General features: G+C 59.8%; 39 protein-coding genes and 1 pseudogene. 11 read left to right on the top strand and 29 right to left on the bottom strand.

Features of this window, described 5'->3' with window-relative positions; all coding sequences use genetic code 11:
- Together AC0L2Z_RS08705 and AC0L2Z_RS08710 are read right to left on the bottom strand one after the other, a co-directional pair.
- Nucleotides 1-1,363 (bottom strand): annotated as a pseudogene (locus tag AC0L2Z_RS08705) (OmpA family protein); the annotation flags it as partial.
- 7 nt (nucleotides 1,364-1,370) lie between these two features.
- Nucleotides 1,371-2,033 (bottom strand): hypothetical protein, encoded by a 663-nt coding sequence (locus tag AC0L2Z_RS08710; protein WP_473491005.1) that lies wholly within the window; start codon nucleotides 2,031-2,033, stop codon nucleotides 1,371-1,373.
- Nucleotides 2,034-2,948: 915 nt separating this feature from the next.
- Between AC0L2Z_RS08710 and AC0L2Z_RS08715 the strand changes: the two genes are divergently transcribed.
- Nucleotides 2,949-5,915 (top strand): trifunctional glycosyltransferase/class I SAM-dependent methyltransferase/polysaccharide deacetylase, encoded by a 2,967-nt coding sequence (locus tag AC0L2Z_RS08715; RefSeq protein ID WP_473627550.1) that lies wholly within the window; start codon nucleotides 2,949-2,951, stop codon nucleotides 5,913-5,915.
- A 38-nt stretch (nucleotides 5,916-5,953) separates the two neighbouring features.
- On the opposite strand, the gene AC0L2Z_RS08720 is transcribed toward AC0L2Z_RS08715, so the two are convergent.
- The 5 genes from AC0L2Z_RS08720 to AC0L2Z_RS08740 all read right to left on the bottom strand — a co-directional run bounded on the left by AC0L2Z_RS08720 (nucleotide 5,954) and on the right by AC0L2Z_RS08740 (nucleotide 13,181).
- Complete coding sequence (locus AC0L2Z_RS08720) at nucleotides 5,954-6,634, bottom strand: peroxiredoxin-like family protein (protein ID WP_473627552.1); 681 nt, start codon at nucleotides 6,632-6,634, stop codon at nucleotides 5,954-5,956.
- Between the two features lie 19 nt (nucleotides 6,635-6,653).
- Complete coding sequence (locus AC0L2Z_RS08725) at nucleotides 6,654-9,953, bottom strand: ATP-binding protein (protein ID WP_473627581.1); 3,300 nt, start codon at nucleotides 9,951-9,953, stop codon at nucleotides 6,654-6,656.
- 287 nt (nucleotides 9,954-10,240) lie between these two features.
- Entirely contained in the window at nucleotides 10,241-11,626 is a 1,386-nt protein-coding gene (locus tag AC0L2Z_RS08730; RefSeq protein ID WP_473627554.1) for a hypothetical protein, read from the bottom strand.
- Nucleotides 11,627-11,758: 132 nt separating this feature from the next.
- Nucleotides 11,759-12,283: a GNAT family N-acetyltransferase gene (locus AC0L2Z_RS08735; RefSeq protein WP_027154823.1), complete on the bottom strand. Its 525-nt coding sequence runs from the start codon at nucleotides 12,281-12,283 to the stop codon at nucleotides 11,759-11,761.
- 73 nt (nucleotides 12,284-12,356) lie between these two features.
- Nucleotides 12,357-13,181: a hypothetical protein gene (locus AC0L2Z_RS08740; protein ID WP_473627556.1), complete on the bottom strand. Its 825-nt coding sequence runs from the start codon at nucleotides 13,179-13,181 to the stop codon at nucleotides 12,357-12,359.
- 200 nt (nucleotides 13,182-13,381) lie between these two features.
- On the opposite strand from AC0L2Z_RS08740, the gene AC0L2Z_RS08745 reads away from it, so the two are divergent.
- Nucleotides 13,382-14,797, top strand: coding sequence for a DUF5939 domain-containing protein (locus AC0L2Z_RS08745; RefSeq protein WP_473627558.1), 1,416 nt, complete (start codon nucleotides 13,382-13,384; stop codon nucleotides 14,795-14,797).
- A gap of 51 nt (nucleotides 14,798-14,848) precedes the next feature.
- On the opposite strand, the gene AC0L2Z_RS08750 is transcribed toward AC0L2Z_RS08745, so the two are convergent.
- The 8 genes from AC0L2Z_RS08750 to AC0L2Z_RS08785 all read right to left on the bottom strand — a co-directional run bounded on the left by AC0L2Z_RS08750 (nucleotide 14,849) and on the right by AC0L2Z_RS08785 (nucleotide 25,850).
- Entirely contained in the window at nucleotides 14,849-15,328 is a 480-nt protein-coding gene (locus tag AC0L2Z_RS08750) for a class I SAM-dependent methyltransferase (RefSeq protein WP_128173712.1), read from the bottom strand.
- 208 nt (nucleotides 15,329-15,536) lie between these two features.
- Complete coding sequence (locus tag AC0L2Z_RS08755; protein WP_091594734.1) at nucleotides 15,537-16,718, bottom strand: ABC transporter permease; 1,182 nt, start codon at nucleotides 16,716-16,718, stop codon at nucleotides 15,537-15,539.
- Entirely contained in the window at nucleotides 16,715-17,713 is a 999-nt protein-coding gene (locus AC0L2Z_RS08760; RefSeq protein WP_023797971.1) for an ABC transporter permease, read from the bottom strand. The genes AC0L2Z_RS08755 and AC0L2Z_RS08760 overlap by 4 nt, the downstream gene beginning before the upstream one ends.
- 2 nt (nucleotides 17,714-17,715) lie before the next feature.
- The gene (locus AC0L2Z_RS08765; RefSeq protein ID WP_473627559.1) at nucleotides 17,716-19,614 is read right to left on the bottom strand and encodes an ABC transporter substrate-binding protein; all 1,899 of its coding nucleotides are present in this window, start codon (nucleotides 19,612-19,614) and stop codon (nucleotides 17,716-17,718) included.
- Complete coding sequence (locus tag AC0L2Z_RS08770; protein ID WP_473627560.1) at nucleotides 19,611-21,506, bottom strand: ABC transporter ATP-binding protein; 1,896 nt, start codon at nucleotides 21,504-21,506, stop codon at nucleotides 19,611-19,613. Before AC0L2Z_RS08770 ends, AC0L2Z_RS08765 begins: the two co-directional genes overlap by 4 nt.
- Nucleotides 21,507-21,671: 165 nt before the next feature.
- On the bottom strand, nucleotides 21,672-23,012 hold the full coding sequence (locus AC0L2Z_RS08775) for an adenylate/guanylate cyclase domain-containing protein (RefSeq protein ID WP_128168942.1): 1,341 nt from the start codon (nucleotides 23,010-23,012) through the stop codon (nucleotides 21,672-21,674).
- Nucleotides 23,013-23,217: 205 nt separating this feature from the next.
- Entirely contained in the window at nucleotides 23,218-24,561 is a 1,344-nt protein-coding gene (locus AC0L2Z_RS08780) for a nucleotide sugar dehydrogenase (RefSeq protein WP_353829482.1), read from the bottom strand.
- A 110-nt stretch (nucleotides 24,562-24,671) separates the two neighbouring features.
- On the bottom strand, nucleotides 24,672-25,850 hold the full coding sequence (locus AC0L2Z_RS08785; RefSeq protein WP_473627583.1) for a DUF3095 domain-containing protein: 1,179 nt from the start codon (nucleotides 25,848-25,850) through the stop codon (nucleotides 24,672-24,674).
- 73 nt (nucleotides 25,851-25,923) lie between these two features.
- On the opposite strand from AC0L2Z_RS08785, the gene AC0L2Z_RS08790 reads away from it, so the two are divergent.
- Together AC0L2Z_RS08790 and AC0L2Z_RS08795 are read left to right on the top strand one after the other, a co-directional pair.
- A complete protein-coding gene (locus tag AC0L2Z_RS08790) occupies nucleotides 25,924-27,012 on the top strand; it encodes a glycosyltransferase family 4 protein (protein WP_128173708.1) in 1,089 nt (362 codons plus the stop codon).
- A complete protein-coding gene (locus AC0L2Z_RS08795) occupies nucleotides 27,009-27,773 on the top strand; it encodes a polysaccharide deacetylase family protein (RefSeq protein ID WP_473627561.1) in 765 nt (254 codons plus the stop codon). Before AC0L2Z_RS08790 ends, AC0L2Z_RS08795 begins: the two co-directional genes overlap by 4 nt.
- Before the next feature lies 1 nt (nucleotide 27,774).
- Here the strand turns inward: AC0L2Z_RS08795 and AC0L2Z_RS08800 are convergent, their stop codons facing one another.
- The 4 genes from AC0L2Z_RS08800 to AC0L2Z_RS08815 form a co-directional block, all read right to left on the bottom strand.
- Nucleotides 27,775-28,629, bottom strand: coding sequence for an MBL fold metallo-hydrolase (locus AC0L2Z_RS08800; RefSeq protein WP_287064592.1), 855 nt, complete (start codon nucleotides 28,627-28,629; stop codon nucleotides 27,775-27,777).
- A 135-nt stretch (nucleotides 28,630-28,764) separates the two neighbouring features.
- Nucleotides 28,765-29,214: a cyclic nucleotide-binding domain-containing protein gene (locus AC0L2Z_RS08805; RefSeq protein ID WP_091594718.1), complete on the bottom strand. Its 450-nt coding sequence runs from the start codon at nucleotides 29,212-29,214 to the stop codon at nucleotides 28,765-28,767.
- Between the two features lie 302 nt (nucleotides 29,215-29,516).
- On the bottom strand, nucleotides 29,517-32,231 hold the full coding sequence (locus tag AC0L2Z_RS08810; protein WP_473627563.1) for an ABC transporter transmembrane domain-containing protein: 2,715 nt from the start codon (nucleotides 32,229-32,231) through the stop codon (nucleotides 29,517-29,519).
- 17 nt (nucleotides 32,232-32,248) lie between these two features.
- Nucleotides 32,249-32,614 (bottom strand): hypothetical protein, encoded by a 366-nt coding sequence (locus AC0L2Z_RS08815; protein WP_287227698.1) that lies wholly within the window; start codon nucleotides 32,612-32,614, stop codon nucleotides 32,249-32,251.
- Between the two features lie 82 nt (nucleotides 32,615-32,696).
- On the opposite strand from AC0L2Z_RS08815, the gene AC0L2Z_RS08820 reads away from it, so the two are divergent.
- Nucleotides 32,697-33,368 (top strand): methyltransferase domain-containing protein, encoded by a 672-nt coding sequence (locus AC0L2Z_RS08820; protein ID WP_473627585.1) that lies wholly within the window; start codon nucleotides 32,697-32,699, stop codon nucleotides 33,366-33,368.
- Nucleotides 33,369-33,459: 91 nt separating this feature from the next.
- Here the strand turns inward: AC0L2Z_RS08820 and AC0L2Z_RS08825 are convergent, their stop codons facing one another.
- From AC0L2Z_RS08825 to AC0L2Z_RS08840, 4 genes are all read right to left on the bottom strand, one after another.
- Nucleotides 33,460-34,650: a glycosyltransferase family protein gene (locus AC0L2Z_RS08825; protein ID WP_473627564.1), complete on the bottom strand. Its 1,191-nt coding sequence runs from the start codon at nucleotides 34,648-34,650 to the stop codon at nucleotides 33,460-33,462.
- On the bottom strand, nucleotides 34,647-35,891 hold the full coding sequence (locus AC0L2Z_RS08830; protein WP_473627566.1) for a glycosyltransferase: 1,245 nt from the start codon (nucleotides 35,889-35,891) through the stop codon (nucleotides 34,647-34,649). Before AC0L2Z_RS08830 ends, AC0L2Z_RS08825 begins: the two co-directional genes overlap by 4 nt.
- Before the next feature lies 1 nt (nucleotide 35,892).
- Nucleotides 35,893-37,107 carry a glycosyltransferase family protein gene (locus AC0L2Z_RS08835; protein ID WP_023797956.1) on the bottom strand — a complete coding sequence of 405 codons (1,215 nt, stop codon included), beginning with the start codon at nucleotides 37,105-37,107 and terminating at the stop codon, nucleotides 35,893-35,895.
- 465 nt (nucleotides 37,108-37,572) lie between these two features.
- Nucleotides 37,573-38,439 (bottom strand): AraC family ligand binding domain-containing protein, encoded by an 867-nt coding sequence (locus AC0L2Z_RS08840; RefSeq protein ID WP_473627568.1) that lies wholly within the window; start codon nucleotides 38,437-38,439, stop codon nucleotides 37,573-37,575.
- Nucleotides 38,440-38,670: 231 nt separating this feature from the next.
- Between AC0L2Z_RS08840 and melA (AC0L2Z_RS08845) the strand changes: the two genes are divergently transcribed.
- The 6 genes from melA (AC0L2Z_RS08845) to melA (AC0L2Z_RS08870) all read left to right on the top strand — a co-directional run bounded on the left by melA (AC0L2Z_RS08845) (nucleotide 38,671) and on the right by melA (AC0L2Z_RS08870) (nucleotide 47,812).
- Complete coding sequence (gene melA, locus AC0L2Z_RS08845) at nucleotides 38,671-40,137, top strand: alpha-galactosidase (RefSeq protein ID WP_473627569.1); 1,467 nt, start codon at nucleotides 38,671-38,673, stop codon at nucleotides 40,135-40,137.
- 249 nt (nucleotides 40,138-40,386) lie between these two features.
- Nucleotides 40,387-42,471: an ABC transporter substrate-binding protein gene (locus AC0L2Z_RS08850; protein WP_473627570.1), complete on the top strand. Its 2,085-nt coding sequence runs from the start codon at nucleotides 40,387-40,389 to the stop codon at nucleotides 42,469-42,471.
- A gap of 122 nt (nucleotides 42,472-42,593) precedes the next feature.
- Nucleotides 42,594-43,607, top strand: a complete 1,014-nt coding sequence (locus tag AC0L2Z_RS08855) for an ABC transporter permease (protein WP_473627571.1) — start codon at nucleotides 42,594-42,596, stop codon at nucleotides 43,605-43,607.
- On the top strand, nucleotides 43,604-44,731 hold the full coding sequence (locus AC0L2Z_RS08860; protein ID WP_128173700.1) for an ABC transporter permease: 1,128 nt from the start codon (nucleotides 43,604-43,606) through the stop codon (nucleotides 44,729-44,731). Before AC0L2Z_RS08855 ends, AC0L2Z_RS08860 begins: the two co-directional genes overlap by 4 nt.
- 13 nt (nucleotides 44,732-44,744) lie before the next feature.
- A complete protein-coding gene (locus AC0L2Z_RS08865) occupies nucleotides 44,745-46,415 on the top strand; it encodes an ABC transporter ATP-binding protein (RefSeq protein ID WP_473627572.1) in 1,671 nt (556 codons plus the stop codon).
- Between the two features lie 23 nt (nucleotides 46,416-46,438).
- Nucleotides 46,439-47,812 (top strand): alpha-glucosidase/alpha-galactosidase, encoded by a 1,374-nt coding sequence (gene melA, locus AC0L2Z_RS08870; RefSeq protein ID WP_287259345.1) that lies wholly within the window; start codon nucleotides 46,439-46,441, stop codon nucleotides 47,810-47,812.
- Between the two features lie 230 nt (nucleotides 47,813-48,042).
- Here the strand turns inward: melA (AC0L2Z_RS08870) and AC0L2Z_RS08875 are convergent, their stop codons facing one another.
- From AC0L2Z_RS08875 to AC0L2Z_RS08900, 6 genes are all read right to left on the bottom strand, one after another.
- Nucleotides 48,043-48,381, bottom strand: coding sequence for a slr1659 superfamily regulator (locus AC0L2Z_RS08875; protein WP_023797948.1), 339 nt, complete (start codon nucleotides 48,379-48,381; stop codon nucleotides 48,043-48,045).
- Nucleotides 48,382-48,401: 20 nt separating this feature from the next.
- Nucleotides 48,402-48,965, bottom strand: a complete 564-nt coding sequence (locus AC0L2Z_RS08880; RefSeq protein WP_023797947.1) for a slr1658 superfamily regulator — start codon at nucleotides 48,963-48,965, stop codon at nucleotides 48,402-48,404.
- 2 nt (nucleotides 48,966-48,967) lie between these two features.
- Nucleotides 48,968-51,337 (bottom strand): SpoIIE family protein phosphatase, encoded by a 2,370-nt coding sequence (locus AC0L2Z_RS08885; protein WP_473627587.1) that lies wholly within the window; start codon nucleotides 51,335-51,337, stop codon nucleotides 48,968-48,970.
- 14 nt (nucleotides 51,338-51,351) lie between these two features.
- A complete protein-coding gene (locus AC0L2Z_RS08890) occupies nucleotides 51,352-52,530 on the bottom strand; it encodes a methyltransferase domain-containing protein (RefSeq protein WP_473627573.1) in 1,179 nt (392 codons plus the stop codon).
- Complete coding sequence (locus AC0L2Z_RS08895) at nucleotides 52,527-53,048, bottom strand: ubiquinone biosynthesis methyltransferase UbiE (protein ID WP_287240397.1); 522 nt, start codon at nucleotides 53,046-53,048, stop codon at nucleotides 52,527-52,529. Before AC0L2Z_RS08895 ends, AC0L2Z_RS08890 begins: the two co-directional genes overlap by 4 nt.
- Nucleotides 53,049-53,117: 69 nt before the next feature.
- Nucleotides 53,118-54,483, bottom strand: a 1,366-nt coding sequence (locus tag AC0L2Z_RS08900) for a putative bifunctional diguanylate cyclase/phosphodiesterase (protein WP_473627575.1), incomplete at its 5' end; no start/stop codon positions are given.

The raw sequence follows: 54,483 nt of genomic DNA on the forward strand, positions 1-54,483 counted from the left end.
CGGGAGCCTCACCCTCGGCAACGATGCGATCCTCGACGATCGAAAGCCGAACCGATTTCGGCGGGGTCAGCGACGCCGTTAGCCGCTTCAGCACGAACTCCGGATCAAGGCTCTGATAGAATTGCCACTGCGAATGAACGCGGGCGGGATCGACCTGCGTTCCGGACAGCAAAGCCTGCGGGTCGGCGGCAAGCGGGTCTCTCAGGCCGGCAATATAGAATTGGCCATCGCGCATCTTTTGTTCGGCAACGATGATGCCCGGCTGGGCACTCAGCCGCGACACATAGGCCTGCCAGCGTTGCCCGGATTGCCAGGAAAGAAAGAACCAACCGCCTGCCGGAATCAAAACCAGCAGGACTGCAGCCACCACCAGCCACGGAAATCCCTGGTTTGAGTCCTCCTGCTTCAGTTCAACGCAGGTCCGCAACTGCGTCTCTATGCCGGCCAACTGCGAACTGTCGCCGTCAAACTGCTCTAAAGCCTGTGAGTATTCATCATGGATGCGAAACAACACATCGCGAACGATTTCATGTAATTCCTCTGGCGGATTTCCCCGGATCACCGCGACCAAGGTCGCAAACGGTCCAACTTCCGACCAAAGACGAAGCTCCCCGAAACGGATAGTGTCCAGGCCGCTCTGTTCTTTCTCGTTAAATGAGTCTTTCACAAAATCTTGGATAGCACTAAGCATCGAAGAAATGAGTTGAGGATCTTCGCTTGTTGCATTATCGGCAGTTACATGCGCTATCAAAATACCGGAATTGCGATTGATGAGAAAGACATGCTCTACGCGATAGACAAGAGAATGCTTAAGAACAACTTCTGAGAAGCTTGCACCCGTTCTCCAAGCTTCAAATCTCCACTTGAGACCATGCCAGGTAAATATATGTCTTAAAGTTTCATTCAGCGACTGAAAGGTCTGATCGATCTTTTCCCCGATCGACTTGCGAATTGCCGGCAGAAACACCGGGTATAATATATCCGTAAGCGTACGCGGGCTCTTCTGGATGGACCGTTGCACGGCCCTCTCGACAGCTGGCGCAAGGGCCTCGCCGAGTTGCACATGAGGCGCACGTGCGGCTGCACTGGGGAGAACACCCCCCACTGCAGACGCAAGCTGCTCAGGTTCGTCGAGCAGGTGCGCAACTCGTGAAAGCTCCGAAATTTCGCGGCCGACCAGCAACTGGCGCAGCGTTTCCATGCGAGGATCGGCGGTTGGAACTCCGTAGAGACGCGCACGATAGTCCGGATCGACGTTCCGGGCAATTTCGACCAAAAGATTAGCCAGAGCCTCGCGATCAATCTCTGGATCGTTCGAAGCTGCTCTTTGAGGAAGGCTGATTGGGTCGACGGTCGACGTCAAGTTCCGATCAACTCACTTTCCAGTTGCGTTCCGAGTTGTGCTTGCTGCCGACGGGATCCTGATTTAGACATTTTGCAACCTCGACAAACAGGCCGGCCAAAAGATTTCGGTCGGTCTTGACGTTGCTGAGATCGGAAAACATTTTCTCAATCAGCATCTGAATGCTTTCATTCTTTTGCTTGATTTCCTCACGCAGCAATTGATCGCTTCGATTTATCCGGTCCGCGACTTCGCGCTCAAGCTCGCTCAATTGATCCGACAACGCGCGCACCTGCTTTTCAAGCGCCTGATTTTGCTCGCGAAGATTCCGGTCAATCTCCTTGTCGGCCTCGGCTCGTGCATCTTTTTCGTTCCGCAATTGCGCCGCGAGCGATTCGACCTGCTTCTTTGCATTCGACTCGTACATTTCAAGATTGCGCTTGGCCTCGGATTCGACATCCTTGAAGCGCTGCAAGAACCGTTCTTCAAGCTTGGAAAAACGGCGGTCGTAGTCCTGCATCTGGTTGCCGAACAGCAGATCACGTATCTTGTCGACACCTACAGCGTCGCCGGAGACGCCGGCCTCGCGGGCCTGGACCCCCATGAAGGCCAGCCCGTTTCCATCTGCATTACCTATCAGATTTTCGTCCGCTTTACTTGCTGAAGCGGTACTCGAAGATTCCTTAGCCATCCTTATGCCCCTTCATTTGAACACCTGCCACAGTGCAAAACTCAAAAACGCCCAAACATGTCAGCAAAATAGCCGACTCGCAAGCCGGAATCTTCTTGCCTTAAGCCAATTCGTGGGTCCCTTTTACATCTCTTGACTAGCGGCAAATGAACGGGTTCCGAGTTACGTCGCTCGCACATCTCTTCGTGATAGCAGGCATAACCGGCTAATCTAATCGACCATTTGACGCAATCTACTATAGAAATGAGTAATACAATGTCAATTTATAGCTACTGGGAACTCAATTAAGTAGCGCATATTCATTAGAAGTATCTAAAATAGCGGGTCTGGCGGTGCACATACTGTCTCGCACCCGGCTGTATACTGCGACGATCAGCTTCCGATGCGGGCCCAACGGTAGAAGGAAGGTCTTGTTTCGCACGGAGAATGGCTGTTCGAGAATGCACCTCGGAATCGAGGCGTTTCGGTCGATAGGAGGGGAGCAATAGTCCCAATCACTGCAGTCATTCACACCAACGCTTCAGTGGGCTTGCATCTATTGCGTCCCGATTGCAAAAGACGTCAGGTTGCCATAGCTATCGCACGATGCCAGGGACCGCAGCTCGTGGTCATGGCGCCGACTCCGGGGATCGACGACATGAGTATGCGGCATGCTTGGCCTTGACGTCCCTCTGCGACAGCTGGCGCCCAAGCTCGGCGGCACGGATGCGAATGCTGCGCCCGGCTTCCAACATCGGTAGCACGACAGGAGCAAGCTCGCTCTGCAGCCAAATGGCGGCGTCGCGGCGGCTCGGAAGCGTTCGCAGGAGAATGTTTGGACGCAGTGTCGCTGAGGACCGTTTCCTTTGGCAGGAAATCGCCGGCTATGTTTCGAGACTCTTGTTCTACCTTCGAACCAGGCGCGGGTAAGACGGCGTGGCGCATAATCCCTTGGTTTCAATCGTGGTTCCTGCGCACAACGCGGAGGTAACGCTGCCGCGCGCACTCGATTGCCTTGTCGATCAGGAAATAGTGGATTGGGAGGCGATCGTCGTCGACGACGTCTCCACGGACGCTACCGCCGCGATCATCGCCGGCTATGTGGAGCACGATGCCCGGTTTCGGACGTTGAGCGCTTCTGCGTATAGCACCGCTGGCGCGCGCAATAGCGGGATTTCGACAGCGCGCGGACGCTGGCTCATGTTCCTGGATGCGGACGATTGGGTGGACGCCGGCTTCCTTGCGAAAATGCTGGCCGCACTTGAAGCCGCGCCCGATGCGGTCACCGCCTATTGCGGTTCCCGGCGCGTGATGCCCGATGGCGAACTCACCCCGTCGAGCATCCCGACGGAGGTTGCGATCCAGCCCTTCGAAACATTCGCGCGCCGTTGCCCCATCCGCACTCACGCGCTGCTCGTCGACCGGAAGACAATTGTCGAGTTGGGCGGCTTCGATGTTTCGTTGCGCACCTGCGAGGACTGGGATCTGTGGCAGCGCCTGGCACGTCTAGGCAAACGTTGGGTGATGGTCGACGAACCGCTCGCTTTCTATCGGACCAGTCCCAACTCGCTCACCCGCAATTCGACACAGATGCTGGCCGATGCGGAAATCGTGATCGCCCGCGGCTTTTCTCCTGATGCCAGGGTCAAAAAGCCAGCATCGGCTCACGCCAATGGTGCGATCGAAACGAACGGCCGCACCGCTTCCGAAGCACTCGCGTGGTTCGCGTTGTGGAACGCCGCGTCGGATTGCGGCAGCGGCCGCCGCTCGATCAGCCCGCAGACCCTGCGCGCGCTCCCGGCAGGACGTAAGTGGGCGCGTGAGATCGCCAAGGTGGCCTTCGATGGCCTTATGGTAGGAAGCCTATCGGTGCCAGCGCAATTGGCTGCCAGATGGGACAGGTTCGGCGGCTCCCTCACCGAGTTGATCACCGAACTCGGCAAGGTCTGGGACGATCCCGTCGCGGGTCGCCGCGTCCAGTATCACCTTGAGGAAATGCTTCTCGACTTCGACGATCTTGCCGCGCCGCGCCGGCTGGCGCGGACGCTTGGAATTCGCGTCGATATTCGAAATCCGACCTCGATCGAAGTTCCGGAAGGAATCGATCAAATTTATGCCTATCTGATGATGGATAGCCAGATCGAGGCTGTCGTGCAGTTCGGCGTACTCGGGAAAGTGACAAGGCGCCATTGGATTGAATTGATCCAGAATGTCGTGGCCGCTGAGCGGCTTGTAGACAGTGCGGCAAGGTTTGCGAGACGATCACCTGTACCGCAACAGGCCGCCGGCGCCGACACGTCAAACACGCTCGCAGCCGAGGCATTGTCAGCCACAGCTGAACGCGGACCCGATCCGGACAGCCACTTTGGCAAACTCGCGCGGTTGGCCGCGGAAGCGCGGAGGCTGGTTCGGTCGAGCGCCGAAGCTGCGGCGCCTCCTGCGGCGCCGCGCCGCGCACGGCCCAGGCACGACATGGATCGCACGTCGTTCTGGAATGGCTATTTCGCGACCGAGGATCCTTGGAACTACGGTTCGTCCTATGAGCAGGAAAAATATGAGCGGCAGCTCGAAATTCTGCCTGCCGGCCCGATCGGACGAGCGCTTGAGCTGGCCTCCGCGGAGGGGCACTTCACGCGGCAGCTGGCGCCGCGAGTGAGCCATTTGACCGCAACCGACATCTCCGCCGTAGCTATCGGGCGAGCGCGCGCGCGATGCAGCGATCAGCCGAATGTCGAGTTCGGCATATTGGACTTTTGCGCGGACACGCTGCCTGGTGAGATGGACCTGATCGTCTGTTCGGAAGTGCTCTACTATCTGGATGATCTCGCCGAGCTGCGGCGCTTCGCCAAAAAAATCGTTGAGGCATTGGCGCCTGGCGGCAGTTTCATCAACGCACACGCATTCGTCTTACGTGACAATGTTGAAAGGACCGGCTTCGACTGGAACACATTCGGTGCACAAGCGATCTCAGAGACGCTGGCACGGACCGAAGGTCTCGTCCTCGATCAATCGATCCAGACCGAGCTCTATCGCGTAGACCGCTTCCGCCGCCAGTCACCGGACGAGGCGGCGACGGAACCGATGATTGATCATGCGCCAATCCGCGCGCGCCTCGAAATCGGGGTCGCGCGAAATATCGTCTGGGGCGGGGCGCGGGCCCTGCGCCGCGACGTTGCGCGTAGCGAGCGGCGGCAGCGTATCCCTGTCCTCATGTATCACAGCGTCGCCGACGAAGGTCCGGCCGCGCTCGCCCGTTTTCGGCTCGCGCCCGCCGCATTCCATGGCCAGATGGCATGGCTGCGCGCCAATGGCTTTCACGCCATCATGTCCGAGCAGCTGGAACGGTTCATCGCCAACCGTCAACCTGTCGCCGGCCGCCCAGTGCTCATCACCTTCGACGACGGCTTCCAGAACTTTGCCGACCATGCCTGGCCGATCTTGCGGGCCAACGACCTGACCGCGGAAGTGTTCCTGGTGACGGACCTGGTGGGGGAAAGTGCACTGTGGGACGCCGACAGCGGCCCGCCGACGCCGCTTATGGACGCCGGCACGGTGCGACGTCTCGCCGCCGAAGGTGCGTTCTTCGGAAGCCATCTGGCGACGCATCGCGCGATCGATGGTCTGTCGAGTTCTGACTTGGCCGCCGAGCTCCTGCGCTCTCGCATGTTCATCGAACGGTGGACCGGTCGGCCAACCACGGCGTTCGCGGCACCCTTCTCTGTCACCGACCGACGGCTTGGCCGGCTGGCCAAGGAGTGCGGCTATCGGATCGGCTTCGGCGGCAGACACGGGCCGGCGGACCTCGATTGCGATCCCATCGACCTTCCGCGCATCGAAATTCGCGGGGATCGCTCACTCGATGACTTTGTTGCCAGGGTCGAGGCGGTGCTCGAAGAGCGGTGAACTTGTCAGTGTCCCGCCCGTTTACCTCGTTCGCTAGTCTATTGGGCGACTTGGGAAACGGCTGACATCAGCTCCTGCGGGTTTGGCGCCCCAAACATGTATCGCCCACCCTCTGGAATCTCGGTGAAGCTCCAGCGGACAATCCCCTGCCGGTCCAGCAGGAACTGACCGACCAGTTGTCCGTGTCCGGTTGCGATCATCTGCTCGTCGGCTTCGGTCAGTTCGTAATGGTCCCTCTTGTTGAGGAGTTCGCTGGCCGCAATAGGATCCATAGGACCAGGCAACTCGCCTGGTATGTCGACCCGCATATCCTTTGCCGCTGCCATCGAGACCGTGTACGGCCAGTTCGTCTCGTTTTCGGTGAATTCGAGATTGGGCAGTCCAAAAGCACGATGTGATGCGCGTTCAGGGTCGGAGGCCGCAAGCAGATTCGGCATCGGGTGGTAGCGGAAATAGAGACGCGCCCGTTCGATCGGCGTGTTGACCACCGTCAGGCTCTCCACGCCCTTTTCGCGCAGCTCCGGATCAAGCCGCGCCTGGGCGGCGATATGGCGCCGGCAAAACGCACAATGCAGACCTCGAAACAGGCCGACCAGCACCGGCTTTTGTCCGCGAAAGTCGTCAAGCGCGATCTTGCCTTCCTGGGTAATGGCGTCGAGTACCACGTTCGGCGCACGGTCGCCCGGTTGAAGCGGTACCAAGTCGCTACGCGCGGACATTTCCAACCTCCGACCCCGGTTAATCGAGAAAAGGCAGCACCACAAGCGCTTCCGGGTCGAGCCCGTGCTGGGCGCATATACCCTGCGCCAGGGAAAAGTAGCGTTCGGCCTCGGCCAGATTGTCGAGGTCGAGATTGAGCGTTGCGAGACCATCATAGCACGGAAACAGCAGTTGGGGTTCGCCCGTTTCGCGGGCTACGTCCAGTGCTTCGTGGAACAAGCCAACCGCTAGTTCCGGATGGCCGTTGCACTGGTGGATCTGCCCAAGCACGATCAACGGCACCGGCAGGTGCTCGCGCTGGTCGAGCGCCCGGTCGATCTCGATGGCCTTCTCGGCAGCAGGCACGCCTTCCGTTGGACAGCGATCCGTGAAAGTACAACAAGCGACCGCCAGATTGGCGAGGAGGCGCGCCTGGAAACCCAAATCACCAATATGGCGCGCCACTTCAAGACCGCGCCGACAGACCTCCATCGCCTGTGCCGGATCGATGGTCGTGTAAAGCACGCCCAGATTGGTGTAGCCGCGGCAGGCCGCGCCCAGCAGACCGGCGGCTTCGGCCAATTCAATGCTACGCTCAACCTGACGCACGGCTTCACGGTTTCGCCCAAGGCGAGCCAGCGCGACAGCCTTGGTATTAAGTGCCTCGGCGGTCACAAGGGTGGCATCACACCTTACCTCGGAGACATGCTCCGTCGTCAGAGAGCGTACGCAATCCAGCGCCGCGTCTGCCCATTTTGCCGCGAGAGCGTGATCTCCGCTACGGAACGCCTGTCGGCCACGTTCTTGCCAGAGATGCGCCTGCTCGATCGGGGCATCCGCTCCATCGAGGAGCGCTGCCGCTTCAGCATAGCGGGATTCTGCTTTGTCCCGCTTGCCGACGTCCCAGAGCAGCCGACCCATCTTTCGCAAAACGCGCGCCGACGCGACACGATTGGCTGACTCGCGGTATGCCTGCAACACCGTTTCGTAGTGGCGGTGCGCGATCTCGCGGCGGCCCATCGGGCCGCTCAAATCGGCAATGCGCTCTGCAATTTCTAGTTTGAGCGGTGTTTGCCCGATCGCGCTCAACGCAGTCAGTGCTCGCTCGTAGAAACGAAGTGCGTCGTCGTTGGCGTATATCATGCGAGCGCGATCGCCCGCCGCCTGCAGGTAATGCGCGCCTCTCTCCCGCTCGGCGCTCTGTGCGAAATGATGACCGAGCACGGTCAAATCCTCGAGCCGTTCCGGCTTGTCGCCGCACAATTGCTCCAAGGCAGCACCGACCCGCCCGTGGATGTCGGTCCGGCGTTGCAGGAGCATGTTCTGGTAGATCACATCCTGCAGCAATGTTTGCGTAAAGCGGTAGCTTTGCGACGAGACCGAGCCTGATCCGGCAATTTCCTCGATGATTTCCGCATCGCAAAGCAGTTCGCAGCCGGCTTCCAGCCGGCCGGGGTCGGACGTCACGGCTTTCAGAACTGTGGCATCGAAGCGCGGGCCGATGACCGCGGCTTCCTGGGCCAACCGGCGCACCTCTTGGGGCAGCCGGTCGACGCGAGCAAGCAACATCGCCTGGATAGTGGCGGGAATGCCGGTTGCGACTTCGCCTGCCGCAGTCCGCCATCGCTGGCCCTCGCGCATCAGTACGCCGCGATCGATAAGGCCGCGGACGATCTCCTCTACAAAGAGGGGGTTGCCACCCGCGCGCTCGAGGATCTGGTCGAGAAGCCCTCCTGCGGAGTTTACCCAGCTTTCGCCGAAAAGCGCCGCCAGCAGGCTGCGACCTTCATCATTGTTGAGCGGCGAAAGCCGGAGCGCTGTGTGACTGACCCGGCTTGAGCCGAGCTGGTCGTTGTCCGGCGCCGGACGATGCGTGACCAGCAACATCAAGCGCGTCCGTTCCAACCTGTCCATCACGAAACGTAGTGCCTCGAGCGACACGGCGTCGGCCCAGTGCAGGTCTTCGACGACAATCAACAGCGGCGACAACGCAAGCCGCCGTTCGATGATTGTGCGGACTGCGTAGAGAATTTGCCGCCGCAGCTGCTCGGGCTCGACATGCTGCAAGGTGGCATCGGGGTCGCCAAGGCCGAGCACATGGTAGAGCAAAGGCATCAGCCGCTTCGCCTCCTCGCCCTCCAGGCCGAGATTCGCAAGCAAGCCTGCGAGCTTCCCCCGCATTTCGTCCCCATTGTCGTTCTGCATCATCCCGGCAGCGCTGCGCACCACTGCGCCCAAGGCGCCAAATGATTGTTCGCCCAGCGGTGAGCACGTGGCCAGCCGCACGGCGACGTTGCGAAAACGATCCTCGTCGCCGACGCGGGCGACGAACTCCTTCACCAGCCGCGATTTCCCGATACCGGCTTCTCCGACGAGGCGGACAAGTTGGGCCGAGCCGCCGCACGCCTGGTCAAGGCTGGCCAGCATTCTATTGAGCTCGGCACCACGACCTATCATCGGCGCACTGAGGCCGAGCACCTCGAGCCCACGTGCTGCACGCGGCGCCGCAAGCGGTGCATCCAGCCGATGGACGAGCACACTGCCAGCCTTGCCGCGAAGCACGACATCACCCAGCGACTCGTAAGAGAAGGCATGCCGGGTCAGCCTGTGAGTGAGCTCGCCTACCAGCACCTCACCCGGTGCGGCCAGCGATTGCAGGCGTTGCGCCGTATTCACTGTGTCGCCGGTCACCGAATAGGATTTGGCCGTGCCGACGCCAAATCCGCCAGTGACGACCGGACCAGTGTTTATGCCGATATGGAGTGACAGAGGCGGGCCGGAGTGGCGGGTGCTTTCGCCGAGCCGCGCCGTCCGGGCGATCATGTCGAGAGCGGCGCGAAGCGCACGTTCCGGATCGTCCTCATGCGCGACTGGCGCACCGAACAAAGCGAGCAGTGCATCGCCGATGAATTTGTCGACGAAACCACCAAAGTTTCGCACGGCCGCCGTCAATTCCTTGAACAGTTCGTTCTGCAGCGCTTGCATGACCTCGGGGTCGAGCTGCTCGCTGAGTGTCGTGAAGCCGCAAAGGTCGGCGAACAGGACCGTTACCGTCCGGCGATCGGCGTCAGAGACGGGATACAGCCCATCTTCGCTTTCGATGTTCGGAAGCAGCGACGGAGTTCGAGAAGGCTGCACAATGGTCCGGCTTGGCGTCGGAGCAGGCCGTTCGACGGCTTTTGCGGGCGCCCCGACGCTTGCCCCACATTTCGGACAGAACTCGAAATCAGGTGCGCAGCGGTAGCCGCAACTGGCGCATGGCACGGGCTGGCGCCTGCCACACCTCGGACAGAAAGCGTAACCGCCCTCAACCTCGAAACCGCAGCCCGAGCAGTCCATCGAACAAGACCTCACTAGGGGCCGTGACGGCGTGCTCTCGCTACGCACTTCACGGCCAAGGTTCACAAGAATGAACCGATAGCCGTCGACCAGCAAGCGGCAGCGCAAATGGGCATCGAGCGATCCGTGTGGGTCCGGTGGCATAGCGCTGCCGATCGAGGCGGAAACCGTCGTCGAAATCCCGAAATGCATCAGCGTCAAGGAAGCGGCCGGATCAGACGCCAGAGGCTCACCGATAGATCGCCGTCGCTTGCGGTTGCGCACCAGAAAATCAACCTGAAGTAGGCTCAGTTCACCTTGATCTCTGCCTGGCCGATCTTGCGCCATCGGGCGTTTTCGCGAACCAGCTTCAGGTCGTCGGTCGCCTCGGCAAACGTCCGCAAACGGTATTGCCGGAGCAGGTCCGGGAAGAGCGCCCCTTCCGGCAGACCGGCAAGCTGCTCGCGGACCGAGATCTTTTCGTCGATGACCCGCATGCCCCAGGCATTTTCCCGAACCTGCAGCTCCGCAGCCAGATCGCGCTCTTCCGGCGCGTTTTCATCTAGCGCAGCCAGCAGGATCGAGTGGAAAAGCGCTACATAACCAATCTGTCTCAGGCCGCCCACAACCCGCACGCGCGGCAATATGGCCAGGACGAGGAACATCAGGAACAAGTTCGGCAGCAGCACGCCGTCCAGCAGCGCCTGCCTGAGATGCGGCCGCTCGAACGGGATGGAAAGACCATGCGGCCTGCCAGGCTCGATCAGGTGCCCGTTCTCGAGGACGAGCTTGCGCACGCGCTCCTCGCGGATACCCCAGAAATAGGCCGTGGCATTGGGCAGGAACCTGCCAAATGGGCTCGAAGCGGCTGCTTGCAAGGCACGTTCGAGACGCTGGCGCCTTGCGGGCTCAAGGAGCAGCCTGGAAACAAGGCTGCCGTCATTTTCCAGATGCCGCGCCATGGCAGCCGCGGCGAGCCGATCATCGATGAAAACCGGCTGGGCCATGCCGGAACGATCCCAATCGGCGACCAGATCCTCGTTGAGGGCTGTCAGCGCATCGGCGGCGGTTCCAAACACCTCGTCCTGGCTGGCAAGCAGTGTGCCCAGCCAGCGGCTGGCATCCGTTTCGTCGCCCACCGCTTCGAGCGCGCGCTTGTTGAGGGTGACGGGACCGGCCACGCAGGCGCTTTTGCGGCACAGTTTGTGGCGCCCCATGCCAAACAGGTTGACCTTGTCGTCACCGACATCGAGCCATCCCGGCCCCTCCCGGCCAATTGTCTCCATGGTCATCGTCGTTCCCATGAAGCTGAAGAAGGCCGACAGCCCGTTTTCGACCGCGCCGAGCCAGGCAAGCAGGAGGGCATCGAAGGTGATCCGGTCCATCAGAAGCAGGCAGTGCAGGCCGGTCTGAATCACCGGTCTGGACTCGAACTCGTCGAGGACCTTGCCGATCTCTTCGGGCTGCATGATCACACCAAGGCGCTGATGCAGGACTTCGCGCAGGATCGAGCGGGCAGCGATCGCCGGGCCCGATGCAGGCCTTGCCACCGGCCGCCACAGATGGCGGGCGTAGTCGGAAACCGGTGCATTCCAGTTCTGCTCGATGTCGCGCACGACTTCCGGGCAGAGCAGCGACAGCACTGCCAGAATTTCCGCCGGAGGCGTAGGGGATGGGTCAAAGACGGCGGTCATTGGTCCCGTCTAGCCGCTTGCCGGGCAAACGCCAAGGGAGACCAGACTTGCTGGATGCGACCGGCCCACACATGGACTGTCAACTCTGATCAAAATGGTGTGAGACGAAATTGACAGGCCAAATAGCGGATCTCAGAACCGCAGCCGGGCCATGCTCAGGAGGTCATGGTACTGGCCGTCGGTAAAACCGGCCTTCACATGTCGGCCTTCGACCTTGAAGCCGTGTCTTGTGTAGAGACGGATGGCCGGTTCGTTGTCGGCATAGACGGTCAATTCGACCCGCTTCAGGGCGCGCCAGTTGTCGGCCACGTCAAGCAGCGCGCCAAGTATGGCAGAGCCGATACCCTTGCCGACAAAGGCATCGTCAAGCCCGATATTGATCTCGCCGATATGCGAACGGCGCGGCGAACCCTGCACGACCAGGCTGCCATGGCCGACGACCTTGCCGTCCAACTCGGCAACGATCCAGGTGGTTTCCTGGCCGGACTTGGCGATGCGCCGCTCCACCTGCTCCACCATCTCGAAGGGCATCCTGAGCGTGCCCCAGCGGAAGCCCGGCATGTTGAAGATAGCGCAAAGCGCCTCCGCATCGCTTAGCCGGACGGACCGGAGCTGCGGCTGGATTTTCTTTGGGGATGGCGAGGTCGTGCTGGTCATGGCTTCCCGGCGAAGGCAATCGGCCCGCCACGATGCACCGGACGTCACCTGAAAATCCAGCCGTCTCTGCAACCTATGATGCCGGTTGCGAGCTAAAATACCGGGAGGCGGCGTAGAGTTTGAAGACGCCGCTGATGCCGATCCAGCCGAAAAGGCCGAGCCAGCACAATGTCCCGGTCGCCGTCCAGTCGACCCGGTGCACCGCAGCGTCGGTGATGACGAGGCCAAGGATGGCAAGCAGGCCAACCAGAAACTGCGCCAGGCCGAGCACCAGCAGTTCCTCGCGCGGCGCGCTTCTCCAGACGAGATATATACCCCCCGCACCGGCCAGGAAGATGGCGCTGTAGACCTGAGCGTGGAAGGCATCGATCGGCCATGGCCAGATGCTGCCGAATGTCAGGGGAAACAGCAACAGGCCGACGCCATAGAGCCCAAGGATCGCCGATTCCACCGGCATGTAGCCGCGCCATACGGGGGTTAAGGTCACGGCTTTTGCAGAAGGACGGGCCCTGGCCCGCCACAGGAACAGCCCGGATACCGCGACCGAAGCGAGATAGACCAAAAACCAGAGCCAGGGCGCTTTGCGCTCGAAGTTGAAATAGCCGAGATTGATGAACGAAGCCACCGACACGATGGCGGTGAAGATGAAGGCCATGACGAGCACGAGCCGGCCGGGTGACCAGCGATTCCAGACCAGCAGCGCCGCCATCACGACCATTTCGGCGGTGTAGAAGCCGCCGAGGAAGCGGGCATTGAATGGCGTGACGGCCCAAGGCCAGCGCGGCTTGACCAGCACAGGCGCGAAAAACAGGCCGGCGCCGACGATCAGGACGATGATGACCACCACGGAGAAAAGGCGCAGGGCCGCAGGAAATGGCGGGTTGTTGGATGTCGGCATGGGAGAAGACCCCAAAGATGAATGCCCCGCCATCCTAGTGCCGCTTGCGGCCAGTGAAATCCGCCGAATGGAAATTGAACTGTCACCAGGCCTATCCATTCGAATGGCCGTACGATGCGTTTCGAAGTAAGATGGAGCGCTCGGACCAAAGACCGGTCCGGTCAACACGCCTCGATGGCGCATTTTCCGGAGCCTGCACGATGAACGAAGCTCAGGATCTGTTCTCGCTTCTGCGGCAATCGACCGGTGTCGATCCGCAGGCAATCGACGCGATCAAGCGAACCATCGCGGAGGGCAAGGACCGCGAACTTTGCCGCATCAATGCGCCAGCCTTCGCCAGCAAGCATGGCCTCGACGAGGAACGCGCCATAAGCGCCTTTCTCCATGCGGCACGGGTAGGCATCTTCGACATTTCCTGGAATGTTCTATGCCCCGGCTGTGGCGGCGTGCTCGACACAAACGCCACGCTGAAAACCCTGCAGAAGGACGAATACACCTGCGCGCTGTGCTCCGAGGGCTATTCGCCGACCCTCGACGAGATGGTCGAGGTGACATTCACCGTCAGTCCCCGCGTGCGCAGGATTGCCGCCCACAATCCACACGAACTGCCCTTGCTGGAATATTACCGCCAGATCTACTGGGCGTCCGGCGTCGATCTGCCGGAAGAGGATTTCGCGAAAAAGATCGAAGCGTTCTCGCTGGAGGATATCGAGCTTGCCCCCGGCGAAAAGGCGGTTCTGCCCATACAGCTTCCGTCTGAATTCGTCATCGTCTTCGAGCCGGTCACCCATTCAGCACAGTTCATCGACGTGAAGGGCGAACCAACAAAAGAGCGCCGAAGCCTCTCTTTGGTCTTCGACCGCGACCATGTCCAGAACCAGACGCTGGAGATGCAACCCGGCCCGTTGCGCATTTCGCTGGAGAACAGGACCGACACACGCGTGCTGCCGACGGTCTTCATCGCCGGCCAGGAATTGCATGGTCTCCTGGGTAAACGCCGGCCCTTCCTGACCGCCAAGCGCCTGCTCACCAACCAGACGTTCCGCGATCTCTATCGCACGGATACGCTCGACATCGACCAGCGCCTGAAAATCACCAGCCTGACCTTCCTGTTCACCGACCTGCGCGGATCGACCGAGCTTTACGAGCGGGTGGGCGATCTTTCGGCCTTCGATCTCGTGCGCGTGCATTTCCAGGTTCTGCACGAGATCGTTGCGGCGGAGGCAGGCGCGGTGGTCAAGACGATCGGTGATGCGGTGATGGCGACCTTCGCGACGCCTGATCGTGCGATTGCTGCGGCCCTCAGGATGCGCGATGCCATGCGTGAGCTCAACGACAAGAGCGGGCGCGAGGATCTGCTGCTCAAGATCGGAGTCCATGCCGGCCCGTGCATCGCCGTGTCCATGAACGAGCGACAGGACTATTTCGGCCAGACGGTCAACATTGCTTCGCGGGTCCAGAACCTTGCCAACGCACAGGCGATCTTCGCCACTCGTGCCGTGGTCGACGACAATCTCACCGCCGATCTGTTGCACAGGAACGCGCTGACGCCCGTGCCCCACGAGGTCTCGCTGCGCGGCATCGAGCGGGAGATAGCAGTATATATGATCCCCTGAAGATTTGGCCCCGAAGATTTGGCCGCCAAATGTTTGGGTCGTCTCGGCCCCTCACACGCGCCTGCAGACAAAATAACGATCGGCGGGCACCGAAGGCGGCGGCTGGAGGCGTTGCAACAGCGGGTGCTCGAGGGGCGTGCCGCTGACCGCGAAGCCGCCGACGCGAAGCAGGCGCGCGATCAGATCGGGAAGCCAGGTAGAGGTCACTGCGTCGCGATCGTCATAGCCGGTGCCGATGTCAGCATGAACGAGAGCCGCGTCGATGCCAATGAACCTCTTCGCCGTCTCGCGTATTTCGCCGAGCACGAAGTCTTCAGCGTCGGGAATTGAGCTGGCGTGTGCGCTAAGTTCACGGTCGAACACCACGATCCGGCGTCCGGGCAGGCGCTCGCGCAGATGGTGGTACGTACGGCCGTTGCCGAGGCCGAGTTCGAGCACCGGCCCTTCCATCTTCGCCACCTCGGGGCAAACCTGATCGAGAATGTCGCGCTGTGCGGTCATCCTGCTGATGAAATTCTCAAGGCGAGTCATATGCGTGTGTGTCCTGAAACCAGCTCAAGAGATCAGCAATGCCCGCGACCAGAGCGGTTCACGGGTGAAACCCGAGGGCGACATGTTAACCGCCGATCGCGTCCCGGCACGTATAGAGGCGAACGATGAACCCTGCAATAACCGAACAGGCTGCGACAGGATCATACCGGGTGGAGCGGGTGGCCCGGCGCGCGGCGGAATAGCGATCTCACTTGTAGGGATCTGCGGCGTCCCGCAGGCCGTCGCCGAGGAAGTTGAACGCCAGGATGACGAGAATGACGGGGAGCATCGGCAAAAGCAGCCATGGATAGAACGCGATGACGCTGACGCTGCGCGCCTCCGTGAGCAGGATGCCCCAGCTGGTTATCGGCGCCCTCAGGCCGAGCCCGAGGAAGCTCAGCGCCGTCTCGCCCAGGATCATGCCGGGTATGGAGATCGTCGCCGTCGCGATCAGATGCGACATGAAGCCGGGAATGAGATGCCGCCCGATGATGCGGCTGCTTCTGGCGCCCATCAATTGCGCAGCCAGAACGTAATCCTCCTCGCGCAACGCTAGAAGCTTCGAACGCACGGCCCGCGCCAATCCGGTCCAGTCGAGTAGCCCGAGGATGACGGTGATGCCGAAATAGATCAGGATCGGACTCCAGGTTATCGGCATGATCGCCGCCAGAGCCAGCCATAGCGGAATGCTGGGGATTGACTGCAGAACTTCGATTATCCGTTGAACGATCAGGTCGAATATACCGCCGTGATAGCCGGCCAGTCCGCCGATGACGATGCCGAGCAGGAAGCTGAAACTGATGCCGACGAGGCCGATTGTCAGTGAAATGCGTGCGCCATAGATGATGCGCGAGAGCACGTCGCGCCCCAGCCTGTCAGTGCCGGCCAGAAAGAGCTGGCCGTTTTCGGCAGGGCAGACAAAATGCCTGTCACCTTCGATCAGGCCCCAGAACCGATAACTATCGCCCTTGCAGAAGAAACGGATCCGCTGAACATCATCTTGATTCTCGATGTAGTTCCGCTTGAGCGTGTCCATATCCAGCGTCATCTGGCGGCCATAAACGAACGGCCCGACGAACTGGCCGTTGTGGAACAGGTGCACCCGCTGCGGCGGCGAATAGATGTAGTCCATGTTGCGCGTGTGCAGATTGTAGGGGGCCAGGAACTCGCAGATCAGTATTCCGAAATAAAGCGCTGCCAGGAATATGCCTGAAATAACGGCAAGCCGGTGCTCCCGGAATTTCCACCACATCAGCCGCAACTGCGACGCCTGAAAGACCTTCGACTGCTCCGGCGTCATCGCCTCGACCGACTCCAGGTCAAAGGGCGCGGTGGAAACGTAGTGTTGCAGCGGAGCACCCGGAGCGGGCAGCGGCGAATGCGTGCTCATTTGGTGCTACCGCCCTGCAAACGAATTCTTGGATCAAGCAGCGCCAGCGCCAGGTCGGAAATCAGGACACCGATGACCGTCAGGAAGGCGAGGAACATGAGGAACGACCCTGCCAGGTACATGTCCTGGCTTTGCAGCGCCTTGATCAGCATCGGCCCGGTCGTTTCCAAAGACAGCACGATCGCCGTGATTTCGGCGCCGGAGATGATGGCCGGCAGGATAGAGCCGATATCGGAAATGAAGAAATTGAGCGCCATGCGCAGCGGATATTTGACCAGCGCCTTGAACGGATGAAGTCCCTTGGCGCGCGCGGTCACGACATATTGCTTGTGTAGCTCGTCGAGAAGATTGGCGCGCAGCCGCCGGATCATGCTTGCCGTGCCCCCGGTGCCGATGATCAAGACCGGAATCCAGAGATGGGCGAGGATCGACTTCGCCTTGGCCCAGCTCATCGGCTCGCCGAGATATTGCTGGTCCATGAGATGGCCGATGGATGTGCCGAACCAGATGTTGGCGAAATACATCAGGATCAGCGCCAGCATGAAGTTCGGAATGGCAAGGCCGAGAAGGCCGAAGAGAGTCAGGCCGTAGTCGCCCCAGCTGTATTGATGCGTGGCGGAGTACATGCCGATCGGAAAGGCGATGAGCCAGGTGAAGATGATCGTGACGAAGGAAACCAGCACCGTCAGCCACATTCGGTCCCCGACGACGTCGCGGACCGGCAGCTCATATTCGAAGGAATAGCCAAAATCGCCGCGCAACATCCCGCCGACCCAGTAGAAGTAGCGAATGACCGGTGGCTGGTCGAAACCATAGTCCTTGCGCATCATCTCGATGCGATCGGAATCCACCGCTTCGCCCTGAGCCCGAAGCTCGGCAACATAGCTGTCGAAATAGTCGCCGGGTGGAAGTTCGATGATCGTGAACACCAGTGCCGATATGACCAGCAGCGTTGGAACCATCACGGCAATGCGCCAGACAAAATATCGAAGCACGCTCAGGACTCTCCAAGCCAGAATGTATCCGGCATGTAGACACCGAAATAGGCGGTCGGGTCGTAGCCGTAGAGCGCCTTGTCAGGCAGATTGCGCAGCCGCGAGGACACCAGAACCGGCTGATGCGTTCCGTTCACGGTGCCGATCGAAAACACCTGATCGGTGTAGATCGACAGCATTGAATTCCAGATTTCGGCACGCTCCGTGGCTTCGGTCGATGCCTTCCAGCGCTTGAGCAAAGACATCAGCTCGACCACAGGCGGAAGATCGGGCGCCTCACCGACCTTGCCATGAGACAAGTGGTGAGCACCCCAGAGCGGCCATTGCAGCTGGTCGTCCATAGTTGGGGCCAACTGGTACGGGTTCATGTCGGCGGTCGGCACGCCATTGTCGATGCCCGACCACATCGACATCATGATCTGGCCGCCAAGCGCGCGGCTGCGGAAGATATCGCGCTGCGAAGTCCGGATGAACAGGGCGATCCCGATCATGCGCCAGTGATCGGTGATGAGTTCGAGCGCGTCGGTTTCCAGCGTGCTTTCGCCGGCCGTCTCCACTATGATCTGCGCTGGGCGTCCGTCGGGAAGTATCCGCAGGCCGTCATCGTCACGCGTCTGAAGCCCGGCCTCGTCGAGCAGGGCATTGGCCTGGTCGGGATCATGGGCGACCCAGGCTTTCGCGAATTCCGGCCGGTAGAGCGGGCTCTCCGGCAGGACCGTATCGGCACTTTCCTGCCCCAGTCCGTAGAACACGGCCAAATTGATCTCGCGCCTATCCACAGCGAGCGAAAGGGCGCGGCGCACGCGAACGTCACGAAGAAGGCCACGCCACACCTGGTCGGCACAATTCAGATTGGGCAGCAGCGCCAGCCGCGAACCCTGTGTGCGTTTCCAGAGATGCATCTTCACCGGGTAGCGCTTCTCCGCATCCTTCAGGAAGGAGTAGTCGGTGAAGTCAATTCCCATGCTTTGCAGGTCGCTCTCGCCCGCACCGGTCTTGGCGGAAATGATCGCCGGCGAGCTGACATTCATGACAATCCGGTCAACATAGGGCATTTGCCGGCCATTCTCGTCGATTCGATGAAAGAACGGGTTGCGCTCGAAGACGAATTGCTCGGCCGGGGGCTTGGTCCGGTTCCGCCATGGATCGAGCGTCGGCAGTTCCGGGTTCTCCGGGCGATACTGCCGCGACATGCGGATATGCAGGAGCGTCCATTTCTTGGCCCGGTTCTCCTTCATCAGGCCGGCGAGCCGAAATGGATCCTGATATTTCTTGTGGAACTGCTTGAGATAGGTGGCCGGCAGAACCAGCGATAGCGGCGAAGCAGCAGCAAGCTTGGGCAGGAAGTCGGGATTGGGCGCATCCCAACTATAGCGGACCGTCGACGGATCGACGATCTCGAAGCGTGGCGGCTTGGCGTTCGCCAGCAGGGCGGGGGCAAGCCCGCCTTGCGAAAGCTCATCGTTCAGCCAGACATCTTCCCAGCAATAGCGAAAATCCTCCGGCGTCAGCAGGCTACCGTCAGACCATTTATGGCCTTCCCGAATCTTGAATGTGAAGACGCGATCATCCGCTACGTCGAAACTTTCGAGAATGTCGGCTTGCAAGTTGAGCTTTTCGTCATAGCCGACCAGGCGAGCATACCCGTAGATCGTCATCATCCGGATATCTTTCTGGCTGCCGATGATCGTGCGCAGCGTGCCGCCATACTGGCCGGGCTGCCGGCCCATCGCGGCGAGGTTCAACGCGCGCGGGCTCTTGGGCAAGCGTTCGGCGAGTGCCGGCAGCGCCTTGGCCTTCAGCTGCGGCTGAAGAAATTCCGGCTCCAGATCGCCGGCGCGCGACGTGCCCGGCAGAAATGCCGAAGCCATAAGTCCAAGGACGGTGCGCCGGCTGATCAATGGCGTAACTCGCTGACATCGGCCGTACGCCGGGCCAGCACGAGGTGGCCGCCGCCAAGGTCGAGCGGCGACAGCATATCCTTGTCGCTCTCGTCGCGGAATTGCGGTCCCCATGCGCTGGTGTCGGAAGCGCCGTCGAGCTTCAGCGTTTTGAAGTCCATCGGCCTGTCGAGATCGGGGAAAGGTACTGCGGCGACCAGTGAGCGCGTGTAGGGGTGGACCGGTTTCCTAAGCAGAATTTCGCGCGGCGCGAGCTCGACGATACGGCCGCCGCACATCACCGCGATGCGGTCTGCCATGTAGTCCACCACCGCCAGGTTGTGGGATATGAACAGGTAGGTCAGGCCCAGTTCCTTCTGCAGGTCCTTCAGAAGGTTCAGGATCTGCGCCTGGACGGAGACATCGAGTGCCGAAACCGGCTCGTCGCAGATCAGGAGTTCAGGCCCCAGCGCCAACGCGCGCGCGATGCCGATACGCTGACGCTGCCCGCCAGAGAAACTGTGCGGATAACGCTTTATGAAGCGCGGATCGAGCCCGATTGCCTGCATCAGGCTCTTGACCGTGACGAGTCGGGACGCGGCATTGCCACGTTGATGGATTTCCAGCGGCTCGCTCAAGATGTTCTCCACCGTCATGCGAGGTGAAAGCGACGAAACCGGGTCCTGGAAGACCATCTGGATTTTCGCGCGCAGCATGCGCAGGGCGTCTCCCTCGGCTTCCAGGACGTCGATCGGACCATCGCTGCCGTTGAAGATCACAGAGCCGCCGCTTGGTGTGACAGCCCGCATGAGGATCTTGCTGACGGTGGTTTTGCCGGAGCCGCTTTCGCCGACAAGACCCAGACACTCACCCCGCCTGATATCGAAGCTCACGCCGTCGACGGCGCGAACAGAGGTTTGATGATCTCCGCCGAACCATCCGGACTTGCGGATGGTGAAGGTCTTTGTCAGATCCCTGACCGACAGCAGGATGTCGTCCGGCCCCTTCGATGCCGGCGCCGTCTGCTTGCCGAGCAGGTTCCCGACATTCACCGGCACCTCGCGGAGCGCCTTTAGCCTTTCGCCAGGCTTCAGGTCGAAATGCGGAACGGCTGCCATCAGGCCCTTCAGGTAAGGGTGGCCTGGCCGGCGGAATATCGCCTCGACAGGTCCCGCTTCCATGATTTCGCCATGGTACATGACCACCACCTCGTCGGCGACATTGGCGACCACGCCAAGGTCGTGCGTGATCAGCAGCATCGCCATGTTCAGCTTGGCCTGAAGCCCGCGCAGCAATTGCAGGATTTGCGCCTGGATGGTGACGTCCAACGCCGTTGTCGGCTCGTCGGCGATCAACAGGGCGGGCCGGCAGATAAGCGCCATGGCGATCATGGCGCGTTGACGCAATCCTCCCGAAAGTTCAAACGGATACATATCATAGGCGCGCTTGGGGTTGGGAAAGCCGACAAGGTCGAGCATTTCCTCGGCACGCGCCTTGCGCTCCGCCCGCGCCATGGGCGTATGAATCTGCAGGGATTCGCTGACCTGATTGCCGACCGTGTGCAGCGGCGACAGTGATGTCATCGGCTCCTGAAAGATCTTGCCGATGCGGCTGCCTCTCAACGCCCGGATTTCGGGTCCGTCACGCGGCATCTGCAGGATATCCTGCGTCGTGCCGGGCTTTTCAGGATCGGAAAACAGGATACGGCCGCGAACATGGGCTGTGTTCGGCAAAATGCCCATCACTGCCTGGCTGAGAACCGATTTTCCGGAACCGGACTCGCCCACAAGCGCAGTGACCTTGCCGGGCAAGACGCGAAGATTTGCACGTCTGACGGCATGCAACGGTCCGCCGATAATGGCAAAAGAGATGCCAACATCCTCGATCCGCAGCAGATCAACACCCGAATTCATTCTCACACCAGCCCCACTCTGGCAGCCCGCCGGGCGGCGGGCCCAGAAAGCGAGACTAACGCATTGGCAGCGCAGAGCAACTTGGATTCGAAATCGGTCGCCAGTTCCCTGGCGGAACCGGCGACCGGACTGCATCCGAAAGGCGTTCGGATCAGATCGTGGCGGTTACTGGAGCTTCCTCGGGTCGGCCGCCGACAGCCGCGCGGCATCGCGATGAAGCAGCATGACCTGCTCGGCGTCGGATATTCGGTCGTGAATCGGCTCCAGCGCACCGTCCTCATCGAGTGCGAGAGCACCCGACAGATCGGGTGAAAGCACCGTCAGCTTCTGCTTGATGCCCGCCAGTTCCTCGTTGCCGAGCGTCAGCCAGCTGTTGGCGCCGCAATAGCCGGCGAAGTCTTTGCTGGCGAGAACGCTGTGGGGATATTTCTTGGTCAGGGTCTGGAGGCGCTGGACCTCGTTTACAGCCGAGCCGAAGACAGAGAATGTTAGCCGGTCGGTAAGCCCGACATTGCCGAACATCACATTGCCGACATGCAGGCCAATGCCAAATTTTATGTCCCCCAATCCCTGCTCCTTTCTGCGCAGATTGAGCTCCATCATGCGCGCCGTGGCCTTGTGCGCTGCCGCAAGAGCAGCCTGGCAGGCGATCTCGGACTGCGAGCGGTGCCTTTCGCAAGGGTAGACGGCAATGAAGCCATCCCCCAGGAAACTCATGATCTGCCCGCCTCTGCGATTGAAAGGTGCAGCAATGGCATCGAAAAACTGGTTCAGCGTATCGATGTAAATTTCGCGGCCGGAAGTTTCGGCAAGCCTTGTCGACCCGCGCATATCGGCCATGACCAGTGCGGCCCGGATTGTGTCGCCCTCGCCGCGCTTGATCTGGCCGTCCAGCACGCGCCTGCCGGCGTCGCCGCCGAGATAAGTGGTCATCATGTTGTCGGCCAGCTTGGTGAGCACCGCCATCTTCGTTGCGATAGCGAGATGGTTCTGGATGCGCAGCAGCGCTGAAATCATGTTGTCGCTGAAGCCTGCAGCGCTGTCGGTGGACCAGGATCCCATCATGCCCTGACTGGTATTGCCGTTGAAGGGATGGACGAAAGCCATGTAATCGGTCACGCCCATAAGCCGGAGATCATCGAAAACAGGAAATTCCGACGGCATCGACGGGTCGAGCCGGCGCCGCAGATGGTCGAGCTTGTTGCTGAGCAGATGGTAGTATGGGCTGGTCAGGAATCTGTCAGAATGAACGCCGTCCTCTTTGCGGAAGCCTTCCACTTCCATGCCTTGGCCGCGAAGCCAGGTGAAGCCAAGCGCGTCATAAAGCGGATGAAGCATCGAAAAGCTCAAATGCACCCGCTTCAGCGGCAGGCCGGCAGCAGCCAGCCGTTCACAAAAGCCCTTTACCAATGTTTCCAAGGCGTCGCCCGCCAGCGCCGATTGGGTCAGCCAATCGGCAACCTTGTCCATGAGAATGGTGGAAATTTCTGCTTGCGCTGTGCTCATGCTATCTTGAGACCCGTCGAAGACGAGCCATTCTCCATTGATCCGCCATAACACGCTCCGCTAACGACCCCAGAGACAAGACCCCCGAAGTCAATGAAGCCGGCTTGGGGCAAAAGCCGGCGAAGGGGCATTATGTGGCGAGGCTGCCGGCGGAGTTCAATCACGATCCTGACATCAGGCAAAAAACTCGCCAGCCCAGACGCCGTCAGGCCTTCACCACCGTCTCTCGGGCTAGCCCGAGGCGGCCAAAAACATTGCGTGTGTCGACGATCAGAAGAGCGTGATCAGCGATCGCCTGATAGTCAATCGCGTCGTGGTCGGTTGCAATGACGACAGCATCGAAATCCTTCAATGCCGCCTCGGTCAATTCGACCGAGCGCCGCCCCTTGATCGTCATATGCTCCCGTGTGGTCGGGATCTCGGTAACATGCGGATCGTGAAATTCCGCCTTGCCGCCCCATTCCTCGATGAGTTCAATGAGCCGCAATGAGGGGCTCTCGCGGATGTCGGGCACATTCTTCTTGTAGGCGAGCCCGATGATGAGAATGCGCGAGCGGCTGAGCGCCTTGCCGCAGCGCCGGTCCAGCGCCTTCGCCAGTTCATCGACCACATGACGCGGCATGGCCGTGTTGATCTCTGCCGCCAGCTCGATGAAGCGGGTCGGCATTTCGTATTCGCGCGCCTTCCACGTCAGGTAGAAGGGATCGATCGGAACGCAGTGCCCGCCGAGTCCGGGGCCAGGATAAAAAGGCATGTAGCCGAAGGGCTTGCTCTTTGCCGCCTCGATCACCTCCCAGATGTCGATGCCCATCGCACCGAGCACGACCTTCAACTCGTTGACCAGGGCTATGTTGACCGAGCGGAAGATGTTTTCCGTCAGCTTGACCGCCTCGGCGGTCGCCGTGGTGGAAACCGGAACGACGGTCTTGACCACGCCCTGGTAGAAAGCCTGCACGAGTATCGCCGCTTCAATGCCGTCGCCTGCCACGACCTTGGGGATCGTCGCGACTTCAAAGCTGCGGTTGCCGGGATCCTCGCGTTCGGGCGAGAAACCGAGGAAGAAGTCTATCTTCGACTGCAAGCCGGTTTCTTCCAGTATCGGCTTGATCACGTCGTCGGTGGTGCCGGGATAGGTGGTCGATTCCAGCACGATCAGCTGGCCGAGACGCAAATGCTTCGCCACGGTGCCTGCCGTGTTCCTGACAAAGGAGAGGTCCGGCTCACGGTTTTTCGTCAGCGGTGTCGGAACGCAGATGATGATGACATCGCAGACGGCCAGTTCGGCAAAATCCGCAGTGCCGCGGAACCGTCCGCTCGCCACCTGGCCGGCAAGGGCTGTCGACGACACCGCCTCAATGTAGGATTGGCCGTTGTTCAGGCTCTCGACCTTCTGGGCTTCGATGTCGAAGCCGGAAACCGGGAAGCCGGCGCGTGCGATCGCAACTGCCAGCGGCAACCCGACATAGCCCAGCCCAATCACGCCGACTTGCGCGGTGCGCGTCGAAATCAGGTTCAGAAGACGGTCATATGTCGATCGTGAGGCGTCCAAAAATCTGCTTTCCGTCAATTCGGACAGGCCGTCCGTGCCCATGGCGAGGCTCACCTGGTTGCCCAAGAACCCGAGGCATATTGCGGAAAATCGATTTCCGCAAGCTGCCGTCAGACCGGCACCTTCGCCTTCAGGCTTGCGGCGGCCATCGCATAGCCGCCGGCGGCGCCATCGATGAAATGAACGTGATCGCGCTGCAGCGGCGAGGCGACGAGGCATGTCATCAAGGCCGATTTCTGGCGGTGCAGGCCATAGTTGCAGATGCCCGCCTCTTCCGCCTGTTTCAGCCGGTTCTCGATCCGTTGCAACACGTCCGCGTCAACGTCGATAGTCATCTTCAAGCCGTCGTCGAACTTCCGGAAATCCGAATTGCTGGCCACGTCGCGTTTGTAGATCTTCGGATCGAAGCTGCCGATCGTCCAGCCATATCTATCGGTGACAGCCGTAAGCGTCAGCTGGAACAATATCCACAGCTTGGACAGCCACCGCCATCCTGCCGGCGCCATGGCCCGCGCCTCGATATCGAGGCCGGCGGGCGAAAAACTGTAGGCCGGACCGTTCACCGGCAACGGGTGGCCATCGCGTTCCTGCCCCCCGGCAAGGGCGATGATGTCGGAAGCCAAAGACTGAAAACCGCGCAAGTCGCGCGACGGCCTCGGGATGGCTATGATCGAGACGATTTCGCCGTGCCGGGCGTCGATCGGGTTCCAGCGGCAGGAGAGGCCGGTAAGATCCGGCCGTGTGCCGGCTGGCGCAGGACCGATGCGGTAGCGCCCCGCTTTCATCTCGGCTTCCGCCCAACTGCCGCCACCGCCCGCAAACATGGCATAGAAGACCGCTTCGGAGGCCCGGAACCTCGCCACGCGAACGTCGAGGCCTTGCGCTCTTATATCCTCTATCGGCACGATTGCGGCACGCAAGGTCAGGTCCAGTTCGTCCGCCACCCATCTCTGGACAGCGGCCAGCGCGTTGCGGGTGATCTCCAGTGCCGAGCCGGGAAACGCCACGAGCGCGCCGTCGCCGCCGAAGACAAAGGGAAGATCTCGCCGACCCAGCGCATTGAGCAGCGCCGAGATAACGCTGGCGCCGGCCATATTGACGGTTTTATAGCGCCCAGCGTCGATCGCCTTGGTCGAGCCGACGATGTCGGCGGTGGCCAGCGCCCAGCCATCCGGGAGAGGCCGATAGTTATCGATATCGGCAACGCTTTCGAACCTTGCGAAGACCGGCAAAGAAGCGACAAACGGATCGGACGCTGCAGCTGTTTCCATGAGCATCAGATACCACATTCCACTGCTTGAAAGTGAGTCGATCATGCTTCGAAATTGACTTGCGCAGGCTTTCCGATGATAGGGTCCGACGATGCGAATTGCCTTCTACGCGCCGCTGAAGTCGCCCAATCATCCCGTTGCCTCCGGCGACCGCCAGATGGCACGGACGCTGGTCAAGGCGCTGGAGCATGCAGGGCATAGCGTCGAACTGGCATCCGAATTGCGCTTCTATCTACGCGAACCGGTTCCGAAAAGTTTCGATGCGCTCAAGATCGAAGCCCGAGAGGAAGCCGCGCGGCTGACAAAGCTTTGGGATCGTGACGGCAAGCCCGATCTCTGGTTCTGCTATCATCCCTATTACAAGGCGCCCGACCTGATCGGACCCGAACTGGCGTCGGCCTTTGCTATCCCCTGTGTGACAGCGGAAGCCTCCTATTCAAGGCGGCGCAACGCCGGTTTGTGGGCCGACACGCAGGCGTTGGTGGCGCGAGCCGTCGAACAGGCAGCGCTGAACATCTGCTTCACGCAAAGGGATCGTCAGGGACTGGCTGATGCGATTCCCGACGCCGCTCTCGGTCTGCTTTCGCCCTTCATCGACACATCGGCCTTCTGGGAAATGCCGGCACGGGGTTGTCCGACGCGCCTCGTTACCGTCGCCATGATGCGCCCGGGCGACAAAGTCGAAAGCTATCGCATGCTGGCGCAGGCGCTCGGTCCGATCGGCCACCTGCCCTGGACCATGTCCGTCGTCGGGGATGGGCCTGCCCGTGACGAGGTCAAAGCGCAATTCGCCGGCTTGCCCGCCGACCGTATCGTATGGCTTGGCGCGATTGAGCCGGCCGCCGTGCCGGATGTCCTCTACAGTGGGGGAATTTACGTCTGGCCGGGTTACGGCGAGGCCTATGGCGTTGCCTATCTTGAAGCACAGGCCGCCGGCCTTCCGGTGGTGGCTCAGGACATCGCCGGCGTGCCGGAGGTCGTGCGGGATGGCCAGACCGGGTTTCTCACCCCGCCGGGCGATGTGGCGGCGTTCGCTTCTGCCATTGAAAGGCTTCTCACCCGTAACGACGAAAGAACCATCATGGCCGCGGAAGCCAGACGTTTCATCCTCGAAGAACGCTCCCTCGGTGTTGCAGCGGGGCGTCTGGCCGAACTTCTTGCGAAGATCCCGGTTTCATGACATCCGATCGGATCTGGCAGCCCTTGGTGGAAGAACTGGCGTGCCGGCAACGGGCGGACCGTAAGGCAGAGTTCTGGCTCCGCGACGATGACGCCGTGGATCCGACGCCTGCGCTTGATCGGCTGCTCGACCTCACCGGTGAATTCGCAGTTCCGGTCACTCTGGCCGTCATTCCGGCCCTGACTGATGAGAAGCTTGTCGTCCGGCTTGACGAGGCGCCGCATGCCGCGGTCGCGATCCATGGCTGGGCGCACCGAAATCATGCGCCCGAGAACCAGAAAAAGCAGGAGCTCGGCGCGCATCGGCCACGCGAGGCGGTGCTCGATGATCTGGCTCGCGGGCTGTCGCATATAACCGGCCTGCACGGCTCACGTGCCGTTCCGATGCTGGTGCCACCCTGGAACAGGATCGACGCCGGCTTGGTACCCAACCTTGGATCGATAGGATTTGCGGCATTGTCGGTCTATGGGCCGCCGAAGCCGGCTCCACTGGCGGTCATCAACAGCAATGTCGACATCATGGATTGGCATGGCACGCGCGGCTGCCGAGATCATGGCCTATTGGTTCAGGCTATCATCGCGCAATTGCAGCGTGCACTCGGCGGCGGCGAACCGGTCGGCCTGCTCACCCACCATCTCGTACATGATGAATCGGTTTGGCTGTTCCTCGAACGGCTGTTCACAGTCACCGCACAGACTGAAGCGTGCGCATGGCTTCCGATCGGGACATTGATCGGGCGCAGCGCCAGTAGAGGAAAATAGCTCAGCGCTTTTTGTGCAACGAGCCCGGAAATTGGAGCGTCTGGCCATCCCGAGCGGCAAAAGCGCCGGCAAACCTGTCTTTGGCCAGTTGCTCGATCTCGTCCAGTTGCTCGTCGGTGCGTGTCGGATCGTGGTGAAACAGCGCAAGCCGCCGCGCACCGGCCGCCTCACAGAGCTTGACGCCCTGTTGCCACGTCGAATGCCCGTTACCGCGGCGGCGTTTCATTTCCTGGTCGGTGTAGGTGCAATCGTAAATGACGAGGTCGGCATCTTCGATCAGGGCGAGCACCGCCTGATCGAGTTTGTCCGGCTCGTGCTCAGTGTCTGTGATCACCGCCACGACCCGGCCGCCCCATTCGACCCGGTAGCCTATGCAGCCGCCCGGATGGATAAGACTGCCGGTTCGGACCACCACCCCTTCGCGCGGGCGAAGCACGTCTCCGGATACGAAATCGCGGCAGTCGAGGCTTGCCTTGCAGATCTCCAGTTTCACCGGAAACCACGGCGGCCGCATGAACTCATCGACCATCTGCCGGGTCGTCATGCGTCCTGCAAGATGCCCGGACCAAAGCGTAAGCTTGACGCTCCGGTCATAGATCGGCGCAAAAAACGGCAGCCCGATGATGTGATCGTAATGGCAATGGGTGAAAAACAGGTCGAAATCGGTCACGCCTGACGCCCGAAGTGCGGCGCCGGCAGGCCGTAGGCCAGAGCCCGCGTCGAATAGAAGCGTATGCTTGCCGCATCGCATCTCAATGCAGCTCGTGTTGCCGCCATAGCGAGAGAATTCTGGCCCTGATACCGGAGTGCTGCCGCGCACGCCCCAAAACCTGACCAGGAAAACTTCGTAGTCCATGCTACCCCTTCCCAGTCCCCGTCGCCCATCGTAGCCAAACAACTGCTGCTAGGCGAGACAGGTTTTCTCCGGGGTAACCTTCTCAGCAAGAGGCCAGTGCCATCGCGACGGCGAGGATCGAGCGCACGTCATCCGTTATTTGGTGCTTCGTGCGTCGATCAGATCCGCGGTCGTATGGCTTAGGCGATCGGCAAGAACCCGCAATATCTCGATGGTCATTTCCGGGAACTCCCTCATAAGCCTCAGGAAATGATCCTTGCGGATCCTCAAGACTTCCAGCGGACTTGCCGCTCTGACGGTGGCGGTGCGAGAGCTGTTGCACAATATGGCGATCTCGCCAACAATCGAATTTGGCTCCAGTTCGGCAACTTTTATCGGTCCGCTGTCGGAATCGACCAGAATATCCGCCCTGCCTGAAAGGATGACATAGGCGGCGTCTCCCTCGTCGCCCTGCCGGAAAAGGATCTGGCCGGCGCTGTAGCTCACACGATCGGATGTGAACGCAAGCAGCTTGAGCTTTGTCGGGTCGATGGCAGAGAACAAGGGAACGCGTTGCAGCATTGCAACTTCATCCTTGAGCAGCATTGTCGCAAACCTTCCCAAAATTCGCGTTTGCCAGACTAGAGCAATGGACGCCCAGATGGAATGAATTCTGTTTCCGGGATGGCGAGACGAACCGCGCGAAAGGTGGCGAGCCCGATGTCGTGCGATCGGGCGATGCCACCTGGCAATGGCGTCCGCCAACCGGAAACTCGAAGAGCCGGATGAATCTGCGGCAAACCCTTCGGGTTTCGGCGGGATGTGGCCTCGCTGCGCCCGTCGTCGAATCCCTTGACCTTGCAGTAAATTCCCACCGGCAGAATGATCGCATCTGAATGTCCGCTGCTCTATGACAACAGTCCCTTGAATGTACCGTTCCCTGCCAAAAGTGTCTCGGGTGTTCCGTCTTCCACCAATTTACCCGAATCGAAGACGATAACGCGATCGAACATTATCGCCATCGCCGGATTCGTCACGACCCACACAATTGCCGGCGAATGGCCGTCGCGCCTGGCTTCCTCGAGCACGTTCCGCAGCACCTTGTCCTGCATGCGCTGGTCGAGCGCCGACAGCGGCCGGTTGAGAATGAGAAAATCAGGACGCTTGAGCAGGGCCCGGGCAACATCGAGTTTCTGTCGCTGCCCGCTGGTCAGCCGCCTGCCGCTGGAGCCGACGTTGAAGTCCAGGCCGACATCCAGAAGTTCGGCATAAAGCCCAAGTTCGTCAAGAATGTCATAGACGATGGAGCGTATGCGATCCGGCGCGTCGGGATGGTTGTTGCCCACACGCCCGAACAGGACATTATCCATGACGGTGGCCGCGGCAATGTATTTGGCGGGATCATACCGTTCGATGGCATTCTGCAGCTCGGGCGGCAGGTTTTCATAGAACAGGTTGCGTGCAGCGACGATCTTGCTCATCAGTTCGTCGCTCAGCAGGCCGAAGCGGTGCCGGGGCTCGATATAGGCAAAGCTCAAGGTGACGATCATGGCGCGGTCGGTCTCCGAAACCGCCTCGTGGGGACGGTTCTTGAGCCGTTGCAGCAAGGTTTCGTAGGTGGGTATCTCCTCGGCGCTCATGAAGGCAAGTTGCTGGAAGAACGGGTGATCGGGCGGCAGGTCGGCAAACAGCTCGATCGCCTGTTCGGCGATCTCCATGCCCATTTCGTAGAGCGTGCGGTCGAGGCCGGCTTGCCTCAGAACAGAAGCAAAATAGGGATTGGCCGCCAGAGCCCTGTCGGCCAGTTCGGGGCCGGCGGCAGCGCCGAAGAGCAGGTTTTGGCCGATCGTTGCTTCCTTGTTGTAGGCGCCCGGTTCGAAAGGAACCACCAGTCCGCTCAGCCCTTCGTGTTCCAGCCGGGCTCGCAGCGCCGCACGCAGTTCGACGATCCGCCGGGCAAGCTCGCTGTGACGCGTGAGATCGGCTGAAGAGCGCAAGCCAAGATCCAGGATATCGCGCGATAGAACAACCGCGTCGAGTACCCGGCGCACGGCTTCAAAGAGGTCGTGCGGGCCGGTAGCGCCGGCGGAAACATAGTTGATCCAGTCGCTGTGGATATCAAGATCCGGATTGCCCGACAGGCGCGCCTCATGCATGTTCCAGCGGTGCTGGTCTGCCGCAGCATCGTCATAAGGCACCGATGTCAGCGGCGCATGCTTCAGCCCGTAGAGCAGGTTATCGCGTAGGCTTGCCTGGAACAGGAAAACATCCGACGAGGCATAGGACATGCGCCGGCCGGTCACTGCTTCGGGGAGTTCAAGCAAGTCGTCGGCGCCCGAAGCGACCCTTCCGCTGTCCGGCCAGTTCAGCCTTGCGAAGGCTTCTGCAAGCGCCTCGGCTCCACCTGTTGCGGTACTGAGCAGCGCCACCGTCTCACCCGGCTTGATCTTGAGGGAGACACGGTCGAGGAGCATTGCACCGCCATCATCTGCTATCGACAGACCGATCGCCGACAGGGGCTTGGTCATCGGATCGGGATCGTCGATCGTCAATGCCCCGATCCTCGGCGCAATGAGCCGATCGACGGTGAATTGTTCAACGACCTGCTGATATTTGACCTGGACATCCTGCCGCGCCTGATCCCAGTCGATCAGTTCCTTCATCGGTCCGGGCAGGTCCTTGTAGGCGCCGATCACGGCCACGAGCTGACCGACGTCCAGCCGCCCCTGGATGACCAGATATCCGCCGATCATGTAAAACAGAAAGGGCGTGAGCTGCGCGAGAAAATTGTTCAGAAACTTCACCATGAATTTCCATTGGTAAAGATCGAAGCGGATCTTGAAGATGAGCCCGAGCCGGGCAGCTATGTCGGCGCGCTCGTAGTTTGATGTGTCGTGGACGTGTACCGCGCCGATGCCGTCGACGATTTCGCCAACCCGGCCCGAAAGCGCGCGCGCCGTCAACTGCCGTTCGCGCCCGAGCACGATCAGCCGCCGCCGCATTCGCGGGATGAGCACGATCTGGACCGCCACGATCCCGGCCGCGATCATTCCGAGCCAGAAATTCTGGACCACGATGAACAGCATGGCCGTCAGCGCCTGGCCGCCGAGCAGCACCGGCTGCACGAAGGCATCGCCGATGAAGCCGCCCAGCGGCTCCACCTCGTCCTTCACCATGGTCGCCACTTCGGCGGATTTCACCCGCTTGAAGTAAAACGGCGGAAACCGCAGCACACGATCGACCAGATCGAAGCGGATACGCCGCAGCATGCGTTCGCCGAGGCGGCCCTTGTAGGTGTTGATATAGAATTTGAACAGGCCGTTGATGACGACCAGCAAGAGGAACACAAGGCTCAGCGCAAACAGCGTCGCCACGCGGTCGAGCTGAAAACCGGAGAAGAACTGGACCTCTCCGATGAACGGCAGGTTATAGTGCAGCCTCATGAATGGCTGGGTCGCGCCCGGTTGCTCGAACCCGCTACCTTGGATCGGGCCGTTGATGATCAGCTTCGGCAGGTCGAAGGACATGAAATACGGGATCATCGAAAGCACGACGATCATCAATATCCAGAGCTGCTGCTTCTTGGTGTGCGTCCAGATATAGCGGGCTAGGCTGGGTTCCATATGCGGCTGTGGACCCTTCAGTTGGAACGATGCAGGATGTAAAAGCACCTGCCGGCGAATGGCGTGTCGGCAATTTCTTCGTCACCAAGGACAAGCTCGAAGCTGCAGCGCACGGAAATTGTCCTGCGCTCAACGATGGAAGGAACCTGCGACGCGGCGCGATCCAGTTCCGGCGCATGGTCGATGACAACGACATGGGCATTGCTGATCATCGAAGAAGGCGGCTGGCCAAACGGTTCGCGGCTTCGGTAGGGTTTCGGCGAATAGCCGAGCAGCACGAAGCCGCAGCTGAGCGGCTGGTGCTGGCGAATGGACGCCGATGGTCCGGACAGATGCAACAGGCTCTCTCCGGCACCGGGCAATGGCGAAGCGGCTTGCAGCATAATCACGTCCGCGAATCAACAGCCTTCCGGGAGGCAAGATTGCGTTGTGTCGCCCGAAATCCCAACCTACAAGACGAATATGATGGATGTCACGCAACCACGCAATGCCGGCATGGACTGGCACGAGCAAGCCTTTGACCTGACGCGGGGAATTGCTGCCTATGTCAAGTGCCCCCTGGTGGCAGGGCTGGCGCGCGTCATCACCAGGCATCCGAACGCCGATATCGCCAACGCCTTCAACCACAAGCAGGTCGCCTGCAAGATGTGGGCGCTCGACAGGCTGTTCGAAAGCTGCGGCGGCCGGTTCGGGCGCATATGGGTTCTGGGTGGATGGTACGGCGTATTGCCGGCTATGCTTTTTAACGACGCTCGCTTCGACATCGCGGCGGTCGATAGCATCGACATCGATCCCGAAGTCGCGCCGGTCGCCCGGACCCTCAACCGGGAAGCCGGCGACCGTTTCCGGGCGCTGACGGCAGATATGTACGCACTCGACTATGCGGCCGGGCGGCCCGACCTGATCGTCAATACGAGCTGCGAACACATAGCCGATCTGCGCGCCTGGCTTGCTCTGCTTCCGCGGGGCACGACTGTACTGCTGCAATCGAACGATTATTTCAGCGAGCCGACGCACATCAACTGCGTGGCTTCGCTTGCAGCCTTCGAAGCAATGGCGGCGTTACGGGAGGTGCGGTTCTCCGGCGAACTGCCGACAAAAAATTATACGCGCTTTATGCTGATTGGAACTGTTTGACGCATTTCGCCCGGTTTGGGACAACGACATGCATAAACGAGGAGTTGAAGCGCGTCGCACGAACCTCGCCAGACGCGACGCGCGTTAGCATCTATCCTCTGTTTTGATCATGAACTTCTCCGAAACCGGACCCCATTTTTAGGGACCATGTTCGATACCGATGGCGCAGAATTTGCGCCGAGCGACGCGCGCCTTCCAGATCGAGACGATGCGCGGCTGGCGTCGGTCCCGCAAGCGCCTGTTCGATCGCTTGCGCCAAACCTTCAGGCGTTAGGTCCATCTCCATCAGCACCGTTGCAAGGCCGAGTTCTTCGAGCATCAGGGTGCGAACCGTCTGTTCGGTTTCCCCGCCGGCTGCAAATGGAACGAGCAGTGAGCGACAACCCGCGCGCAGGACATCGCAGACCGTGTTGTAACCCGCCTGCGAGACCGACAGGCGGGCGCCGGTCAGCAGGCTGGCGAAATCCTCGCGGAACCGGAATATGGACAGGACCGGCGAGGCATCGCGTGCGATCGCGTCAAACTCGTCTTTCGGCAGGTTGGGGCCGGTGATCAAACACCATTTCCAAGCGTTGTTGGCATTCCGCGCCGCTGCGATGGTGGAGCTGACAAGGCTCTTTCCGGCAGCCCCGCCGCCAACCGACACCAGAACGTCGAAGCGCTCGGGGGCCGCGGGCGATGGCGGCGCGGCAACGAGCCCTGTGTAGGTGACCTCGGCCTTGATCGCCCCAGCCAGTGGAAATGTCTTGTCGATGGTTGCGAAAGCCGGATCGCCATGGACCATGACAAGGTCGAAATGCCTGTTGACCAGATCGACCGTTTCCTCGTTTCGGCCCGGCTTGACGCGCTCCTGAAGGATATCACGGACGGACGTCGCCAGCAGCGGTCTGGGCGACGTCGCGTCGATGGCCTCGATCAGCGGCAGGAGTTCGAAACGCATCTGCCGGCGTCCAAATGGAAACGCCTCGACAATGACGATATCAGGCCTGCAATCCCGGAAGGCCTGCAGCAGCATCTCTGAACGCCATCTCTTGAAATCATCGTCGATGGGTTTGCCCTGCAGGTCGACAAGTCCGGAAAATCCTTCATCACCGGAGGTGACAGGTGGCAGGGCTACAGATTTCACACCCACTCCCGGAAACCCCGCGATCGGCGCTCCGCCGGTCACGACCGTTACGTCAAACCCGTCATCGACCAGAGCCGCCGCAATGCGGCTGGCGCGCGCGAGATGGCCGATACCGAGCAGGTGCTGGACATAGAAGAAAGCGCGCAGCCGCTTCATTCGGCGGCCCGCCACTCCCGCTCGAACAGTTCCTTGAGCTGTCCAATGCTTGCCAAATGATCGAAATTACCGCGCACGCGCCGCTCTGCGGCGTCGCCGAGGCGGGCGCGCAGCACGGGATCCCGGATCAGGCGCTCCAGCGCCTGCGCCAGGGCAATTGGGTTTTCCGTCGGAACCAGCAGCCCGGTTTCATCCGGCGATAGAAGCTCCGGCACGCCGGAAATATCGGTCGACACGCAGGCAAGCCGCTGGCTAGCCGCCTCCACCAGAACATTCGGCAGACCGTCCCGGTCGCCATTTGCGGTGATCCTGCAGGCCAGGGCGAAGATGTCGGCGCAGCGGTAGTGATCAAGCACCTCCTCCTGCGCAAGCGCGCCTTTCCAAAAGACGCGGCCATCCAGGCCGAGCTTTTGCGCCAGCGCCTTGAACCGTTCCAGTTCCTCGCCGCCGCCGACATGCTCGAAACGCCACGCCAAATCACTAGGCAAGAGGGCAAGGGCCTCCAGCAACGTATCGTAACCTTTCTTTTCAACGGCGCGCCCCACACTCAGAATGATAACCGGTTGGTCCGGCGCCGAGCCGTCATGCTGTTTTCGCGCCTCGCCGAAACTGCCGAAGCGATCAAGGTCGAGCCCATGATAGCTCAGATGCACAGACGCGTTGCCGTTAGCGAGTTTTTTCAGACGGTCGAAGCCGGTTTTCGTGCAAGTTACCGTCCAGCGGGCCGAGGAAAGCTTGCCAGCCAGATCCCAGTCCGCCGAAGTCCAGATGTCCTTGGCATGGGCCGAGCAACTCCAGGGCAGGCCACGAAGCTGGCTGGCATAGCGCGTCACCGATGCCGGTGTATGCGCGAAATGTGCGTGCAGCCAGCCCGCGTCTTCCGGCCATTCGGCCGCCAGCACGAGCGCTTGCCCGAAGCGGCGCGCGCGATTGCGCGTAAAGTCGCGGCCGAGGTCGATAGCCAGCGATCCGAGCGCGCGCCAGAAGCCCGGCCGAAGCAGATAAGCAAACAGGGAGCGAACCACGCGCAGCGGCTCTTCATGCAGATATTCCGGCAGATAATGGACGGGCGCTTTGATCTCGTCATGCACGGGGTGGCGTTTTGCGTCGGTCGGCCGCCTGAGCGCGAAGAGTATCAGGTCGAACCCCGCACGCTCCAGTCCGAGCAGTTCCTGCGCGATGAAGGTTTCCGACAGCCGCGGATAGCCCTTCAGAACCACGACGATCTTGCGATGTTGCAACTCAGATCATGCCTTCAATGACCGAAAGGTGATGGCCGCCCCGCCGGTCGAGCAGTTCCGAGACGATTTCAGAAATGTGAGGCAGCCCCTCCAGCGTCAGATGCGGATGGCTCTGCGATGGGCCGGGCCGGGCCGGCAGCACCTCCAGCGCATTGGCAAACCGCTGGGAATCCTCGGCTTCTTCCGGCAAAAGCATCTCAATGAGGCCGAGTTCGGCTGCGCGCCGTGCTCGAATCAGTTGTTCCTCGCGGGGCTTGACGCGCGGCACGATCAGCGCCGGCTTGTCGAAAGACAGTATCTCGCAATAGGTGTTGTAACCGCCCATCGCCACGACCGCCTTGGCGCCGGCAATGAGATCTTCCATGCGGTTGTCGAACTCGATGATCTTGATATAGGGGATCTTGGCCCCCTTCTTGAGCAGCTTGTTGCGCTTGCGCGCCGGCATGTAAGGCCCAAGCACGATCAGCGCCCTATGCTGCAATTGCGGATCCTGCTGATAGGCATCGATGACACTGTGGATCAGGTCGCCGCCGTCACCGCCGCCACCGGTGGTAACGAGGATATAATCGCCGTCGGGCCGGTGGCCGGGCAACTCGTTCTTCTGCAGGCTCCGTTGCAGGAAACCGACGAACTTCATCTTTGCCCTGACAGCCGGCGGCACGTCCAAACCGATCAGCGGATCGTAGAAATCCGGCGGACCATAGACCCAGACCTTGTCGTAGAACAGGCCTATCTTGCGCATCACATCCCTGTGTGCCCACTCTGCTTCGAGCAGATGCGGCGCGTCCATCACCTCGCGCAGGCCGAGCACGAGCGTGGTGCCCCGCGTCTTGAGGTAGGACAGCGTGTCCTCGATCTCACCGCGCAGGCCAAGCGGTTCCTTGTCGACGATGAAGATATCCGGCCGGAAGGTCTCGGCTGTGTGGCGGATGATCGACTGGCGCATCCTTAGCGTCTCATGCAGATCGATATCCTTTTCCAGCGAGGTGTATTCGCCGTTGCGCAACTTGATGACGCTGGGGATCTTCACGAAGTCGACACGGGCGCGGTAGTCGAAGGCGCCAGCGATAGTCGCACCCGAAATGATAAGCACCTGAAGTCCGCGGAAATCCTCGACCAGCGAATGCGCGATCGTCCGGCAGCGCTGCAAGTGGCCGAGCCCGAACGTGTCGTGGCTGTACATGAGAATTCGAGCATTTTGTACGTGCTGGGTCATTGTTGAACGTCTTTTGGAATTCTCGCCTGAGGACCGTGGACGACCCCGCACGAAACCATCCTCGCGGGTCTGCCGACCTGTTTTGGAACATGACGGCGCAATTATCAATTACCCAAGAGGGTCCATATGCAGAAGCCAGGAAGCTGCGTCTGCTCAGCTGCCACGCTGGTCCAGAGAACCTGCATCATTTTCTAGCCTTGATCATCTCGGATTGGCAGCGACGATTCGGATAAGGCGGCGTTGGCGGAAATAGACGTTTCCAAGGTTGGGGTCGAGCGTTCGAATCGCTTCATCCGCTCCAAGTTCTCTCAAGGGAATCAAGCTATTGAGAGGCGTCTTTCGGGACGCTTTTTGCTTACAAGGCCAGCTTTGCCGCCTCCTGAAAGCCGATGTCCGAGTGACCAGGTTGACGGTCTCTCTCGCGCTAAAAGCAGCAATCAAAGGATGACAGGTCAGCGCTATTTGTCATCTGTCCAAAATCTGCCCCTGCTGATAACCGGCGCTTGCATACATGCCAGTGGTTCTGAATTCTGTCGGACTGACGCCGAAGCCACGTCGGAATACCTTGGCGAAGTAGTTGGGATCTTCGAAGCCGCACATGCCGGAAATATCCTTCACCGGAAGGTCGGCGGACATGGTCAGTAGCTTTGCGGCGCGGTCGAGGCGTCTGTTGAGGACGAACTCAGCCGGAGGAATACCTTCATGCGCCGCGAACACACGCGAGAAATGCGCGCGACTGAGACCGGAAAGCCGCGCCAGCTCATCGACCGGCAACGGCAGATGCAGATGCGCACCGATATAGTCAGTCACCTGACGCACTACCGAATTCTCCGCCACATCATTTCCGTGCAGTTCGAACACGTCGTCATAGAGTGCCATGGCCGCCTCATAGGAAATTGCCGAGGCGCGTGCCGGCGTTGAGCCGTCGCCTTTGACCAGCCGGTAGGCGCAGTCGGCCAGATTATCGACGGTCGCTGCCCGCAGGCTGAACACCGGTCCTTTCGTTGCCAGGACCTCTCTATGGATGCGCAACGCTTCCGCCCCATGCATCGATATCCAGAAAAACTCCCAGCGCCCGCCCTTTTCGACCCAGTAGCGGTGCGAATTCGGAACAACCAACAGCATCGTCTCGCCCGGAGCGATGCGGTAGGACCTGGTTCCGTAACGCAGGTTTCCGGTGCCGCTGATGGTGTGCTGTATCACTGTGAACGGCGTCTGCCCGCGCCTGCGGCCATCCCAGCTGTAGCCGGCATCCGTTCTCACGTCGTAGCCGGTGCTCGTCGGCATGGTGTGCAATCGCTGCCGAGCGCGCGGCAGGGAAATCATTTTCATCACCGGTCCAAGGTCGACGAGTTTTTGCAGCACAAAATTACCCTACAAAGCACATCTACGCCCTACCGGAGGGGCGTGATCTTACGCATATTGACCAAAAAACAAAAGAGATGAGGATGAAACCCCGGTTGCACGCCGCTTGGTTGCGTGTCTTCCGAATAACACGCCTGGACTGGATTTCTACGAACCGCTTTTACCTATCGGTCCAATCCGCTTGCGGAGAAGGTTCGAATGAGCAGATTTAAGATCGCAATCATTGGCGCGGGCAGCGTCGGTTTCACCAAGAAGCTGTTCACGGACATTTTGTGTGTCCCGGAGCTGCGCGACATCGAGTTCGCACTGACCGACATCAGCGAGCACAATCTCAAGATGATCGAGTCAATTCTCCTGCGGATCGTCAAGTCGAGTCAGCTTCCTGCACGGGTGACCGCGACGACGGACCGCCGCAAGGCGATCGAGGGCGCGCGCTACATCATTAGCTGTGTGCGCGTCGGAGGTCTCGCCGCCTATGCCGACGATATCCGCATCCCCTTGAAATACGGCGTCGACCAGTGCGTCGGCGATACAATCTGCGCCGGTGGCATTCTCTACGGCCAGCGCAACATCCCGGTCATTTTGGATTTCTGCAAGGACATTCGCGAATTGGCCGAGCCAGGCGCCAAATTCCTGAACTATGCCAACCCGATGGCGATGAACACCTGGGCGGCGATCGAATTCGGCAAGGTCGATACGGTCGGTCTCTGCCATGGGGTCCAGCATGGGGCCGAGCAGATTGCCGAGATCCTCGGTGCCGGGGAAGGCGAGCTCGACTATGTCTGCTCCGGCATCAACCACCAGACCTGGTTCGTCGACGTTCGCGTCAAGGGCCGCAAGATCGGCAGGGATGAGCTCGTCGCCGCCTTCGAGGCGCATCCGGTCTTCTCGCGGCAGGAGAAACTCAGGATTGACGTGTTGAAGCGCTTCGGCGTCTATTCGACCGAAAGTAACGGCCACCTGTCGGAATATCTACCCTGGTATCGCAAACGGCCTGAGGAGACTGCCAAGTGGATCGATATGTCGGACTGGATCCACGGCGAAACCGGCGGTTATCTGCGCTATTCGACCGAAACCCGGAACTGGTTCGAAACCGAGTTCCCGCAATTCCTCGAAGATGCAGGAAAGCCCTTCGATCCCGGGCGCCGCTCGAACGAGCACGCCAGCCACATACTGGAGGCGCTCGAGACCGGTCGGGTCTATCGCGGTCACTTCAACGTCAAGAACGAAGGCGTCATCACCAATCTTCCGTCCGATGCAATCATCGAATCGCCTGGTTTCGTCGATCGCTTCGGCATCAACATGGTGGCCGGCGTCACGCTTCCGGAAGCCTGCGCCGCGACCTGCATTTCGTCGATTAATGTCCAGCGCATGTCCGTCCACGCGGCAATCTCCGGCGACATCGACCTCCTGAAACTGGCCGTGCTGCACGATCCGCTGGTTGGCGCCATCTGCACGCCGGAAGAGGTCTGGCAGATGGTCGACGAGATGGTTGTGGCGCAAGCGCAATGGCTGCCGCAATTCGCCCATGCGATCGACAGCGCCAAGGAGCGGCTGAGCCGCGCGACGGTAAAAACGCGGGAATGGAAGGGCGTTGCCCGCCGCGAGGTTCGCTCGATCGAAGAGATCAGGGCCGAAAAGGACGCATTGCGCGCGGCCGGCTGAGACATTGGTTGCGATAAGCCAATGTTCCGGAAAACCGGGCGGCCAGGATCGTGCCTCGGCGAATGCGCTCGGGCAGCACGGCACTGTCATCCGAGAAAGCGGAATACCGCTTCTGAGAAAGCGGAATACCGCTTCTGAGAAAGCGGAATACCGCTTCTGAGAAAGCGGAATACCGCTTCGATCGAATGCTTGTAGGAGGAGAGCCATGCCATCGCGGCAGGCCCGAAGCATAAGGGAGAGACCAGGACAATGAACAATTTTGGCCGCATGAAAACCGCCGCCGCGCTCCTGTTTGGTGTATCGGCGTTCGCGATCCAGGCCGTGGCCTCCGAGCCGACGATCGTGCCGGAACAGCCGCCGTTTCCGGCGCAAGGCAAGATCAATTACGTGCCGCGCGATTCAATTCTGGAATTCAAGGCGCTATCCGAATATCGCGAGCCGGAGTGGGTCACCGAAAAATTCGTCAAGACCGGGAAACTGCCTCCGTTGGCCGAGCGGCTGCCGAAGGAGCCGATGGTCTTCAAGACAGGCAACATGCCCGACGGGATAGGCGTCTATGGCGACACTATGCGCCACGTCATCGGCGGCCGGCCGGAAGGCTGGAACTACAGTGCCGGGCAGACGCAAGGCTGGGGCGGCATTGACATTGCGATGTTCGAATGCCTGACGCGCACCGCGCCGCTCTTCCAGGTCGATGCCAAAGACGTCGAGCCGCTGCCCAATCTTGCCCGGAGCTGGGAGTGGTCGGAAGACGGCCACACACTGACGATGAAGTTGATCGAAGGCGCAAAGTGGTCCGACGGAGATCCCTTCGACGCCGATGACGTGATGTTCTATTGGGACGACAATGTCGTCGATCCGAACGTCTCGCCGCTGAACGGTGCAACACCGGAAACGTTCGGAGAAGGCACCACCCTGAAGGCGGTAGACAAATATACGATCGAATGGACTTTTAAGGACGCGTTCCCGCGCCAGCATCTCTATGCGATGGCCTATGGAACCTTCTGCCTTGGCCCCTCGCACATTTTGAAGACCAAGCATCCGAAATATGTGGGCACCACCTACGACGAGTACAAGAACGGCTTTCCGCCGGAATACTTGAATATGCCCGTCATGGGCGCCTGGGTGCCTATCGAATACCGTTCGGACGACGTCATCGTGCTTCGCCGCAATCCTTACTATTGGAAGGTGGACGAAGAGGGAAATCAGCTGCCCTATCTCAACGAACTGCACTACAAGCTTTCGACCTGGGCCGATCGTGACGTGCAGGCGATCGCCGGGTCCGGCGATATCTCGAACCTGGAGCAACCTGAAAATTTCGTGGAATCGCTGAAGCGCGCCGCACAGGAAACGGCTCCCGCGCGGCTGGCCTTTGGCGCCCGGCTGATCGGCTACAATCTGCGCATGAACTTTTCAGCCAATGGCTGGGGCGAGCCGGACGAGCGGGCGCAGGCCGTACGCGAGCTCAACCGCAACGTCGATTTCCGTAAGGCCGTGACCATGGCCATCGATCGCAAGAAACTCGGCGAATCCCTCGTCAAAGGACCCTTCACCGCGATCTATCCCGGCGGCATTTCCTCTGGCACGAGCTTTTACGACCGCGCCTCGACGGTGTACTACCTGTTCGATCTGGAAGGCGCCAAGGCGCTGCTGGAGAAGGTCGGGTTGAAGGACACGGACGGCAACGGCGCCGTCAACTTTCCGGCCGGTACAGCTGGCGGCTCGGACGTACAGATCGTGCTTCTGGTGAATTCCGACTACAGCACCGATCGCAATCTCGCGGAAGGTCTGGTCGGCCAGATGGAACAGCTTGGCCTCAAGGTCGTGCTCAACACAATCGATGGCGCGAAGCGCGACGCAACCCAGTATGCCGGGCGCTTCGACTGGCTTGTTCGCCGCAACGAGCAGGAACAGACCTCAGTTGTGCAGAACACGACCCAGCTTGCCCCGACCGGTCCGCGCACGAGTTGGCATCACAGGGCAGGAACGGACGGCACGGTCGATCTGATGCCGTTCGAACAGGAACTCGTGGACGTCGTCAACAAGTTCATCTCCAGCAACGACAATGACGAGCGTGCTGATCTGATGAAGCAGTTCCAGAAGGTCTCGACGACGAATCTCGATACGATCGGCCTGACAGAATATCCGGGTGCGCTCATCATCAACAAGCGCTTTTCCAACATTCCGGAAGGCGTGCCGATCTTCATGTTCAATTGGGCGGAGGACACGATCATCCGTGAACGGGTCTTCGTCGCTGCCGACAAGCAGGGCGACTACGAGCTGTTCCCCGAGCAGCTTCCGGGCAAGCCCGGTGAAGGCGGTCCGATCAACTGACCGCAGTCGATTTCCCCTCCGGCGAGCATCCGCCGGAGGGGAGGTTGCGAATTGAACCGTGGAGATACCGCGCCTCGTGAAGGAGCAGATCGCCACGAGCCACAAGAGAAGCAAACACGATCATGTTCAGATTTCTGCTTGTGCGTATCGCCTCGGCGATTCCTGTCCTCTTCGTCCTGAGCGTCGTGACGTTCGCGATCATCCAGGCCCCGCCGGGCGACTACAGCGACTATGTGCGCTCGCAACTGATCAACCAGGGTGGCGCATCCTTCGAAAAGGCCGACGCCCAGGCGCAGGCCTACAAGATCGCGCATGGCCTCGATAAGCCCTTGCCCCTCCAGTACGTCAACTGGATCACGGGCATCGTCACCCGCGGCGATTTCGGCCACAGTCTCTTCTACAACAAGCCTGTCGCCGATGTGGTCGGTGAACGTTTGCCCCGTACGCTGGCGCTGGCGCTCGTCTGCCATGTCCTGGCTTCGGTGATCGGCATCACCTTCGGCGTTTTGGCGGCAACCCGGCAATATTCCTGGGTGGACAGCCTGCTGTCGGGCATCTCGTTTCTCGGCATGACGATACCGCGATTCCTGATGGCGCTGATTATCGTCTATATCCTGGTGTTCCACTTCAATGTCACTGAGATCAACAGTTTCCATTCCGCTCGCTACGGCGGGGCGCCCTGGTCGTGGGGCAAGTTCGTCGACCTGGTCAAGCATGTCTGGCCGGTCATCGCGATCGCCACTTTGGGCGGGCTCGCCTACAACATGCGCGTCATGCGGGGCAATCTTCTCGATACGCTGAACGCCCAATATGTCGAAACGGCTCGGGCCAAGGGCCTGAGCGAGGGCGCGGTGGTCATGCGCCACGCCGTGCCGAACGCGCTGCATCCGCTCGTCATGTATCAGGGCGTCGTGCTGCCCTACATGCTGACCGGCGAGATCGAGACCGCGATCATCTTCGCCCTGCCTACGGTCGGCCCGGCCATCGTCGGCTCGATGTGGGTCGGCGACGTCTATGTCACGGCGACCTTCATGCTGGTTCTGTCGGTGACGCTGATCGTCGGCAACATCATCGCCGACATGCTGCTCGCGGCACTTGACCCGCGCGTTCGTCTTGGGGGAGGGGCCGACGCATGAAAGCCGACGTCCAATCCGTAGTCTGCGCCTCCGTGCCGCCGGCCAAAGGCAACGGCAATGAAACCTATACCGCGCTTGTCTGGCGCCGTCTGAAGCGATCCTGGACCGGCATGATAGGGCTGATCCTTGTCTGCCTCCTGATGATCATGACGATTTTCGCGGAGTTCTTCGCACCCGTCGATCCGAAGCTTACCGGCGTCGGTTTCGCGCCGCCGCAGACAATCAGCATGACGGATCGGGAGGGGAACTTCGTCTTTCCGCCGCGCAGCTATCCGATTCGTGAAACAGATGAATTCGACCCCGTCACGTTCCAGCCGATCGTCGGCCCCGACTACGATAACCCGCAGACGCTCGGCTTTTTTGTCAAGGGGTTCGGCTACAGGCTATTCGGACTGATCCCGGCGCAGCGGCATTTCTTCGGCGCCACCGACGGAAGCCCGGTCAATTTCCTCGGCACCGACAAGTTCGGCCGCGATGTGCTGTCGCGCATCATCTACGGCTCGCGCATTTCGCTGATGATCGCCCTGACCGTGGTGTTCATCATCACGGTAGTCGGCACGACGGTCGGCATGGTGTCCGGATATTTCGGCGGAAGGTTCGACGCATGGGTGCAGCGCTTCGTCGAACTGGTGCTCGCTTTTCCGCAACTGCCGCTCTATCTCGCGCTCACCTCGCTGATTCCGGTGACGGCGCCGACCAATGTCTTCCTCGCGTTCGTCATCTTCGTGATGTCGGCGCTCGGCTGGGCACAGCTGTCGCGCGAAGTTCGAGGCAAGACGCTGGCGCTGGCGCGGATCGACTATGTGCGGGCGGCGATGGCGATCGGCGCAACCGACCGCCGGATCATCTTTCAGCATATTTTCCCCAACGTCATGAGCCACGTCATCGTCGCCGTCACGCTGGCGATCCCCAATGTCGTGCTGCTTGAATCCTTCCTCGGCTTCCTCGGTTTCGCGGTGAAGCCGCCGCTGATCTCCTGGGGGCTGATGCTGCAGGATACCGCGACATACTCCGTCATTGGGTCCTATCCCTGGATCCTTGCCCCCGTGGGTTTCGTGCTGGTCACCGTCTTTGCGTTCAATGCGCTGGGCGATGGTCTTCGCGACGCCGTCGATCCCTATTGAGAAGGCCGGCACCATGGCTCTGACGGAAAAGACCTCGATGGCGCCGGACGAACGTCACGATCATGCGGTGAGGACCGGCAGTCCGATCATCGACGCCCGCAATGTCGCGGTGACCTTCAAGGTAGAAGGCGGAACGGTCGACGCGGTCAAGGATGTCTCGTTTCAGCTCTATCGCGGCGAGACCATCGCTGTGGTGGGAGAATCCGGCTCCGGCAAGTCGGTGACGGCGCGCACGGTCATGGGCTTGCTCACCAAGCGCGCCGCCGTGGCCGTGCACTCGCGGATCGAATATGATGGGAAAAATGTGCTGAAATTCTCCGACCGGCAGCGCCGGGCGCTGCGCGGCGACCGCATTTCGATGATATTCCAGGAGCCGATGAGTTCGCTCAATCCGGTCTACACGGTCGGCGCGCAGATCATCGAGGCGATCCGCGTTCATCAAAAGATGAGCCGCAGGCAAGCAGCGGAGCGTACGCTGGAGCTGTTGCGGCAGGTGCAGATTCCGGACCCGGAAAGCCGCTTCAACCAATATCCGCACCAGCTTTCAGGCGGTCAGCGCCAGCGCGTCATGATCGCCATGGCGCTCGCCAATAATCCGGACGTACTCATCGCCGATGAACCCACGACGGCACTCGACGTCACCGTGCAGGCGCAGATACTCAACCTCATCCGTGATCTGCAGCAGAAGCTCGGTATGGCGGTAATCCTGATCACTCACGATCTGACGGTCGTTCGCCAGTTTTCCGACTACGTCTATGTCATGAGCCAGGGCGAGGTGAAGGAGCACAACACCACTGAAGCGCTCTTCAAGAACCCGCAGCATCCCTATACGCGCCATCTTCTGGCGTCCGAACCAAAGGGCATGGCCAATCCGACGCCGGTGGACTCAGCCGTCATTCTCGAGGGCAGCAATGTGTGGGTGTCGTTCATGCTGAAGCATGGTGGGTTCTTCAAGCCGCGGCTCAAGGAACTCGTCGCCGTCGACAGCCTCAGCCTAAAGCTTCACCGGTACGAAACGCTGGGGCTGGTCGGCGAATCCGGGTCCGGCAAGACGACGTTCGGGCAGGCGCTGGTGAAGCTTCTGACGGCCGACGGCGGCGAAATCTTCTTCGACGGCGAACCGATCCACGCAAGGACACGTGACCAGATGCGGCCGCTCAGATCGCGCATGCAGGTCGTCTTTCAGGATCCGTTCTCCTCGCTCAATCCGCGCATGTCGGTCGGCCAGATCATCGAGGAGGGGCTGATCGTCAATCGGCTCGGCGACGACAAAAGTGATCGGTTGCAGCGCGTGGAGCAGGCGCTTGTCAGCGCCGGGCTTCCGCACAACATCCTGTCGCGCTTTCCGCACGAGTTTTCCGGTGGACAGCGCCAGCGCATCGCTATTGCGCGGGCAATCGCACTCGAGCCGGAATTCATCCTGCTCGACGAGCCGACATCGGCGCTCGATCTCTCCGTTCAAGCCCAGATCATCGACCTCCTGCGGAAGCTGCAGGACGAGCGCGGACTGAGCTATCTCTTCATTTCCCACGATCTCAAGGTCGTACGCGCGCTCTGTCATCGGGTCGTGGTGATGCAGCACGGTAAAATCGTCGAGGAGGGACCCGTCGACGAGGTTCTTTCCCATCCGAGGACCGCCTACACTGAACGGCTCGTCAGGGCCGCGTTCGAGGTAGCCGCGTAAATCGCAGACAAGAGGCGCAATTCATGACGAGACAACCCAAAATCACGTTCATCGGGGCCGGTTCCACCGTCTTCATGAAGAATGTCATCGGCGATGTGCTGCAGCGGCCGTCTCTTTCGGGCGCTACCATCGCGCTGATGGACGTCAATCCGCAGCGCCTGGAAGAAAGCGAGATCGTCGCCGGAAAGCTGGTCAAGACGCTTGGCTCTGCGGCGACCATCGAGACGCATTCCAGCCAGCGCAAGGCCCTGGAAGGCGCGGACTTCGTCGTCGTTGCCTTCCAGATCGGCGGCTACGAGCCCTGCACGGTCACTGATTTCGAGGTGCCGAAGAAATACGGCCTGCGCCAGACGATCGCCGATACGCTCGGCGTTGGCGGCATCATGCGGGGTTTGCGCACCGTTCCGCACCTCTGGAAAATCTGCGAAGACATGATGGCAATCTGCCCCGACGCCATCCTCCTGCAATACGTCAACCCGATGGCGATCAACACCTGGGCGATTGCGGAAAAGTATCCGCTCATCAAGCAGGTCGGTCTCTGCCATTCGGTGCAGGGAACCGCTTTCGAGCTCGCCCGAGATCTCGAAATCCCGCTCGAGGAAATCCGTTACCGTGCCGCCGGCATCAACCACATGGCCTTCTACCTGAAATTCGAGCATCGGCAGGCTGATGGCAGCTACCGCGACCTTTATCCGGATCTCGTGCGCGGCTACCGCGACGGGCGATTTCCGAAACCCAGCCACTGGAATCCGCGCTGCCCGAACAAGGTGCGTTACGAGGTGCTGACCCGCCTCGGCTATTTCGTCACCGAAAGCTCGGAGCATTTCGCCGAATACACGCCCTATTTCATCAAGGACGGCAGGCCCGATCTGATCGAGAAATTCGGCATTCCGCTCGATGAATATCCCAAGCGCTGCATCGAGCAGATCGAGCGGTGGAAAGGGCAGGCGGCTGCCTACCGGAGCGCCGAGAACATCGAGATCGAGGAGAGCCATGAATATGCTTCCTCGATCATGAACTCGGTCTGGACCGGCGAGCCCTCGGTTATTTACGGCAATGTCCGCAACAATGGCTGCATCACCTCGCTGCCGGAAAATTGCGCGGCCGAAGTACCGTGCCTGGTCGATGCGTCCGGCATCCAGCCGACCTTCATCGGCACCTTGCCGCCGCAACTGACGGCGCTCATCCGCACCAATGTCAATGTGCAGGAACTGACTGTCGCGGCCTTGATGACGGAAAACCGCGAGCATCTTTATCACGCGGCGATGATGGATCCGCATACCGCCGCCGAGCTTGATCTCGACCAGATCTGGTCGCTGGTCGACGACCTGCTCGCCGCGCACCGCGACTGGATTCCGGAGTGGGCGCGGATCTCGAAAAACGTGCAGGCAGCGTAAGGACGGAACGGTCCTGGTTTGGAGCCGCGATATGGCGTCTCCAACGCCGACGTTCAGCCGTACCGGAAGTCATGACCCTGACCGGCCTTTCGGCCGCCGCCTCGGAAGCGGCATTCAGCCGGATGCCAGAGCGTATGAGCCCGCTCCCGTCCTTTTCGATTCGCATCTCAAAAGGCAGACGTCCGGAAAGTGTAGCCGAATGGTCTTTGACGCCTGGATAAACCCGCCTGTCAGCCAACGAAGAGTACCATCGCAGGATGTAGTTTTTTGAGATTTGGCAGCGATTTCGACTGCCAAGGTATTTCCGAGCTTCCCCGGACAATGAGTTGGATCTCTGGATGTTTTCTGACCTCTATGGTAAATTTGGCCAATAAATTAATGCCCGACGAGTTAAGGAACTCCAAGTCTGATACATGTATCGTTATAGTAGTAGGATTGGAGGTAAGGACATTCATCATTAGCTGCAAAATGGGCGCATAGGCCTCAGAACTGGACAACCTCATTACGCCGTCAAAATAAACATCGCTTCCTTCGTTCCACACGCGATAATTTGTCGTTGTTATGTCCACGATTTTGTCTTCATTTCGTTTTAGTTATAAGTTTCTGATGATACCACAATTGAAGCATATGTTTCCAGGCGAACCTGGTCCCTTTCGTCGGCGGGGCTGAAGACCCAAGCCAGGCTCGCGCCATAGTCGCTCATCAACGTCAGCAATCCAAGACCGGAATTTGTTGTCTGAGGGTCCGCGGCATTCTCTTCGATTCGCTGGATCAGGAGCTCACCCGGATCGCCGGCTGTGATCTCCGACAGAAGATTTTGAAATTTAGCGGTCGTTTCGACGTCAACAACATTCGAAACCTTGATTTTAAAACTTTCCGATTCTATGGCCGCCTCGATGGTGATCTCGCCTGGCGCACGAAACTTGACCGCATTTTCAATCAGTTCGTTGACTAGATAGCCAATGCTGTGTCGCACTTCCCTGTAGTCGTTGCGAGAAGACTGGAAGCGCAGGGCAAAAACGTCCGCGATGAAGTCCGAAGTAGTAGCGCAATGATGCCAACTCAGATCGAGAGGTCCATCGAACAATCGCACGCGGCTGACGCTCTCTCTCATTCCAATTGCAAAGTCGGCTGTTCCGAACAGTGTTGTCATTCCTACTTGTGCCTCATGATCACGAGCGTGATGTCGTCGTGGATTTTCTGTGTTCCGATATGCGCCATCAGGTCCTCAATAATTCCAGTTTTGATCTCCTCGGCGCTCCTGCGATGATAGTGGCGCGCACTGTTAGAGAGGCGTATCAAACCGAACAATTTTCCCTCCTGATCTTCCGCCTCGGTCACACCATCCGTGTGGAGCACGATCACATCGCCGCTGTTGAACGGAATGTCGCGCGTTGCGATAAACGGCAAGATGTTGCGTTCGAGGCCGATCGGCAGACCAAGATTGGCGGTATCGATACGCTCGATCTCTCCATTTGCACGAACGACGAGAACCTCCTCATGCTGCCCTGACAGGGTCACCCTCCCATTCTCAAAGTCAAGAAAGGCCAGCGAGAGATGCTTGTCGGTGTTGGTCCGTTCGATATTTTTATAGATGGCTCTGTTCAGTCGATCGAGAAACTGACGTGGATTGTCCTCGCCAGTCTCCTGCAGCGCGCGTGCAACGGATTGAACCATCAGCATCAGCACACCGCTTTCGAGCCCGTGGCCTGTCACATCGCCGATCCCGATTTTGACCCGCGATCCCTCTTGCAAGACGTCGTAGTAGTCGCCGCCGACCTCGTCGGCCGGCCGCATATAAGCTGCGATTTCGACCCCGTGGATGGCTTCGAGTTCGCTGGCTCTCGGCAGAACCATCATCTGGATATGTTTGGCAACTGCAAGCTCTGCACCAAGGCGGAGGTTCTCATCTCGCAATTTGCTGTTGAGGGCGGAAATCTCCTGATTTGCGTCTTCAAGCTCCTTCGTTCTTTCATCGACGATTTGCTCGAGATTTTCCGTATGGAAGCTGATCTCCTCCGCCATCCGGTTGAACGCGACCCCCACCTCTCCCACTTCGTCATGCGTCGGAATGCTTACTCGAACTGAATAGTCTTGTGCCTGGAGCCGCTTTGCGGCTGCTGCAAGCGCGCTGAGGCCTGCGGTGATCCGCTTTGAGATTCCGAAGACAGCCGCAAAGACAATCAGGAGCGAAATGATAATTGCGATGATCTGGGAGACCAGGATCCGGTTGGTCGCGCTGGAAATGCTCTGTTGCGCTGCAAGCAGGGAAGCATAGATTTCCCGCTCCGGGACGACGAAGCCGAGCATCTGGTTTTCGGCTGTGATGGACCCCGTGCTGTTCCAGAGATTGACTGCCTCCAGTCGGCGAAGCGCGACGATGTGAGGTTCGGCTTCGCCATCCTCCTCCCAAATCGAAATATGCTTGATGACCGTCTTGTCGTCGGCAGGAAGTTCGAGCGCCGCAACGGCCGAATGCGTACTCTTTTTGAGCGAGCGATCGAGTCCGGTAACGCCTTGACCCGCCGCACCGCTTGCAATCTTGAGCCCGAGCGTTTTCTCGCCTTCGGGCTTGATCGCGAGCACATTGCCATTCGACATGGTGAGAAAACCGAAGCCCGTCTCAGCGACCTTCACGCTTTCGACGATTTCAGCGAGTTGATCGAGCGTTACGTCGGAAGCGACCATGCCGGCGACATCCTTGCGGTCCTTCGTCCAGAGCGGATGGAAAAAACTCACTATGAGCTTGCCGGTAATCGCATCGATATATGGGGCAGTCGCCGTGATGTCATCGCCTGTTACGGGGCGCGAATTCGGGTCCCTGATCCACCCCTGCCAGCGCTCATAGACGCCAGGAAAGAAGAAATCCCAGAAATTTGCGTTGTTGTGGCCCGGATAGAGCTTGTCGAAGGTTTGCGCCTGATCGGAGTAAGGAGTCGTGCGCATGATAGGTGCTGCCTTCGGTCCAACGTAATAGACCTGCAACTTCCTGGCGCCTGTTGCCATTTGGCTTGGGCCAAAAATGTCGAACGCCGCACTCTCCTGAATTTTGTGGAGAATTTCGGGCTTCGGTCGGCCATCGGGGGAGAGAAGATATCCCCAAATACTCAAGACCGAAGGCCACCCTTGTGGGCTCTGCATCCAGTTTCCCTTGGGGTCATGTATAAGCGGCGCATTGAAATAGGAGTCCGTCGCCAGCGCGTTGCCGATTGCCTCCTTCGCCTCTGGATGATCGATCAGTCTCTGCATGGAGCCTGCAAGTGCGGTAACCTCGGAGTGCATTTGGTCGAACAGGAGATCGGCGCGCAGAGCAGTCGTCTCGATATAATTCTGGAGGTATTCCTGGCTCGCCTTGGTGAGGCCGCTCTCGATCTGGTACGTCGCGTCGCGGGAAAGCCGGTTGACGTTCCACAGGGCGACGCTCCCACCGACCAGGAGGTCGAACAGCACCGCCCCGCCTACAACGATTATGAATTTCGCGCGGAAGCTGTTAGGCCGGAAAACGGACCAGGGTTTGGGGGAAATGGCATGCGACTCGCTCACAGTGGCTTACGTCCCGATGCAACCCAGATTGGCCAGCCGGCATATCCCTTGGGGTGGAGCGCAGCGAAAATGTGATCCTGGAAACCCTGTCGGAACCGTCTGATGAACGCCGGCGGGTCACCTCGCTTTGTCGCCATCTCGCCTGCATAGACGTTCTCCCATGCCGCGACGACATCTGCGAAGTCCTGCGGATCGCCGTCGTGGTTGGTGACCACGAAAGACTCGACTCGAATGTCTTCGAACCCCGCTTCGACCAGGTATCGACGGCTTTTGGGGCCAAGCTCGATATCCATCTGGAAGTGCGCCCAAAGCTTGGCGACTTCATTATAGGTCCACTGGATGCTATCGGCGCGCGGTTCGCCCAGACAGTGCGAGTTCTTTTCATTCGTGATGTAGACGCGTCCGCCCGGCTTGCAGATGCGAAAGAGTTCCTTGAGAATCAGTTCGGGCTTGTTGAACACCTGCAGGGAGTGTCGGCATGTGACCAAGTCAAACTGATCTTGGTCGAGCAGCATTTCTGACGCGTCGCCATAGGTGTATTCAATTCCTCCGATATCGAACGCCGCAGCCACGCTTCGCGCATAAGCAAGGCTTGATCTGGAATGGTCGAGAGCGACAATCCGTGATGGCTGAAATTCTTTCTGCACGAGTACGGCGAAATCACCAATTCCGCAACAGATGTCGGCCATGATGATACCGGGTTGCATGCCGTGTCGCGGCAAGATTGTGCGCTCGTGGCGCCAAGTCATCTTCGTCTGTGTGCGGAGGATCGGAATGAACCCGCCTTCTTCGAGGAAGCTCTGCCCCGGATAGAAATCACTGTCATACTCTTGAACAGTGATGTTCGCTTCGATTCCGTTCAGGCGCCCGAATTTTCTGGTCGTCCACCCGACAACGCTTGACGTTACGAGTACGAACCTGAGATCTGGTCGAACGCGACAGGCGTCAATAATGACCCGCGAGAAAGCATGAAATGCGGTGTTGTTCATTTGCGTCAATCGTTTGACGTTTAGGTACAGAGTGCCGCGTACACGAGCGATTGATTCCTTCAACAGGGCAATGCTGGGCGCAAGCTCATCGATCGATTGGGGCCGCAGTATTCCCGATATCGAGAACTCCTGATCGTTTGCATCGTATTGCGCTCTGAAACGCGGGAAAAGGTTGTACGCGCTCAACTTGGCATGCCCTCAAGCGGAAGATCGACGACAAGAGTGATGATTTCAGCGCCGACTTGCTCGACTCGAAGGGTCGCGTTGTAGTCGATGGCGAGTTCCAGGAGAACGACTTCACGACTGGGCGCGAGGTCTCCGGACACTGAGTTGAGATAGCGCTCCATTGCCTCGGATCCCGTAATTTGAAACACCGCTTCTTCAAAGAATTGTCGTTCTTCGGGCATGCAAGGGAATGTCAGTTCGATCCTGTCCGTCTCGCCCCGGCGGGACACTCTACAGGCTATTTCACCGCCGTAATGCCGCGTACGAAAGGCGACCTCCAATAATTCGTTCAACGCAGAGGAAAAGAGGTTTGAATGCCGTACGGAGTCAGTTCTGTTATGGCTGATCATCCGCGCCGAGTAGGTCGAGAGTTGATCGCAGAGTATCCAATCAGACATAAAAGTTTTGACGTCCAAATCGATCTGGATCATTGTCTCAAAGACTGCTTCGCCATCTTCGGCATGAGAAGCAATATTCATTGGCGTTCCTCACTCGTTTCTGGCTGCATTTTAGTCAAGCGATGCGACCCCTCAGTTTCGTCCACGCCGCTATGCATGGGGCCGGACGCTGGATCGCCAGATTTCGTCCCCACTTTCGCGTATTAGTTCCTTGGGAGATCGCCTGATGAAATCGCGCGTCGCCTCGGCTCCGAGTGGCCGTCCAAGGAAATCGCCCTGGAGGTAATCACAGTCTTCCCTGATCAGCCACTGTGCTTGTCCCGGCGTTTCAACTCCCTCCGCGGTGACGCTTATCCCCAAGCCGTGCGCCATGCCTATGATCGATCGCACGATCGTCTGACTTTTTCGATCGGTTTCTAAGTCTTTTATGAAGTATCGGTCTATCTTCAATGTGTCGAACGGGAAGTTCTTAAGGTAACTCAACGAGGAGTAGTAGGTGCCGAAATCGTCTAGCGCGATCCTTATCCCGAGGACATTCAGGGTATTCAGTGTGTCAATGTTGTCGACGGTTTGCTCGAGAAGAACGGTTTCGGTAATCTCGAGCTCAAGCCGGTCGGCGCGGATTCCGACTGCGTCGACGATCTGAGCAACCGTGTCCGTGAGCGAACCGCTCAGGAACTGCGCCGGCGACAGGTTCACGGCGACCGTCAGTGAAGACGGCCATCTCGTTGCTTGGCGGCAGGCTTCTTCGATCACCCATCGTCCAATCTCGTCCATGAGACCGTCGGCTTCGGCGATCGGTATGAACACGCTCGGAGGAATGGTCCCGACTTCGGGATGCCGCCATCGCAGCAGCGCTTCGAAGCCCACGACCGACGCGGGAGCCCGAATGAGCGGTTGATATTCAAGATAAAGCTCGTTCCGGTCCAGCGCCATTCGAAGACTGCGCCTCAGGTTTTCACGCTGTTCGAGCAGGAGCTGCATCGAGCGATTGAAAATTCGCGCACAGCCGCGTCCGTCTCTTTTGGCGGCATAAAGGGCGATATCCGCGGCCTTCATCAACTGCTCGCCCTCGGTCGCGTGTCCCGGTCCGAATGCAATTCCGATGCTCGCGCCGACGAAGACGGGGATGTCGTTGATCATGAACGGCGCCTTGAATGCTTCAATTAACGCCCCCGCGAGGCGTTCCGCTTCGGCGGGCTGTCCCGTACGCGATTGAATGACGGCGAACTCGTCTCCAGCTAACCGGTATGCGAGTTCGCCGTCCTGAAGCGTGTCCCGGATCCGGCCTGCTGCCAGTTGAAGCAACGTATCGCCCGTGCCATGGCCGAGTGTGTCATTGACCGCTTTGAAACCGTCAAGGTCGATTTGCAGCAGGGCAGTGGCATTTGGCTCATCGACCACCGACAGAGCTTGTTGCAGGTTTTCGCTGAACCCCCGCCGGTTCTGCAATCCGGTTAATGCGTCGTGCGTCGCCTGATGAAGGAGCATCATACGCTCTTGCTCTTCCGGTGAG

It is taken from the genome of Mesorhizobium sp. WSM4850 (assembly GCF_055811735.1).

Coding starts and splice junctions, on each gene's coding strand:
- AC0L2Z_RS08795 (WP_473627561.1), top strand. CDS start 27,009: ATGACATCCGATCGGATCTGGCAGCCCTTGGTGGAAGAACTGGCGTGC.
- AC0L2Z_RS08745 (WP_473627558.1), top strand. CDS start 13,382: ATGAACGAAGCTCAGGATCTGTTCTCGCTTCTGCGGCAATCGACCGGT.
- AC0L2Z_RS08720 (WP_473627552.1), bottom strand. CDS start 6,634: ATGTCCGCGCGTAGCGACTTGGTACCGCTTCAACCGGGCGACCGTGCG.
- AC0L2Z_RS08825 (WP_473627564.1), bottom strand. CDS start 34,650: ATGAAGCGGCTGCGCGCTTTCTTCTATGTCCAGCACCTGCTCGGTATC.
- AC0L2Z_RS08805 (WP_091594718.1), bottom strand. CDS start 29,214: ATGCTGCTCAAGGATGAAGTTGCAATGCTGCAACGCGTTCCCTTGTTC.
- AC0L2Z_RS08895 (WP_287240397.1), bottom strand. CDS start 53,048: ATGAATATTGCTTCTCATGCCGAAGATGGCGAAGCAGTCTTTGAGACA.
- AC0L2Z_RS08860 (WP_128173700.1), top strand. CDS start 43,604: ATGAAAGCCGACGTCCAATCCGTAGTCTGCGCCTCCGTGCCGCCGGCC.
- AC0L2Z_RS08800 (WP_287064592.1), bottom strand. CDS start 28,629: ATGGACTACGAAGTTTTCCTGGTCAGGTTTTGGGGCGTGCGCGGCAGC.
- AC0L2Z_RS08835 (WP_023797956.1), bottom strand. CDS start 37,107: ATGACCCAGCACGTACAAAATGCTCGAATTCTCATGTACAGCCACGAC.
- AC0L2Z_RS08750 (WP_128173712.1), bottom strand. CDS start 15,328: ATGACTCGCCTTGAGAATTTCATCAGCAGGATGACCGCACAGCGCGAC.
- AC0L2Z_RS08710 (WP_473491005.1), bottom strand. CDS start 2,033: ATGGCTAAGGAATCTTCGAGTACCGCTTCAGCAAGTAAAGCGGACGAA.
- AC0L2Z_RS08730 (WP_473627554.1), bottom strand. CDS start 11,626: ATGACCGCCGTCTTTGACCCATCCCCTACGCCTCCGGCGGAAATTCTG.
- AC0L2Z_RS08770 (WP_473627560.1), bottom strand. CDS start 21,506: ATGAATTCGGGTGTTGATCTGCTGCGGATCGAGGATGTTGGCATCTCT.
- AC0L2Z_RS08785 (WP_473627583.1), bottom strand. CDS start 25,850: ATGTGGTATCTGATGCTCATGGAAACAGCTGCAGCGTCCGATCCGTTT.
- AC0L2Z_RS08790 (WP_128173708.1), top strand. CDS start 25,924: ATGCGAATTGCCTTCTACGCGCCGCTGAAGTCGCCCAATCATCCCGTT.
- AC0L2Z_RS08865 (WP_473627572.1), top strand. CDS start 44,745: ATGGCTCTGACGGAAAAGACCTCGATGGCGCCGGACGAACGTCACGAT.
- melA (WP_287259345.1), top strand. CDS start 46,439: ATGACGAGACAACCCAAAATCACGTTCATCGGGGCCGGTTCCACCGTC.
- AC0L2Z_RS08810 (WP_473627563.1), bottom strand. CDS start 32,231: ATGGAACCCAGCCTAGCCCGCTATATCTGGACGCACACCAAGAAGCAG.
- AC0L2Z_RS08755 (WP_091594734.1), bottom strand. CDS start 16,718: ATGAGCACGCATTCGCCGCTGCCCGCTCCGGGTGCTCCGCTGCAACAC.
- AC0L2Z_RS08820 (WP_473627585.1), top strand. CDS start 32,697: ATGGATGTCACGCAACCACGCAATGCCGGCATGGACTGGCACGAGCAA.
- AC0L2Z_RS08855 (WP_473627571.1), top strand. CDS start 42,594: ATGTTCAGATTTCTGCTTGTGCGTATCGCCTCGGCGATTCCTGTCCTC.
- AC0L2Z_RS08725 (WP_473627581.1), bottom strand. CDS start 9,953: ATGGACTGCTCGGGCTGCGGTTTCGAGGTTGAGGGCGGTTACGCTTTC.
- melA (WP_473627569.1), top strand. CDS start 38,671: ATGAGCAGATTTAAGATCGCAATCATTGGCGCGGGCAGCGTCGGTTTC.
- AC0L2Z_RS08775 (WP_128168942.1), bottom strand. CDS start 23,012: ATGAGCACAGCGCAAGCAGAAATTTCCACCATTCTCATGGACAAGGTT.
- AC0L2Z_RS08840 (WP_473627568.1), bottom strand. CDS start 38,439: ATGAAAATGATTTCCCTGCCGCGCGCTCGGCAGCGATTGCACACCATG.
- AC0L2Z_RS08880 (WP_023797947.1), bottom strand. CDS start 48,965: ATGACAACACTGTTCGGAACAGCCGACTTTGCAATTGGAATGAGAGAG.
- AC0L2Z_RS08740 (WP_473627556.1), bottom strand. CDS start 13,181: ATGCCGACATCCAACAACCCGCCATTTCCTGCGGCCCTGCGCCTTTTC.
- AC0L2Z_RS08735 (WP_027154823.1), bottom strand. CDS start 12,283: ATGACCAGCACGACCTCGCCATCCCCAAAGAAAATCCAGCCGCAGCTC.
- AC0L2Z_RS08850 (WP_473627570.1), top strand. CDS start 40,387: ATGAACAATTTTGGCCGCATGAAAACCGCCGCCGCGCTCCTGTTTGGT.
- AC0L2Z_RS08815 (WP_287227698.1), bottom strand. CDS start 32,614: ATGCTGCAAGCCGCTTCGCCATTGCCCGGTGCCGGAGAGAGCCTGTTG.